The organism is Anabaena sphaerica FACHB-251 (genome assembly GCF_014696825.1).
In the GTDB taxonomy this organism is placed as follows: Bacteria; Cyanobacteriota; Cyanobacteriia; order Cyanobacteriales; family Nostocaceae; genus RDYJ01.
In genome coordinates this window covers 230,685-288,355 of the sequence record NZ_JACJQU010000001.1, presented here as the reverse complement: position 1 = coordinate 288,355, position 57,671 = coordinate 230,685, and the positions used below count along the sequence as shown (strand labels likewise).

Annotated in this window: 55 protein-coding genes, 1 tRNA gene and 1 other RNA gene (2 of these 57 cut by a window edge); 38 read left to right on the top strand and 19 right to left on the bottom strand. The window is 40.1% G+C overall.

Going from position 1 to position 57,671, the window contains the following annotated elements:
* The 6 genes from H6G06_RS01175 to H6G06_RS01150 all read right to left on the bottom strand — a co-directional run.
* Positions 1–257, bottom strand: the 5' portion of a protein-coding gene (locus tag H6G06_RS01175) for a type II toxin-antitoxin system VapC family toxin (protein ID WP_190556253.1). 124 nt of this gene lie to the left of the window's left edge; 257 of the gene's 381 nt are visible here — the first part of the coding sequence; its start codon is at positions 255–257; the stop codon falls past the left edge of the window.
* Complete coding sequence (locus H6G06_RS01170; protein ID WP_190556251.1) at positions 254–481, bottom strand: type II toxin-antitoxin system Phd/YefM family antitoxin; 228 nt, start codon at positions 479–481, stop codon at positions 254–256. Before H6G06_RS01170 ends, H6G06_RS01175 begins: the two co-directional genes overlap by 4 nt.
* A 53-nt stretch (positions 482–534) precedes the next feature.
* Entirely contained in the window at positions 535–1,566 is a 1,032-nt protein-coding gene (locus H6G06_RS01165) for a tetratricopeptide repeat protein (RefSeq protein WP_338422903.1), read from the bottom strand.
* A gap of 129 nt (positions 1,567–1,695) precedes the next feature.
* Positions 1,696–2,025, bottom strand: a complete 330-nt coding sequence (locus H6G06_RS01160) for a ribulose bisphosphate carboxylase small subunit (RefSeq protein WP_190556247.1) — start codon at positions 2,023–2,025, stop codon at positions 1,696–1,698.
* Positions 2,026–2,079: 54 nt separating this feature from the next.
* A complete protein-coding gene (rcbX, locus tag H6G06_RS01155) occupies positions 2,080–2,487 on the bottom strand; it encodes a RuBisCO chaperone RbcX (protein ID WP_190556246.1) in 408 nt (135 codons plus the stop codon).
* A gap of 83 nt (positions 2,488–2,570) precedes the next feature.
* Entirely contained in the window at positions 2,571–4,001 is a 1,431-nt protein-coding gene (locus tag H6G06_RS01150; RefSeq protein WP_190556244.1) for a form I ribulose bisphosphate carboxylase large subunit, read from the bottom strand.
* A 746-nt stretch (positions 4,002–4,747) separates the two neighbouring features.
* Between H6G06_RS01150 and H6G06_RS01145 the strand changes: the two genes are divergently transcribed.
* The 4 genes from H6G06_RS01145 (at position 4,748) to prmA (ending at position 9,718) form a co-directional block, all read left to right on the top strand.
* Entirely contained in the window at positions 4,748–5,830 is a 1,083-nt protein-coding gene (locus H6G06_RS01145) for a ligand-binding sensor domain-containing protein (protein ID WP_190556242.1), read from the top strand.
* Positions 5,831–6,026: 196 nt separating this feature from the next.
* Positions 6,027–6,806 carry a 3-methyl-2-oxobutanoate hydroxymethyltransferase gene (gene panB, locus H6G06_RS01140; RefSeq protein WP_190556240.1) on the top strand — a complete coding sequence of 260 codons (780 nt, stop codon included), beginning with the start codon at positions 6,027–6,029 and terminating at the stop codon, positions 6,804–6,806.
* Between the two features lie 213 nt (positions 6,807–7,019).
* A complete protein-coding gene (serA, locus tag H6G06_RS01135) occupies positions 7,020–8,600 on the top strand; it encodes a phosphoglycerate dehydrogenase (RefSeq protein ID WP_190556238.1) in 1,581 nt (526 codons plus the stop codon).
* A gap of 197 nt (positions 8,601–8,797) precedes the next feature.
* On the top strand, positions 8,798–9,718 hold the full coding sequence (prmA, locus tag H6G06_RS01130; protein WP_190556236.1) for a 50S ribosomal protein L11 methyltransferase: 921 nt from the start codon (positions 8,798–8,800) through the stop codon (positions 9,716–9,718).
* Positions 9,719–9,816: 98 nt separating this feature from the next.
* Here prmA and trxA read toward each other — a convergent pair whose 3' ends face one another.
* Complete coding sequence (gene trxA / locus H6G06_RS01125; protein ID WP_190556234.1) at positions 9,817–10,134, bottom strand: thioredoxin; 318 nt, start codon at positions 10,132–10,134, stop codon at positions 9,817–9,819.
* Positions 10,135–10,338: 204 nt separating this feature from the next.
* Here trxA and H6G06_RS01120 point away from each other — a divergent pair, with 204 nt between their 5' ends.
* Both H6G06_RS01120 and H6G06_RS01115 read left to right on the top strand, forming a co-directional pair.
* Positions 10,339–10,722, top strand: coding sequence for a protein kinase domain-containing protein (locus tag H6G06_RS01120; protein ID WP_190557208.1), 384 nt, complete (start codon positions 10,339–10,341; stop codon positions 10,720–10,722).
* On the top strand, positions 10,682–11,038 hold the full coding sequence (locus H6G06_RS01115; protein WP_190556232.1) for a hypothetical protein: 357 nt from the start codon (positions 10,682–10,684) through the stop codon (positions 11,036–11,038). Before H6G06_RS01120 ends, H6G06_RS01115 begins: the two co-directional genes overlap by 41 nt.
* Positions 11,039–11,116: 78 nt before the next feature.
* On the opposite strand, the gene H6G06_RS01110 is transcribed toward H6G06_RS01115, so the two are convergent.
* Entirely contained in the window at positions 11,117–11,914 is a 798-nt protein-coding gene (locus H6G06_RS01110; RefSeq protein ID WP_338422902.1) for a class II aldolase/adducin family protein, read from the bottom strand.
* 214 nt (positions 11,915–12,128) lie between these two features.
* Here H6G06_RS01110 and H6G06_RS01105 point away from each other — a divergent pair, with 214 nt between their 5' ends.
* Positions 12,129–12,914 (top strand): Rpn family recombination-promoting nuclease/putative transposase, encoded by a 786-nt coding sequence (locus tag H6G06_RS01105; protein ID WP_190556228.1) that lies wholly within the window; start codon positions 12,129–12,131, stop codon positions 12,912–12,914.
* A gap of 138 nt (positions 12,915–13,052) precedes the next feature.
* On the top strand, positions 13,053–13,793 hold the full coding sequence (fabG, locus tag H6G06_RS01100) for a 3-oxoacyl-[acyl-carrier-protein] reductase (protein ID WP_190556226.1): 741 nt from the start codon (positions 13,053–13,055) through the stop codon (positions 13,791–13,793).
* Positions 13,794–13,908: 115 nt separating this feature from the next.
* Here the strand turns inward: fabG and H6G06_RS01095 are convergent, their stop codons facing one another.
* Positions 13,909–14,991 carry an MraY family glycosyltransferase gene (locus H6G06_RS01095; protein ID WP_190556224.1) on the bottom strand — a complete coding sequence of 361 codons (1,083 nt, stop codon included), beginning with the start codon at positions 14,989–14,991 and terminating at the stop codon, positions 13,909–13,911.
* Between the two features lie 171 nt (positions 14,992–15,162).
* Here H6G06_RS01095 and groL point away from each other — a divergent pair, with 171 nt between their 5' ends.
* From groL to H6G06_RS01060, 7 genes are all read left to right on the top strand, one after another.
* A complete protein-coding gene (groL, locus tag H6G06_RS01090; RefSeq protein WP_190556222.1) occupies positions 15,163–16,842 on the top strand; it encodes a chaperonin GroEL in 1,680 nt (559 codons plus the stop codon).
* 201 nt (positions 16,843–17,043) lie between these two features.
* Positions 17,044–18,186: a magnesium/cobalt transporter CorA gene (gene corA, locus H6G06_RS01085; RefSeq protein WP_190556220.1), complete on the top strand. Its 1,143-nt coding sequence runs from the start codon at positions 17,044–17,046 to the stop codon at positions 18,184–18,186.
* Positions 18,187–18,222: 36 nt separating this feature from the next.
* Positions 18,223–18,942, top strand: a complete 720-nt coding sequence (locus tag H6G06_RS01080) for a hypothetical protein (protein ID WP_190556218.1) — start codon at positions 18,223–18,225, stop codon at positions 18,940–18,942.
* 47 nt (positions 18,943–18,989) lie between these two features.
* An RNA gene (gene rnpB, locus H6G06_RS01075) (RNase P RNA component class A) lies at positions 18,990–19,420 on the top strand.
* Between the two features lie 265 nt (positions 19,421–19,685).
* The gene (gene rnc / locus H6G06_RS01070; RefSeq protein ID WP_190556217.1) at positions 19,686–20,411 is read left to right on the top strand and encodes a ribonuclease III; all 726 of its coding nucleotides are present in this window, start codon (positions 19,686–19,688) and stop codon (positions 20,409–20,411) included.
* 87 nt (positions 20,412–20,498) lie between these two features.
* Entirely contained in the window at positions 20,499–21,560 is a 1,062-nt protein-coding gene (locus tag H6G06_RS01065) for a Gfo/Idh/MocA family protein (RefSeq protein ID WP_190556215.1), read from the top strand.
* Between the two features lie 566 nt (positions 21,561–22,126).
* Positions 22,127–22,906: a D-Ala-D-Ala carboxypeptidase family metallohydrolase gene (locus tag H6G06_RS01060; protein ID WP_190556213.1), complete on the top strand. Its 780-nt coding sequence runs from the start codon at positions 22,127–22,129 to the stop codon at positions 22,904–22,906.
* A 106-nt stretch (positions 22,907–23,012) separates the two neighbouring features.
* Here H6G06_RS01060 and H6G06_RS01055 read toward each other — a convergent pair whose 3' ends face one another.
* Positions 23,013–24,329: a WD40 repeat domain-containing protein gene (locus tag H6G06_RS01055; RefSeq protein ID WP_190556211.1), complete on the bottom strand. Its 1,317-nt coding sequence runs from the start codon at positions 24,327–24,329 to the stop codon at positions 23,013–23,015.
* Positions 24,330–24,568: 239 nt separating this feature from the next.
* Here H6G06_RS01055 and der point away from each other — a divergent pair, with 239 nt between their 5' ends.
* Both der and H6G06_RS01045 read left to right on the top strand, forming a co-directional pair.
* Positions 24,569–25,933, top strand: a complete 1,365-nt coding sequence (gene der, locus H6G06_RS01050) for a ribosome biogenesis GTPase Der (RefSeq protein WP_190556209.1) — start codon at positions 24,569–24,571, stop codon at positions 25,931–25,933.
* Between the two features lie 59 nt (positions 25,934–25,992).
* Positions 25,993–26,922, top strand: coding sequence for an energy-coupling factor transporter transmembrane component T family protein (locus H6G06_RS01045; RefSeq protein ID WP_190556208.1), 930 nt, complete (start codon positions 25,993–25,995; stop codon positions 26,920–26,922).
* Positions 26,923–27,416: 494 nt separating this feature from the next.
* Here the strand turns inward: H6G06_RS01045 and H6G06_RS01040 are convergent, their stop codons facing one another.
* Positions 27,417–29,048, bottom strand: coding sequence for an alpha/beta hydrolase (locus tag H6G06_RS01040; protein WP_190557206.1), 1,632 nt, complete (start codon positions 29,046–29,048; stop codon positions 27,417–27,419).
* 265 nt (positions 29,049–29,313) lie between these two features.
* Here H6G06_RS01040 and H6G06_RS01035 point away from each other — a divergent pair, with 265 nt between their 5' ends.
* The gene (locus tag H6G06_RS01035) at positions 29,314–29,754 is read left to right on the top strand and encodes a hypothetical protein (protein ID WP_190556206.1); all 441 of its coding nucleotides are present in this window, start codon (positions 29,314–29,316) and stop codon (positions 29,752–29,754) included.
* Here the strand turns inward: H6G06_RS01035 and H6G06_RS01030 are convergent.
* The gene (locus H6G06_RS01030) at positions 29,751–30,806 is read right to left on the bottom strand and encodes a M20/M25/M40 family metallo-hydrolase (protein ID WP_190556204.1); all 1,056 of its coding nucleotides are present in this window, start codon (positions 30,804–30,806) and stop codon (positions 29,751–29,753) included. The genes H6G06_RS01035 and H6G06_RS01030 overlap by 4 nt on opposite strands.
* A 160-nt stretch (positions 30,807–30,966) precedes the next feature.
* On the opposite strand from H6G06_RS01030, the gene H6G06_RS01025 reads away from it, so the two are divergent.
* Positions 30,967–32,196 (top strand): urease accessory protein UreH domain-containing protein, encoded by a 1,230-nt coding sequence (locus H6G06_RS01025; RefSeq protein ID WP_190556202.1) that lies wholly within the window; start codon positions 30,967–30,969, stop codon positions 32,194–32,196.
* Between the two features lie 89 nt (positions 32,197–32,285).
* Positions 32,286–32,876, top strand: coding sequence for a hypothetical protein (locus H6G06_RS01020; RefSeq protein WP_190556200.1), 591 nt, complete (start codon positions 32,286–32,288; stop codon positions 32,874–32,876).
* Positions 32,877–32,963: 87 nt separating this feature from the next.
* On the opposite strand, the gene galE is transcribed toward H6G06_RS01020, so the two are convergent.
* Positions 32,964–33,962: a UDP-glucose 4-epimerase GalE gene (galE, locus tag H6G06_RS01015; RefSeq protein WP_190556198.1), complete on the bottom strand. Its 999-nt coding sequence runs from the start codon at positions 33,960–33,962 to the stop codon at positions 32,964–32,966.
* Between the two features lie 252 nt (positions 33,963–34,214).
* On the opposite strand from galE, the gene fraI reads away from it, so the two are divergent.
* From fraI to H6G06_RS00975, 8 genes are all read left to right on the top strand, one after another.
* Positions 34,215–34,844, top strand: a complete 630-nt coding sequence (fraI, locus tag H6G06_RS01010) for a septal nanopore formation protein FraI (protein WP_190556196.1) — start codon at positions 34,215–34,217, stop codon at positions 34,842–34,844.
* 188 nt (positions 34,845–35,032) lie between these two features.
* Positions 35,033–36,784 carry an ABC transporter ATP-binding protein gene (locus tag H6G06_RS01005; protein WP_190556194.1) on the top strand — a complete coding sequence of 584 codons (1,752 nt, stop codon included), beginning with the start codon at positions 35,033–35,035 and terminating at the stop codon, positions 36,782–36,784.
* A 48-nt stretch (positions 36,785–36,832) separates the two neighbouring features.
* A complete protein-coding gene (locus tag H6G06_RS01000; protein WP_190557204.1) occupies positions 36,833–37,054 on the top strand; it encodes a Uma2 family endonuclease in 222 nt (73 codons plus the stop codon).
* A 194-nt stretch (positions 37,055–37,248) separates the two neighbouring features.
* Complete coding sequence (locus tag H6G06_RS00995) at positions 37,249–38,040, top strand: Rpn family recombination-promoting nuclease/putative transposase (RefSeq protein ID WP_190556192.1); 792 nt, start codon at positions 37,249–37,251, stop codon at positions 38,038–38,040.
* A gap of 195 nt (positions 38,041–38,235) precedes the next feature.
* Positions 38,236–39,477, top strand: coding sequence for a tryptophan synthase subunit beta (gene trpB / locus H6G06_RS00990; RefSeq protein ID WP_190557202.1), 1,242 nt, complete (start codon positions 38,236–38,238; stop codon positions 39,475–39,477).
* Positions 39,478–39,952: 475 nt separating this feature from the next.
* Positions 39,953–40,468 (top strand): CAP domain-containing protein, encoded by a 516-nt coding sequence (locus H6G06_RS00985; RefSeq protein ID WP_190556190.1) that lies wholly within the window; start codon positions 39,953–39,955, stop codon positions 40,466–40,468.
* A gap of 530 nt (positions 40,469–40,998) precedes the next feature.
* Positions 40,999–41,544 (top strand): CAP domain-containing protein, encoded by a 546-nt coding sequence (locus tag H6G06_RS00980; protein ID WP_190556188.1) that lies wholly within the window; start codon positions 40,999–41,001, stop codon positions 41,542–41,544.
* 99 nt (positions 41,545–41,643) lie between these two features.
* Positions 41,644–42,273 (top strand): ribonuclease H-like domain-containing protein, encoded by a 630-nt coding sequence (locus H6G06_RS00975; protein ID WP_190556186.1) that lies wholly within the window; start codon positions 41,644–41,646, stop codon positions 42,271–42,273.
* A 68-nt stretch (positions 42,274–42,341) separates the two neighbouring features.
* On the opposite strand, the gene H6G06_RS00970 is transcribed toward H6G06_RS00975, so the two are convergent.
* A complete protein-coding gene (locus tag H6G06_RS00970) occupies positions 42,342–42,791 on the bottom strand; it encodes a rhodanese-like domain-containing protein (RefSeq protein WP_190556184.1) in 450 nt (149 codons plus the stop codon).
* A 621-nt stretch (positions 42,792–43,412) separates the two neighbouring features.
* Between H6G06_RS00970 and H6G06_RS00965 the strand changes: the two genes are divergently transcribed.
* Together H6G06_RS00965 and H6G06_RS00960 are read left to right on the top strand one after the other, a co-directional pair.
* Positions 43,413–44,129, top strand: a complete 717-nt coding sequence (locus H6G06_RS00965; RefSeq protein ID WP_190556182.1) for a response regulator transcription factor — start codon at positions 43,413–43,415, stop codon at positions 44,127–44,129.
* A 386-nt stretch (positions 44,130–44,515) separates the two neighbouring features.
* Positions 44,516–45,286 carry an endonuclease/exonuclease/phosphatase family protein gene (locus H6G06_RS00960; RefSeq protein WP_190556180.1) on the top strand — a complete coding sequence of 257 codons (771 nt, stop codon included), beginning with the start codon at positions 44,516–44,518 and terminating at the stop codon, positions 45,284–45,286.
* Between the two features lie 27 nt (positions 45,287–45,313).
* Here the strand turns inward: H6G06_RS00960 and H6G06_RS00955 are convergent, their stop codons facing one another.
* Positions 45,314–45,610 (bottom strand): helix-turn-helix domain-containing transcriptional regulator, encoded by a 297-nt coding sequence (locus H6G06_RS00955; RefSeq protein WP_190557200.1) that lies wholly within the window; start codon positions 45,608–45,610, stop codon positions 45,314–45,316.
* Between the two features lie 44 nt (positions 45,611–45,654).
* The gene (gene pdxA / locus H6G06_RS00950) at positions 45,655–46,701 is read right to left on the bottom strand and encodes a 4-hydroxythreonine-4-phosphate dehydrogenase PdxA (RefSeq protein WP_190556178.1); all 1,047 of its coding nucleotides are present in this window, start codon (positions 46,699–46,701) and stop codon (positions 45,655–45,657) included.
* Positions 46,702–46,968: 267 nt separating this feature from the next.
* Here pdxA and petM point away from each other — a divergent pair, with 267 nt between their 5' ends.
* The 3 genes from petM to H6G06_RS00935 all read left to right on the top strand — a co-directional run bounded on the left by petM (position 46,969) and on the right by H6G06_RS00935 (position 49,263).
* A complete protein-coding gene (gene petM / locus H6G06_RS00945) occupies positions 46,969–47,073 on the top strand; it encodes a cytochrome b6-f complex subunit PetM (RefSeq protein ID WP_104387810.1) in 105 nt (34 codons plus the stop codon).
* 190 nt (positions 47,074–47,263) lie between these two features.
* Positions 47,264–48,262 (top strand): SDR family oxidoreductase, encoded by a 999-nt coding sequence (locus tag H6G06_RS00940; protein WP_190556176.1) that lies wholly within the window; start codon positions 47,264–47,266, stop codon positions 48,260–48,262.
* Positions 48,263–48,345: 83 nt separating this feature from the next.
* Positions 48,346–49,263: an NAD(+) kinase gene (locus H6G06_RS00935; protein WP_190556174.1), complete on the top strand. Its 918-nt coding sequence runs from the start codon at positions 48,346–48,348 to the stop codon at positions 49,261–49,263.
* Here the strand turns inward: H6G06_RS00935 and H6G06_RS00930 are convergent, their stop codons facing one another.
* Positions 49,264–49,419 carry a hypothetical protein gene (locus H6G06_RS00930; protein ID WP_190556172.1) on the bottom strand — a complete coding sequence of 52 codons (156 nt, stop codon included), beginning with the start codon at positions 49,417–49,419 and terminating at the stop codon, positions 49,264–49,266.
* A 364-nt stretch (positions 49,420–49,783) separates the two neighbouring features.
* Here H6G06_RS00930 and nblR point away from each other — a divergent pair, with 364 nt between their 5' ends.
* The 4 genes from nblR (at position 49,784) to H6G06_RS00910 (ending at position 55,142) form a co-directional block, all read left to right on the top strand.
* Positions 49,784–50,491: a response regulator transcription factor NblR gene (gene nblR / locus H6G06_RS00925; protein ID WP_190556170.1), complete on the top strand. Its 708-nt coding sequence runs from the start codon at positions 49,784–49,786 to the stop codon at positions 50,489–50,491.
* A 383-nt stretch (positions 50,492–50,874) separates the two neighbouring features.
* The gene (locus tag H6G06_RS00920; protein ID WP_190556169.1) at positions 50,875–53,712 is read left to right on the top strand and encodes a zinc-dependent metalloprotease; all 2,838 of its coding nucleotides are present in this window, start codon (positions 50,875–50,877) and stop codon (positions 53,710–53,712) included.
* Between the two features lie 178 nt (positions 53,713–53,890).
* Entirely contained in the window at positions 53,891–54,982 is a 1,092-nt protein-coding gene (locus tag H6G06_RS00915; RefSeq protein WP_190556167.1) for an alpha-hydroxy acid oxidase, read from the top strand.
* Between the two features lie 78 nt (positions 54,983–55,060).
* Positions 55,061–55,142, top strand: a tRNA-Leu gene (locus H6G06_RS00910).
* 91 nt (positions 55,143–55,233) lie between these two features.
* Here H6G06_RS00910 and tnpA read toward each other — a convergent pair.
* On the bottom strand, positions 55,234–55,722 hold the full coding sequence (gene tnpA, locus H6G06_RS00905; RefSeq protein ID WP_242039565.1) for an IS200/IS605 family transposase: 489 nt from the start codon (positions 55,720–55,722) through the stop codon (positions 55,234–55,236).
* A 587-nt stretch (positions 55,723–56,309) separates the two neighbouring features.
* On the bottom strand, positions 56,310–56,867 hold the full coding sequence (locus H6G06_RS00900; RefSeq protein ID WP_190556165.1) for a hypothetical protein: 558 nt from the start codon (positions 56,865–56,867) through the stop codon (positions 56,310–56,312).
* A 383-nt stretch (positions 56,868–57,250) separates the two neighbouring features.
* Here H6G06_RS00900 and H6G06_RS00895 point away from each other — a divergent pair, with 383 nt between their 5' ends.
* On the top strand, positions 57,251–57,671 hold the beginning of the coding sequence (locus H6G06_RS00895) for a serine/threonine protein kinase (RefSeq protein WP_190556163.1). Its footprint extends 1,232 nt past the window's final position; the window shows 421 of its 1,653 coding nt (coding positions 1–421); it begins with the start codon at positions 57,251–57,253; its stop codon lies off the right edge, out of view.

Below are 57,671 nucleotides of genomic sequence, written 5' to 3'. Positions count from 1 at the left end.
TGAGCAATAACTGAAATATGCTGTTGGTTGATTTTCTTTAATATCATACCGTTACCAATTATTTGCTGTTCGACAAAATCATCAAAACTCATCTCCAAATTTAGTTTACCTATACTGTGTTTAATTGCCATTTCCCAAACACTGGCAATACTCAGAAGATTGTCGTTATTCTCAATTTGTAATCTCAAATTATCGCTGATTTTGGGATTACCCATAGTAAACCACAGCAGAGTATGAGTATCAATTAATTGCTTCATTCCATATACTCCTTCAACTCTTCTAAAGGGTCATCAAAATCATCAGACATTTTGATCATTCCTTTTGCACTACCAAATTTAGGACGAATTTTCACAGGTAATACAGGAATTAATTTCACCACAGGCTGATTATCTTTCATGATGATAATTTCATCACCACCAAGTGCGGCTTCAATTAAATCAGATAAGTGTTGAGATGCTTCATTAACAGTAATTTGTTGCATAATAATCACCTGAGACCAAATCAAATAAACACTACTCTATATCTAAAGTATATCTAGTATACTTCATAAGGGTTGATGATGTCATTCATATAACCACAATCCAGCCAACTATCACAGTTATCTCTCTCGAATTGAACAGGGTAGTTATTATCATTAATCTTATCAAATTCTTGAGCAGTATTATCTATCAAACTTTCTGTTTGTGTTGCTTCATTATTTATATGAGTATCAAAATCACTTTTGATATCTTTAAGATGAAATTCTTTATATTCTGCTAACTTTTGACTCAATATTAAATATTTTTCATCAGTTCCATAGAACTTAATTCTAATAAATTTCTTATTTTTTCTACTTACTATTTGCCAACTACATTTTATATCGCTTTTTAAATCTTTAAGTAATTGTTTCCACATATCTTGATGTTGAACCAAAACATCAAATGAATAACTAACGTAATTTTGATGAAAGTTAATTGCATTCTTATTTTCTCTATCTTCCTCTCTTCGTTCAGACTCATAAAATGATTTTATTTTTTCAATAGCATCTTGATAATCTATTTCTTGGCACTTGTGCTTATATATCTCTGCTGCTTTTTTAAAATCCTCAATTGCATTAAATTTATCTCCTAATTCATAACGAATTTCGCCCCTATTATAGTAAGCATCAGCTTGATTAGGATTAATTTCCAGTGCTATATCATAATCGGCTATTCCCCCATGTTTATCTCCTAAAGCATAGCGAGAATTTCCTCTATTATAATAAGCATCAGCCTTATAAATATTAATCTGCAATGCTCTGCTATAATCAGATATAGCCTTATTTTCATCTCCTATCATGGAATAAGCTACTGCCCGATTAAAGTAAGCATGATAACTATTTGGATTAATTTTTAAGGCTCTATTGTAATTATTAATAGCATCTTCTATTGCTCCTAAAGCAGAGTAAACTATACCCCTTGCTATTAAAGTTTTGGTATTGTGGCAATTAATTTGCAAAGATTCATTACAGTCTTTCAATGCTTCATGAAAATTTCCCAAAAAATAATTAGCAACTGCGCGATTATAGTAAGCTTCATCAAGAGTAATTTGTTGTATAATACCACCGTTTTGTGTGTGCTACTCCACTAACAATTCTATTCTCCATCAAAAACTAAAAAAGAGAGATAGAAAACTCTACCCCTCCAAAAAAACAAATTATTTAAACCAAATCAGAATTTAGTATCTGCTGGGTTTGTGAACGATAAAGCTGAGAACTTGGCACTGTTTGATGTTGTCAAAACCTACAACACGAACATAGCAATTACCGTACTGAGAACGGCAAGCTTGAACTTCACCTAATACTTCTTGAGTGGTTTTAGCACCAAACAAAGGCAGCTTCCACATTGTCCAGAATAATTCGGTTGGTTCAGAAGTTTCATTGAACTCAACTGCTGGAATGTAGCCTTGAGTCAGAATGTACTGAACTTGCTTGGCTATTTGCGCGTCAGATAGGGGGGGCAAATAAGAAAGGGTTTCGTAACGACGCTCTTTCGGTAAAGTTTGCATGGCTGTTTTAAGTGGCTATTTTTTACTACTTGGTTTTTGGGGCTTGCGCCTATCCTAACCAGATAAATTATCCAAATCAGGATCTGAAACTGTCTGCTGTTCAGTTATTGGGCTGGGATTTGATAAATTTAGTTGCGTGATGCGTTCGAGATGCTGGCGACGCTGTTCCATGTTGGCTTGCTGAATGCCAGTACGCACCATTTCTGGTAAGAAATCTGTCACTTCCGCCGCAATGTGTTCCCTGACAGTCATAATCCGCAAAGCCAAATCTGACTTTACCAGAAACAGTTCCTCAATATATGCTTCTCCGTCCTGGATTTTTCCAGCAGAAAAGTTTTGCAACCAATATGCTAAAGGAGGATTTGTTTCGCCTAGCTGTGCCAATACAGTCCGCAGCGCCTGATAAGTTAGGTAGCTTTGGAGAGTTTTGGCTGTGTCTTTCGCAATTTGCTTTAGATTCATGCTTGACCCAGCCCTATAGATTTTGGATTTTAGATTTTGGATTTTATATTCATCCAAAGTCCAAAATCCCAAATCCTAAATGATCAGACGGTATCCATTGCTTCAAACTCGAACTTGATTTCTTTCCACAGTTCGCAAGCAACGGCCAATTCAGGAGACCACTTAGCCGCTTCGCGGATAATGTCGTTACCTTCACGAGCCAAGCTACGTCCTTCGTTACGAGCTTGAACACAAGCTTCTAGAGCTACGCGGTTAGCGGTTGCACCAGGAGCGTTACCCCAGGGGTGACCAAGTGTACCACCACCAAACTGTAGTACGGAGTCATCACCAAAGATTTCTAACAGTGCGGGCATATGCCATACGTGGATACCACCGGAAGCAACTGCCATTACACCAGGCATAGAAGCCCAATCTTGGGTGAAGTAGATACCGCGAGACTTGTCTTGCTCAACGTAGTTTTCACGTAGGAGGTCAACGAAGCCCATTGTGATACCGCGTTCGCCTTCCAATTTACCAACAACTGTACCGGTGTGAATGTGGTCGCCACCAGACATCCGCAAGGTTTTAGCCAATACACGGAAGTGAATACCGTGGTTCTTTTGACGGTCGATAACGGCGTGCATCGCACGGTGAATGTGCAGCAAAATACCGTTCTTACGACACCAATGAGCCAAGGTTGTGTTAGCTGTGAAACCTGCGGTCAGGTAGTCGTGCATGATGATGGGCATTTTGAGTTCTTTAGCGTACTCAGCCCGTTCCAGCATTTGCTCACAGGTAGGAGCGGTTACGTTCAAGTAGTGACCCTTGATCTCGCCGGTTTCTGCTTGTGCTTTGTGGATTGCTTCTGCTACGAACAAGAAGCGATCGCGCCATCTTTGGAATGGTGCAGAGTTGATGTTTTCATCATCTTTTGTAAAGTCCAAACCACCGCGCAAACATTCGTATACAGCGCGTCCGTAGTTCTTAGCAGAAAGACCCAATTTGGGCTTAATGGTACAACCCAACAAAGGACGACCATACTTGTTCAACTTGTCGCGTTCAACTTGAATACCGTGAGGAGGACCTTGGAAGGTCTTCAGGTAAGCAACGGGAATCCGCAAGTCTTCCAAACGCAGTGCGCGTAATGCTTTGAAACCAAATACGTTACCTACAATAGAGGTCAACATATTGGTTACGGAACCTTCCTCAAACAAGTCGAGAGGATAAGCAACATAAGCAATGTATTGGTTATCTTCACCAGCAACTGGCTCGATGTCGTAGCAACGACCTTTGTAGCGATCTAGGTCGGTGAGCAAGTCTGTCCATACAGTTGTCCAAGTACCTGTAGAAGACTCAGCCGCTACCGCAGCACCAGCTTCTTCGGGTGGAACTCCAGGTTGAGGAGTCATCCGGAATGCTGCAAGAATATCTGTATCTTTAGGTGTGTAATCAGGAGTGTAATAAGTTAGTCTGTAATCTTTAACCCCAGCTTGATACCCAGATTTAGCCTGAGTCTTCGTTTGCGCGTAAGACATATTTTCCTTCCAAGAAGTCAATCTTTTTACTATCAAATCACGTTATGTGCAACTTTTTATCACCCTTTATTTTTCTCATTTTCTCATTATATATATAAGAAAAACTTATAATTTAGGGTCGGCTGTAGGTTCAGGGTAGCTTTGTTTGTGCGTCAAACATCTGGTAGCGGTAGCAATTCACCGCACCTTTTTATCTCTATATAGTAGAGGCGCACATCCAGGCGCTTTGGGTTTTCCCCCGTTCCACGAACACAAAGTCTTTTCTATCTTTTTTGCTTACCTTACTAAACCTGCTTAATTTCAGAGAAACTTCGGCGCTTTACAGGCATTATGGAATTGATGCCTTAAAACTAGGAGAAATTAGGGTTTTAAACTGTCTAGCTTATGCTCCCGGTTTTTTTCTCCTGATATCTTGCCCTGATTGGGTAAAAAGATATAGAGGAAACTTCACTAACTGCTGTTTAGCTCCAGAGTGAGCCAAAGATAAAAAACTGCACAGGACGGAATTTGTAACTTGTCTCACAATATATCAATAATTGAATAAGTTATCCTTTGAAAGTTTTTAACTTTTATATTTAAATTTCTTATTAATGAAATTTGCAAACATTTTGTTAAGACTACTTTACAAATGGTGATTATTAGTTATATAGGAATACAGTTCACATAGGGATTTTTTCTATACTCCCACTATCCTGCCTAAAAATCGCAGTGGATGTAAAAATTACTCGTGATAAGGATATACAACCGTGGTATTTTTTCATAAACGTACTCGTTTATTAATGATTTCTATCTTACTGGGGCTGATAGGTCTGTCCAGCACAGCAATGCGAGTAAGAGCGCAACAAAAATCTGATGTCAATCCCGCTAATTCCACAACTACTTACCCAGTTGCACCACCGCCAAAACGAGTAGATCCCTTACCCGATGACCGAGATGTGCTGGAGAGAGAAGCAGAAACTGATTACCGGATTAGTAACTTACTAGGAGATTTTGCTGGTAATCTGTGGGTAGGTTCTTGGCGGGGTTTATCGCGGATTGACCCAAATACGGGTAATGTTATTGCTCGCGTCAGTTTACCAAATGTGACTATTGGTGCTTTAGCACAAGATAAAGTCGGTCGTTTGTGGGTGGGAAATTATGAAGGCTTGACACGAGTAGACCCCCGTACTAATGAAATTACAGCCCAGAATTTATTACTACCTTCCAAACGGGTATTATCGCTGCTGATTGATAAACGTGGTTATTTATGGACGGGTACTGATAGCGGTTTAGCTTTGATTAGTCCTGACCAAGGCTTAATTATGACAACTGTCAAAAATATGCCCGGTGTTAGCGTCAATGCGATGACTTTAGACGCTGAAGGTCAGCTTTGGGCTGGGACTTTGGACGGGCTGATAAGGGTTAATACCGCCAGTGCTTTGATTATGAAGAGGATAAATAATTTACCAGGGGCGACTGTGCAAGCTTTGGCTATCAGTCCCGAAGGGTTAATTTGGGCAGGAATGCCGAATCAATTATTGGTAGTTAACCCGAAAAATGGTATTGTGCTGCGGTCTGTCACTCCACTGCGGGGAAGAAATGTAACTTCAGTGCGTTTTGCTCAAGATGGTAGTGTTTGGGTAGGTACTACCAATGGGTTGCTAAGATTAAATCCAGATACAGGAGCTTTGTTAGATAGAGTCGCTGGACTTCCTTCTAGTCGGGTGCTGACTATTGCACCTGATCTTGGTAATAAGTTGTGGGTGGGAACCAGCGAGGGACTAGCTTGGTTAATGCCTACAATGGATAAAGCACAGCCTCATTTTGGTTTTGGCCGGGCTGTGAAGTAGGGACTGGGGACTGGGAAGAGGTGATAGATAATTCTCCCTCCTGACTCCTGTACGGGCGAAGCATTCGGGCGATCAATTATCGGTTTTTTTCCCAAGTTTATTTTCCGAATGCTGATGCTTCCAGCACGCTCCGCGAACGCCCCTACGACTCCTGAGTCCTCATCCAAAATCTAAAATCTAAAATCTAAAATAGTTTATGGCAATTACTACCCAGCAATTAATACAATGGAAACAGCAGGGACGGGCAATTGTCGCTTTGACTGCTTGGGATTATGCGATCGCTCAACTGTTAGATGCAGCTGGTGTGGACTTAATCCTGGTAGGAGATTCTCTGGCAGTTGTGCTTGGGTATGAAACAACACTGCCAATTACTCTCGATGAAATGATTCATCATGCTAAAGCTGTGCGTCGTGGTGTGAAACGCGCTCTAGTTGTTGTTGATTTACCATTTTTAACTTATCAAGAAAGTATATCCCAAGCGATGCACTCAGCCGGAAGAGTGCTGAAAGAAACTGGCGCACAAGCGGTAAAATTAGAGGGAGGGCATCCGGCAATGATTGAAACTGTGGCCAGGTTGGTGCAAGCGGGTATTCCGGTGATGGGTCATGTAGGATTGACACCGCAATCAATACATAAAATGGGTTTGCGACAACAGGGAAAAAGTCCAGCAGCGGGTGAAAGAATTTTAAATGAAGCGATCGCTCTAGAACAAGCCGGTGTATTCTCAATAGTATTAGAACATATACCCGCAAATTTAGCATTAGAAATTACCCAAAAATTGCGTATTCCCACTATTGGTATTGGTGCAGGTTCACAATGTGACGGACAGATTTTAGTTACTTCTGATGTGTTGGGACTTTCAGAAAAACAGCCCCCCTTTGCTAAAGTTTATACAAATTTGCGGGAAGAAATTACCAAAGCTGTGCAGAATTACGCTTTAGAAGTACGTGATGGGCAGTCTGACACAAACACATAATTTTTGCTGAATTGTTGCAGATAAGCACTAAACTTAAAAGTCTTGTACAGCAAATTCGTAAGAATTCAGGAGTCAGGAGTCAGGAGTCAGAATGTTTTATCAAACAGTAGATTATCAAATATATGATTTTGGGTGTAACTGTTAAAAACCTGACTGCTGACCGCTAAATAGCTGAATGTTTGCGGAAAACCTAGAATTATAAATGAAGTAATCATGTCCAAGGTTCTTGTCTCCGATCCGATTGACCAAGCTGGTATTGACATTCTTTCCCAAGTTGCCACGGTTGATGTCAAAACAGGTCTAAAACCAGCAGAATTGATAGAAATTATTGGTGAGTATGACGCGCTGATGATTCGTTCTGGAACTCGCGTCACTCAAGAAATTATTGAAGCTGGCACACAATTAAAAATTATTGGACGTGCTGGTGTGGGTGTGGATAATGTAGATGTTCCTGCTGCTACCCGCAGAGGTATTGTAGTCGTTAATTCTCCTGAAGGAAACACGATCGCAGCGGCGGAACACGCACTAGCAATGATGTTATCTTTATCCCGTCATATCCCTGATGCCAATGCTTCCGTAAAAAGGGGAGAGTGGGATCGGAAAACTTTTGTCGGTGCAGAAGTATACAAAAAAACCCTGGGCGTTGTGGGCTTGGGGAAAATTGGCTCTCATGTTGCGACTGTAGCTAAGGCTATGGGCATGAAATTATTAGCTTATGATCCCTTTATTTCCACAGAACGCGCCGAACAAATGGGCTGTCAGTTGGTGGAATTAGATTTACTGTTCCAACAAGCAGACTATATTACTTTACACATCCCGAAAACCCCGGAAACAACAAATTTAATCAACGCTAAAACTTTGGCGAGGATGAAACCAACAGCGAGAATTATCAATTGCGCCCGTGGTGGCATCATTGATGAGTCAGCTTTGGCAGCGGCGATTAAAGAGGGTAAAATTGGTGGTGCAGCGTTGGATGTGTTCGAGTCAGAACCGTTGGGAGAATCTGATTTGCGATCGCTCGGTAAAGATATCATCCTCACTCCCCACTTAGGTGCATCTACCACCGAAGCCCAAGTGAACGTAGCCATAGACGTAGCTGAACAAATCCGTGATGTTATTTTAGGACTACCTGCCCGTTCTGCGGTCAACATTCCTGGACTCGGACCCGATATCTTGGAAGAACTCAAACCTTATATGCAGTTGGCTGAAACCTTGGGTAACTTGGTTGGACAACTAGCGGGTGGAAGGGTGGAAACACTGACTGTCAAACTACAAGGTGAACTGGCAACTAATAAGAGTCAGCCTTTAGTAGTAGCAGCCTTAAAAGGACTACTATATCAAGCTTTGCGGGAACGGGTAAATTATGTCAATGCCAGCATAGAAGCTAAAGAAAGAGGTATTCGGGTAATTGAAACACGGGATGCTTCAGCGCGAGATTATGCTGGTTCTCTGCATCTGGAAGCCACGGGTACTTTAGGTACTCATTCTGTGACAGGTGCTTTGTTGGGTGATAAGGAAATCCACTTAACTGATGTTGATGGTTTCCCCATTAATGTCCCACCTAGCAAATATATGCTGTTCACTCTGCACCGTGATATGCCGGGAATTATCGGTAAACTCGGTTCTTTACTTGGCAGTTTTAATGTCAATATTGCAAGTATGCAGGTAGGCCGGAAAATCGTCCGTGGTGATGCGGTCATGGCTCTAAGCATTGATGATCCTTTACCAGATGGGATCTTGGATGAAATTAAACAAGTGTCCGGTATTCGGGATGCGTATACAGTAACACTTTAAAACAGGTGACAGGTGACAGGTGACAGAAGAAGCAGGGGGGAGGGGTGCAGGGGGCAGAAGAAGCAGGGGGGCAGAGGAGAAAAGTTTTCCCCTTGCTCCCTGCTAGAAAGCTCCGTTTCCTCTTTCTTGCTCCCTGCTAGAAAGCTCCTTGCCCTGTTCCCTGTTCCCTGTTCCCTGTTCTAGTAATTTAAAATTTTATGGCAAATACTTGGTGGGAACTGAAAATTTTATGTGATCCAGACTTAGAAGATTCTATCTTTTGGCGACTGGAAGGTTTTGGCTGTCGTGGTACAGCTAGTGAAAGCAAAGGAAATTCCTCACTATTAAAGGCTTATTTGCCCAGCTTTCAAGCACAACTACTGGATTTATCGGCACTTTCATTATGGTTGCGTCAAGATGCTTTGTGTATCGGTTTGCCATCTCCGCTGCTACACTGGAATTTGATTGATGAGGAAGATTGGGCTAGTAGCTGGAAACAGTATTGGCAACCTCAAGAAATTGGCGATCGCTTCTTGATTAACCCCGCATGGCTACCACTACCCCAATCATTAGAACGGTTAGTGATTCGCCTTGATCCAGGTGTGGCATTTGGTACGGGTAATCATGCTACAACCCAACTGTGTCTGGAATCGCTGGAAATGCGCCTGAGTCAACTTCCTGAATCTTTCATCGCCACAGATGACAAAAAACACTCTGTGGTAATTGCGGATATAGGCTGCGGTTCTGGTATCCTTTCCATTGGTGCTTTACTACTGGGTGCAGAGAAAGTTTATGCGGTCGATACTGATCCCTTGGCTGTAAAATCAACTTTCAGCAATCGCGCTCTCAATGATATTAGTTCAGAACGCTTGATCCCAGCCCAGGGAAGTGTAGAATTTTTGACAAAGTTGATTGCTCAACCTGTGGATGGTATTGTATGTAATATTTTGGCTGACGTAATTATTGAGTTAATTCCAGAAATGGGCGTTCTTACTAAACCAAGTACCTGGGGTATATTTAGCGGTATTCTATTAGAACAATCTAAAGCTGTTGCAGATGTCTTGGAGCAAAATGGCTGGATTGTGGCCACTCTGTGGAAAAGAAAAGAATGGTGTTGTTTAAATGCACGACGTTCATAAGAATAGGTGACAGGTGACAGGTGACAGGGAAGAGTAAATAGAGAAGATGTAATTTTTTCTTCTTCCCTATTACCCATTACCAATTACCAATTACCAAATTAAATCAGGGTTTGCAGATGTTGGACTAGCTGTGGTGCTTGCAGTACTCCTTCAATTCTATCTACTGGCTGACCTTTCTTAAATAGTACCAAGGTTGGTAAGGCAGCAATTTGATACTGAGTTGCTAATTGAGTGTATTTTTCGGTGTCAATTTTGACGATTCGTAAACGGTCTTTCAATTGCAGATTGACTTGTTCTAAAATTGGAACCATCATCTGACAGGGACCACACCAGTCAGCGTAAAAATCTACTAATACTGGAACATCAGAACCTGATAGCATTTCTTCAAAGCTGTTAAATTCCTTTTTAGTTGTCATGATGGCACACACCTATTTTTAATTGTTTGTTTTAATGGTAGTTCTTAGAAAATAGAATCGGTTTAATTTTATTTTTTCTTGAGAAATGTGTTCTCTCACAGAGTATTGAAGAGACATATCACTCTTCCATCATGTATAATGTTATTCATCTATTCTTAAGCATTTATAGCCACACCGTGACACTATTAGCAGGACGTTACGAAAATTATACGCGAATTAGGCAAGGGGAGTTTTGCTGTTACCTACCTTGCTAAAGACCATTATCTACCCAGTCAACCATTATGTGTGGTTAAACAACTCCATACTATTCACAAAAATAATCAGAGTGTTCTCAAACTCTTTGAAAAGGAAGCAATAGTTTTGGAAAAGCTGGGTAAACATCCCCGAATTTCTACATTATTGGCATATTTTCCCCAAGATGATAACTTTTATATTAGTCAAGAATATATTTCCGGTAATGACCTGAGTACAGAAATTTTTCACGGTAAGCGGTGGAGTGAAGATAACGTTATTCAATTATTAAAAGAAGTATTAGCAATTCTCGTTTTTGTTCACACCCATTGCTATTGCACAGGTGCGAGACTATGAAACCCGACTGCGAGAATATGAAGACTTATTGATCAAAGTTGTGCAAGAACAATTTCCCTTTGATCAAAAAACAGAAGCACAATTAGAAGAATATCGTAACTCGTTAGGTTTAAAAGCGGAAGATGTGGCTAAAATTGAAGAACGGGTGAAATATGAACATCAACCGAAAAAACAAAAAACACCCCCACCCCCAGGCGGTCGATTTTTTTTGGCGTTTTTTAGGTGGTGCGTTGGTGGTTATTTAATTTTGTTTGATTTTGTCAAGGGGTATAGTAAAAAGATCCCCGACTTCTTTTTGAAGCTGGTTAATAAATGATAAATTTATCATAGAAGTCGGGGATCTGAAATAAATAGCAATATCAGAAATCTGAAAATCCTTAAATCCTCTTAAATATTAATCCAATAAATCTGGTTCTTGTCGCAAAATCATCTCATACAAAGATTGAAAAGAAAACCAACCCAGTGCATGAGAACCAACCTGACCATAAGTAAAACGAGCCGTTTTTGGATCTATAAGAATTGGTTTTCCTGCTGCTTCAGCCATCAATTGAGCTTGACAACAACGATCCATAGCAATAAACCACCATATAGTCTCATCTACTGTATGACCAACAGTTAATAAACCATGATTTCTTAAAATAATCGCCTTTTTATCCCCAAGAGTAGCCGCAATGCGATCGCCTTCCTTAGTCTCATACACCACCCCAGTATAGTCATCAAATAAAGCATGATCTTCATAAAAAGCGCAAGCATCTTGAGTTATCGGATCAAGTAAACGTCCTAAACTTGACCAACTTTTACCATAAAGTGAATGAGCATGAGCGGCCGCATTTACATCAGGTCTAGCTTGATGAATTCGAGAATGAATAGCAAAAGCTGCACCATTTACAGGTCTATTTCCTTGAACAACTTCACCTTTATCATTGACTAACAAAAGATCAGATACTCGAATATGACCAAAATACATCCCTAGAGGATTAACCCAAAAACAATCATCAAATTCAGGATCACGGACTGTAATATGTCCCGCTATTCCTTCATCAAAACCATAGCGAGCAAATAGGCGAAATGCAGCCGCTAAACGTTGTTTACGGTGTAGTCTTTCATCTTCTACACGCTCAAATTTAGGTGGGTTGGCAAAATTCTCATTTGTCATATATTGATATTTAGATTGATTTTTAACTACATCAATTGATTGTATAATAAAACATTAATTCCGTCATAGTCAATCAGATCAAATTGTCGTAAATTCTTGTTAAGTGAAACATTATAATTTAGTGATTAAAACTTAACATTAATAGAGCGATCGCCACAACTAGACATAAATTGCCTCAAATTATATGATGTGATGAAATTTATTAACCAAGATCGTGTAAAGTCTAAAATTAATAAACTTGTGATTTATCATGTATGACAACATTTGCAAATTTATCGCCGAAAACTACAAAGACGATCTAGTAACATGGTTACTAGGTTCACCCATAAAACTAACAAAACTTAGTCCCACAGAACTATCAAACGAACCAATTAGAGCCGATTCATTAATTTTATTACAATCTAATGAATTAGTTCTCCACAGCGAATTTCAAACCGATCCAGATAAAGAAATACCTTTTAGAATGACAGATTATCGGATCAGAGGTTATCGGCGGTTTCCTGAAAAAGAAATGCGTCAAGTAGTAGTATATCTGAGAAAAACCGATTCAGAATTAGTCTACAAAAACAGTTTCAAATTAAGTAAAACCTACCATGAATTTGAAGTAATTCGACTGTGGGAACAACCAACCGAGCAATTTATGACTTTACCGGGTTTATTGCCCTTTGCAGTGCTAAGTCAGACAAAAGAGCCTAAAATAGTATTAAGCCAAGTGGCCAAAGCAGTTGAAGCAATCACCGAACAAAAGTTACAAAGAAATATAGCTGCTGCTAGTAGCATTTTAGCAGGGTTAGTCTTAGAGAAAGAAGTGATCAAGAAGATTTTCAGGAGTGAGATTATGCGCGAATCAGTCATTTATCAAGAAATTCTGGAAGAAGGTAAAGCCGAAGGTAAAGCCGAAGGTAAAGCCGAAAATGCTAGAAACGTGGCTATAAATTTACTGCGAATGGGCATGAGTTTACAACAAATTGCCGAAGTGACAGAGTTATCTATTGAGCAAGTTCAGGATTTACAAAAGGAAATTCAAGCATCTTAATTGATTTAGATCCCCGATTTCTTCAAGAGGTCGGGGATCTGCTTATTCACGCTGCATATTCCAGCCTAAATACTTAAATGATCCCCAAATCACCATAAAATAATTAACGCCGTATCTCCACATATTCTGAAAAATAAAATGACATTATTACAGGGTCAAGTTGCAATTGTCACAGGTGCATCACGAGGAATCGGACGAGCGATCGCTCTCCAACTAGCATCCCAAGGCGCAAAAGTAGTAGTTAACTACGCCAGTTCTAGCACAGCAGCGGATCAAGTAGTAGCAGAAATTACAGCAGCAGAAGGAGAAGCCATAGCCCTCCAAGCAGATGTTTCTCAATCAGATCAAGTAGACACACTGATAAATACAACCTTAGACAAATTTAAACGCATTGATATCTTAGTCAACAATGCAGGCATTACCCGCGATACCTTGTTATTACGGATGAAGTTGGAAGAATGGCAAGCCGTCATAGACCTAAACCTGACAGGTGTATTTTTATGTACTAAAGCCGTCAGTAAAATCATGCTCAAACAACGTTCAGGCAGAATTATCAACATTTCCTCCGTCGCCGGACAAATGGGCAACCCTGGGCAAGCCAATTACAGCGCCGCTAAAGCAGGAGTTATCGGCTTTACCAAAACCGTCGCTAAAGAACTAGCTACTCGTGGGATCACCGTCAACGCCGTCGCTCCCGGCTTTATTACCACCGACATGACCAGCGATATTAAAGCCGAAGGAATTTTACAATACATTCCCCTTGGTCGTTTTGGTCAACCAGAAGAAATTGCAGGTATGGTGAGGTTTTTAGCAGCTGATCCCGCCGCAGCTTACATCACAGGGCAAGTCTTTAACGTCGATGGCGGCATGGTCATGTAATTAGTAATTACAGCAGGAGTCAGGAGTCAGGAGTCAGGAGTAAAACTGGCTTTGTGTATAGGTTTCAATTTAGATTCTGGATCTCATTGATCTGCAATCTGCTGTAAATAAATAATTATGAATCATGAATGATTCTCTGCCAGATAGTAAAACCCAACAGCAAGATAATACTAATGGCAGAAGCCAACATCACGGATAAAGTCATACCTTGTATTCTCATGGCCAGCAAGTTAAAAAACAAAGTAACTGACCACAGAGTAAAAGCCGCGTGACGTTGGGATAAACCCCAAGCCAGCAAGCGGTGATGCAGGTGGTCTTTACCAGGGGTACTCAGGGGGTTTTTTCCGGCTAAAAGTCGCCGCACAAACACCTGAGTCGTATCTAACACTGGCAACATCAGAAATAAAACTGTCGGTACAAGAGCATAAACTGTACTTTGTTGCAATTTGCCTAAAATGCTAGTTGCTGCTAGTACATAGCCAAAAAAGTATGCTCCAGCATCACCCATGATGATACGTGAAGGGTGGAAATTGTGGCGTAAAAAGCCCAGTGCTGCACCTCCCAAAGCAGCTAATACTAAGGTTGCGGCTGCTCGATTATCAAATTGAGCAGAAACCCCCAACAAACTCATAGCAGTAATAAAACTGATCCCACCAGCTAAACCATCCATACCATCCATCAAATTAATGGCATTGGTAATACCTACTACCCACAATACAGTCAAAGCCATTGATAATAGTGAGTCGATAGGTGTACCAAACATGACTTTGATGCTAATGCCATTGGCCACCAGCAACAATGCCGTGATCATCTGCGCCCACAAACGGACAGAAGGAGGTAAACCAAATTGATCATCAATAAAGCCAACCAAAACCAGAATAGAACCCCCTAACAAAATCGTTAGTACCTGAGCCAATACGCCTTGGAGTTCAATAGGTCGTAACAGACTAGCTAATACTAAAGCGGCAATAACGCCGGCATAGATAGCCAAACCGCCGGCATTAGGTAAAGGTTCTCGGTTAAGTCGTCGGGCGTTCGGTTGATCAGCCCAACCTACCCGCAGAGCAAACTGACGGATAGCGGGAATCAAACGCCAAGTTACAAGCCAAGCCAAAATAAAAGTAAATACTACAGCCAACCAGCCGGTGCCGCTAGGGTTAGCAATACCAAGAGACTTAAGGGAGTTGTCTAAAATCATCTCCCACTTCAACCATTACTGCTAGTGTCCAAAATGAGCATCAATAATGAGCATCAACTGTAATATTAATCAATTTTTTATTGGTATTTGTTAAATTGAATAACTGAAGCAGTTAGCACTCTTGACCTGTGAGTGCTAAATTGTCTAATGGAAGCGATAGAGAAATAAAACATGGCTAAGATTATTGCATTTGATGAAGAATCACGGCGGGCGCTAGAAAAGGGCATTAACGCCCTGGCAGATGCGGTAAAAATCACCTTGGGACCAAAAGGCCGCAACGTCCTGTTAGAAAAAAAATTTGGTATACCCCAGATTGTCAACGATGGTATCACCGTTGCCAAGGAAATTGAACTAGAAGATCCTTTAGAAAATACTGGCGCTAGACTCATCCAAGAAGTGGCATCTAAAACCAAGGATGTAGCTGGAGATGGTACTACAACTGCTACGGTTCTAGCACAGGCCCTAGTCAAAGAAGGACTCAAGAACGTAGCCGCAGGTACAAACCCCATTGCCTTAAAGCGGGGTATGGATAAAACCGTTGATTTCTTGGTGCAAGAAATTGCCAAAATAGCCAAGCCAGTCGAAGGCAGTGCGATCGCTCAAGTTGCCACAGTTTCTGCTGGTAACGATGAAGAAGTCGGTAATATGCTGGCACAAGCTATGGAAAAAGTCACCAAAGATGGTGTCATCACGGTTGAAGAATCCAAATCCTTAACTACCGAACTCGAAGTAGTAGAAGGGATGCAAATTGACCGTGGTTATATTTCTCCCTACTTCATCACCAACAACGACCGGATGACAGTGGAATTTGAAAACGCCCGCATCCTGATTACCGACAAAAAAATCAGCGCCATTCAGGATTTAGTACCTGTACTGGAAAAAGTCGCTCGTTTAGGTCAGCCTTTATTGATCATTGCTGAAGATGTAGATGGTGACGCTTTAGCAACTTTGGTAGTTAACAAAGCACGGGGAGTTTTAGCTGTTGCAGGTATTAAAGCTCCTGGTTTTGGTGAACGTCGCAAAGCCTTATTACAAGATATTGCCATTCTCACCGATGGACAGATGATTTCTGAAGAAATCGGTTTGAGCTTGGATACCGCTACTTTGGAAATGCTGGGTACAGCCCGGAAAATCACCATTGACAAGGAAAATACCACCATTGTCGCTGGTAGTGACAACAAACCAGAAGTGCAACAGCGCATTGCTCAAATTCGTAAGCAGCTGGAAGAAACTGACTCCGACTACGATTCCGAAAAACTCCAAGAACGCATTGCCAAGTTAGCTGGTGGTGTGGCAGTAATTAAAGTTGGTGCAGCCACAGAAACCGAACTCAAAGACCGCAAACTGCGGATTGAAGACGCACTCAACGCCACCAAAGCCGCAGTGGAAGAAGGTATCGTTCCTGGTGGTGGTACAACCTTAATCCACCTGTCTACAAAAGTAGATGATATTAAGGGCAGCCTTGATCCTGAAGAACAAATTGGCGCTGAGATTGTGCAGAGAGCATTAGAAGCGCCTTTACGCCAAATTGCAGACAACGCTGGTGCTGAAGGTTCTGTCATTGTCTCTAAAGTTAAAGAAACCGATATTAATATCGGCTACAACGCTGCTACCGGAGAATTTGAAGATTTAATTGCCGCAGGTATAATCGACCCTGCTAAAGTTGTCCGTTCCGCATTGCAAAACGCCGCTTCTATTGCGGGTATGGTTTTAACCACCGAAGCGATTGTTGTCGAAAAGCCTGAAAAGAAAGCTGCTGCTCCTGATGCTGGTATGGGCGGCATGGGCGGCATGGGTGGTATGGGCGGTATGGGCGGTATGGGCGGTATGGGCGGCATGGGTATGTTCTAATCACCGCTTCCCCAAATAAATTTTAATTTTTTTACAGTTTGTCTTGACAAAACAAGGCAAACTGTTTTTTATACAGGGAGACAAATCAGGTCAAAAGTCATGCATTGAAAAGTCAAAAGTCAAAATTGATAATGGAAAATAACTTCTTCCTGCCTCCTGCCTCGTTCCCTATTCCCTGACAACTGCAATAGGTACAATTTGATGATTAAAAAATTTCGCCGTCTTCCTCAAGTTATAACTAAACAATCTTTCACGGAATATTATCATCAACCAGGAACTCCCCCAGGAACCATAATTATTGATGAAAATGCTGAACAACCAAATATTCTTTTGATTGACTACAACCAAACTGATCTGATTCGTCAACAAATAACTAACCCAGAAGATTGCGTCAATTATTTGGATACAGAATCTGTTTCTTGGGTGGATGTACAAGGTTTAGGTAATAGAGATATCTTGGAACGCTTGGGTAAAGTTTTTGAGTTGCATCCTCTAGTTTTAGAAGATGTGGTAAATATGGCAGAACGTCCAAAAATTGAGGACTATGAAGACCAATTATTGATTATCGCTCGGATGGTAGTACCCAAGGAAAGAAGTTATGGTTTTCATAGTGAACAAGTGAGTTTTGTTTTAGGAAAACATTATTTACTTACAGTTCAAGAAGAAGCAGAATTTGATTGTTTTGATGGAGTCAGAACACGAATTGCTAAAAATAAAGGTACAATTCGCAAACAAGGAGCAGATTATTTAGCTTATGCTTTATTAGATGCAATTATTGATGGTTTTTTTCCAGTTCTAGAACTCTATGGAGAACGCATTGAAGAATTAGAGGAAGAAGTAATAGTTAAACCTACTCCGCAAACATTACAACAAATTCACCAAATTCGACGAGAATTATTACAATTGCGTCGTGCGATTTGGCCTCAAAGAGATGCAATTAATTCTTTGATTAGAGACAGTAGTGAAATAATTAGTGACGAAGTACGAATCTATCTGCGAGACTGTTATGATCATGCAGTGCAAGTGATGGATATGGTGGAAACTTATCGAGAATTAGCATCGGGATTAATGGATGTCTATCTTTCCGCAGTTAGCAATAAAATGAATGAAATTATGAAGTTCCTAACTGTAGTTTCATCAATTTTTATTCCTCTAACTTTTGTAGCTGGAATATATGGGATGAATTTCAATACTGAAAAATCACCATATAATATGCCGGAATTAAATTGGTATTTGGGTTATCCCCTATGCTTGGGATTGATGGCCTTAATTGCTGGTATGTTAATATTCTTGTTTTGGCGACGGGGTTGGCTGGCAGATTCATGGCATATTAAGCAAAAATAAGGATTAAAAACTTTACAGGGAGTTATTTGCAGTTTTATGGCAGTACAAAGTAGTGATCAAAATCTAATTGTTTTGACAGTTTATATTCTGGGAATATATTACACATTCAATCGGATGATTGAATCTATCGATGATATGGTGGCGCTAAATTTCCAAAAAAGTGCTGTTGATGAACAATTGCAAGAACAAAACCTTCAGGATAAAATTGGTATTTCTTTTAAAACAGGTACATATGCTTTGGAGAAACTGAAAGATAATTTAAAAGAATTGTCAATTAGCATAGAGAATAAATCAGAAAGTTTAGCGGTATATGTTGACTGGGACAATAGCTCTTGGGTAGTTGAACATAACAAACAATCTCGCCGAGTGATTCGCAAATCTCCAGACCTCAGCCGTGACTTAGCAATACCACAGGTTCCTACTATTATTGCTCCCAAGAAAACAATTTCTGAAAATGTAACGGCAGAAGATATTTTAAAAAGAGACAAAGAAACAGGAACATATCAACCAGGGGAACCCTTAATTGATATCATGGGCATGAAGAATCAAAAGCCTTTCAAGAGTTTGTACAAAGACTTTATGGATGGTAAAAAGAAGATAGATTTTTCTTTTCAACTGGTCTTGCGAATATCTGAGTTGCGCGTCGGTTTAGCTCCTGGTGTGAATGTTCCTCCTATATCAATTATCAATTGTCCTTTCACTATCGAGAAACTACCCTGGACTTATGCCTTACCTTGGAATAAAAAGAAGTCATAATTATCCACACAGAAGGGGCGATAAAAGCTTAAACTGGATAGAGAGGGAGAGTAGGCGCAGGCAGTTGCAGATCAGTCATCAAAACTGGTTTGAGGAAAGTCCGGACTCCCGAAAGACCAAACTTGCTGGATAACGTCCAGTGCGAGCGATCGTGAGGATAGTGCCACAGAAAGATACCGCCAATACTGGGGACTGGTTACTAGGGACTGGGTACTGGGTAATAATTTTCCCAATTCCCGATCCCCGATTCCCAATACCCGAAGTTGGTAAGGGTGCAAAGGTGCGGTAAGAGCGCACCAGCAGCATCGAGAGGTGCTGGCTCGGTAAACCCCGGTTGGGAGCAAGGCCAGAGGAACTATGGTTGGTCTTTTACCAGTTCCGTCAAACAAGAGCCGCTAGAGGTGTCTGGTAACAGACATCCCAGATAGATAACCGCCCTCGCAAGAGAACAGAACCCGGCTTATGTCCTGCTCTCTCTCTTTTTTAGTCATTAGACATCTCCGGTAATTAAATGTGCGTGGTTTGAAACCCTTGTAGAGACGTTCCGGCGGAACGTCTCTACCATATTTCCGGAGAGGTATATTAGTTATTAGTAATTAGACATCTCCGACAAAGGTTGTAGAGCCGAGAATCCCTACCCATGGCACGTCTCTGCAAGGTTTCTAGAAAACGCATATTTAATTTTCACCAGATGTCTGTTAGCTATTCATGATTGAGTTCCATATATTTACTATCTTTTTTTAATGTCCAGCGTTTATCCTCGCCGTCAACGGCAACTTGAAAGTTTAGTCCAAAAGTTAGGTTTGTCAACAGATAGTCCGATAAAGTGGCCGTTACTCGACTTGGCGCTAACTCATGCCACTGTTTCGGAATCGGCAAATTATGAACAGCTGGAGTTTGTTGGTGATGCAGTGGTGCGGCTCGTGGCTGCTGTGGTGTTATGGGAACATTACCCCGACTGTTCGGTGGGGGATTTTGCGGCTATTCGTTCGGTGTTGGTGAGCGATCGCATTCTCGCCAAATTAGCAAGAGAATATGGTTTAGAACTATACTTACTTGTTGCTGGCAGTGCTACCGCTGATCTCATTGGTCAAGAGTCGCGTCTAGCAGATGCTTTTGAAGCAGTGCTGGGGGCGCTTTATCTCAGCACTCACAATTTAGGCCTGATTCGTCCTTGGTTAGATCCGCACTTCCTGGAACTGACACAAGAAATTCGCCTTGATCCGGCTAAATTAAACTATAAAGCTGCTCTGCAAGAATGGACTCAGGCACAATTTAAAGTTTTACCAGAGTACCGCGTTGTGGAAGTTAATCAGCCTCACCGTATTCATGAGCGTTTTGTGGCTGAAGTTTGGTTGCATGAGAAAATGTTGGGCAAAGGTAAGGGACGTTCTATTAAAGCCGCTGAACAAGCTGCGGCTAAAGTTGCTTATTTGGCAGTTACTGAAGAGGTGACAGGGAACAGGTGACAGGTGACAGAGAAAAGAGTAGGGGAAGCGGGGGAAGAACAACTTATTCCCAAAAACCAAGGACTAATGACTAATAACTAATGAGCAATGACTAAAATTAAACTTGCAGTTATCGGGGTTGGACGTTGGGGAGTGCATTTGTTGCGGAATTTTCTCGCACATCCTCAAGTAAGTGTGGTGGCTATAGTAGACCCACATCCAGAAAGATTGGCAGCAGTCAAACAACAGTTTAATATAGATGAGAATGTATTATTAACAACGGAATGGGAGTCTGTAAAGCAGATTTCGGGGCTAACAGCAGTGGCGATCGCTACTCCCGCGACTACTCACTATAGCTTAATTAAAGATTCTCTCCAGCAGGGATATCACGTTTTGGCAGAAAAACCCCTAACTCTTGACCCAGAAGAATGTCGGGAACTATGCCAATTAGCTGAGTATCAGCAATTGATCCTCATGGTTGACCATACCTATTTATTTCACCCAGCAGTGGAAAAAGGTCAAGCCGTAGTTCAAGCCGGTCAGCTAGGTGATTTACGTTATGGTTATGCTACCCGTACTCATTTGGGACCCGTGCGCCAAGATGTTGATGCACTATGGGATTTAGCGATTCATGATCTTGCTATCTTCAACACTTGGTTAGGTAAGTTACCTGTAAAAGTACAAGCAACGGGTACAGTTTGGTTACAGGGAGATCGGGAAATCGGGGGAAACACCATGACCACATTACCTCAAAGCCAAGGTTTAGCTGATTTAGTTTGGGTAACGCTGACTTATCCAGATAATTTTCAAGCATATATTCACCTGTGCTGGTTGAATCCTGATAAACAGCGTCGTTTAGGAATTGTGGGTAGTAAAGGAAGTTTGATTTTTGATGAAATGTCACCTTCATCACCTTTAACTTTGATACATGGGGAGTTTGCCAAAGAGGGAAATTTATTTATACCTGTAAATCAACGTCAGGAAGTGCTGGAAATTGAAAAAACTGAACCATTAGGAAAAGTGTGCGATCGCTTTGTTAGCAGTGTCTTGGAAAATACCCCCTCAATGGTTTCCTCCGGGTGGGTAGGTAGAGAGTTAGTAGAAATTCTCAGTGCTTTAACTACATCTCTCCAGCAGGGAGGTAAATCTTTGACGCTCCCCGTCCTATAGAGGGACGGAGATTCTTGCTTCAATGAGCAACCTTGCCTAGACTTGTTGCCAGATCTGGGTAGAGGGTCATCTCTCCACAAGCGTTAACACTTCGGCTTCGCTCAGTGTAAAAAGTTTCCGTCCGCCCGACGGTACTTAAATCAGCAAACAAACGGCATGAGATATTTGTCTATGCTTTTTGGAACTATGCACCCACATTTACAAGCATGAGTTCTAATTGAAAGTGATTTTTTAGCATTGGGCTGATCTGAAATTGATGTTTAAGCTTAAAAATGAATTTTAATCCTAAATTAAGGATTTGACAGACTAAATAGGCTAGTTTTATCTGTATCATTATCTTCCTATAGGGTTAGTGTTGAATACTACCCTAGTTCGTGAACAGAATTTTTATATCATCTCCGTTTAAATACTGCTCATATCTGTAAGGACTGTAACTGGTAATTGCTTAGAAGGAAAAAGCAATTAGCAATTAGTAACATAACTAACTTTATCCTTAGTAGTCTAGGCGGACTTGATATCACAAAGCATATCTTTTTGTACAAAGTTCAAATTTTAACAGGAAACTTATGACATCAAACTCCCCAGATTCAATCAACCCTGGAACTATCAAATCTCTATCTGAGTTTGTGAAACTCAACCCACCTGCTATATTCATCACTGATGCTCACCCAGACCTGATTAAAGAAATACAAGGAATCCTGAAGATAGAAGTAGATGGTGTTCTCGGTTCCCTAACTAAGCAAGCTTTCTCAGAATTCAAGGAATTTAACCAACTACAATATCCCTTGGGACTAGGAGTAACTACAGCTAAAGAGTTACTAGAGTTCAAAGGTAAGGAGGAAACCGCAAGTACCACAGATGACAGCACTGGTTCAGAAGCAAAAGTGAATGCCTCTGCTGGATCGCGTACAGGTGCGTCAATGAAACTTCCTGGAGGTGAAATAGTCTATGCAAACCAATATATTGTTGAAGGTATTCCTCTAACTTGGGGTGAAGCTACCAAAAATTGTACTCGTATTCCTACCAGTGCTGAATATGTAGCAAATGCCATCAAAGTGGCGAAAACTTGGGGACCAGTGAGAGAGAAATTTGGTTCACCTATTAGAATTACTTCTGGCTATCGTCCACCCCAGGTTAACAAGTCAATAGGAGGCGCTCGGAATAGTCAGCATCTCTACTTCCGTGCGATAGATATGCAGCCCTTGAATGGTGATTTCAGAAAGCTTTGGGATGTGTTAAAAGCTTCTCAATTTATTGGTTTAGGAGATGCTGTTTTTATGGGCAGAAATAAGGGATTCTTTCATGCTGACATTAGACCCGGTGATAGGGTTATCTTTCCTTACTAATAACTCAATCTGCTAGTTATCTATACCAGCCTCAGAATTGATTCTGAGGCTAATATCCCAAATCTGCTGAAGGCGACTAATATCATTAAGCAATAAAATTCACCTTTCATTTACAAGGAAACAGGGTTATTGTTTTATCCCCACTTCCAGCAGCTAAAAGTTTACCATCGGGACTAAAAGCGACTGAGTTAAGACCTCCACTCCAAGAAGCATCTTTATGTCCGTCAAGAGTACGATGTTGCTGAGTTGCTAAATCCCAAATTTTGATAGTTTTGTCTTCACTACCACTAGCTAAAATCTGCCCGTCAGGACTAAAAGCAACTGACATAACTTTATTTTCATGCCCTTTTAAAGTTCCGACAAATAATAATTTCTCTGTGTTATTTTCTGATGCAGATGTCGTGGGAACTGCTTGATTAAATTCCAGATTTATTTGAGAAATTTGTGAAGTTTCAATATCTGATTGGTTAGGTGTATCTAATGGTTGAATCAACGTATCAAAAGCAGTATCTAATTCTTTTAAAACATCCAATGTTCTTAAAGATTGGTTGATAGAATCAAAGATGTTATTAAATTTGGAACTTTCAGCAGATTGATTTTGTTTAACTTTCTCTAATTCATTCAATTCTTGTTCAAGGGTTTCATGCAACTGCTGGATTGAGTTATTAATTTGGGAAAATTGCGGTTTAACAGTTTCAATCTCTTGACTAATTTGGGAAAATTCCGATTTTTGATTTTCTTGATTTTTGCGGAATTCTACTAATTGTTGCTGAATGCTTTCATTTCCATCTTGAATTGATTTCTCAATTTGCTCAAATCGAGAATTAACAACTGATATTTGTTGACTAAATTGTGAAAATTCAGATTTTAATTCTTGAACATTAATTAATTTTTGTCCTTGGTTTTGAATAGTTTCATTCAAATTGTGCAAAGAATTATCCAATTCACTCAAACGGTTGTTAATATCTTGAATTTGTTGATTAAAGTGGTTAATTTCGGTACTCAATTTTTGTATTGATATATCAATTTTCTGATCGATAAATTGACTTGACTGTTGTTTCCAGATTTCTATTTTTTCCAACCGCTGATTAATAGAAATTTCAATTTCCTGGTCGATAATTTGGCTTAACTGTTGTCTCCAAACTTCGATTTGTTGTAACCGTTGATTAGATGTATCCATAGTTTCCTGTACTTGGTAAAATTTATCTGTGATATTTTGCAGACTTGCCTGTAATTGTTCAATTTGTTGTTGCGACTGGGAATGATTAAAGCGGGGACGATTGGCTAAATTTAACGCTATACTTATAGCAAGGGGAACAGCTGCATAAACCATCTGCTGAGTCACTGTTGCTGCTATTGTTCCCAATACTGATAAACCCAAGCACACATACTCGCTAATTTCTAGCCATTGACGTTTGCTCATTATGTTTAATCATGATACTGTGAAGTCAGTATATTTATGTAATAAAAATATTGTCAAGAGTTAAATTTGTGATATTAAGTTACGACGATTTTAAAAAAGAATATTCCCAGTCCCCAGTCCCAAAGTTGCTATAATCAAAAAATATGATATGATGAATAGTTCTCTAAAACCGTGCTGGGTGAAGAACGTAGATATAAAACTCAGCACATCTACACACTCAGCACAAAGAACACTAGTTTATGGCACTGCCAATTGTTGCAATTATAGGCCGCCCCAACGTGGGCAAATCCACCTTAGTAAATCGTCTAGCCGGAGACCAAACGGCGATAGTCCATGATGAACCGGGTGTGACCCGCGATCGCACTTATCGACCGGCATTTTGGAGCGATCGCGAATTTGTGGTAGTCGATACCGGCGGTTTAGTATTTAATGATGATACCGAATTTCTCCCCTTGATTCGCCAACAGGCATTAATGGCGCTTTCAGAAGCCTGTGCAGCTATTTTTGTAGTGGATGGGCAAACAGGACCAATGCCAGCAGATCAAGAGATTGCTGAATGGTTACGCCAACAACCTGTACCAATTTTTCTGGCTGTAAATAAATGTGAATCCCCAGATCAAGGCGTTATTCAAGCCAGTGAATTTTGGGAACTGGGTTTAGGTGAACCTTACCCAATTTCGGCAATTCATGGTAGCGGTACTGGTGACATCCTGGATGAGTTAATTAAGCGCATCCCCGACGTTAAGGATGTACCAGAAGATAATGTGATTAAAGTCGCAATTATCGGTCGTCCAAATGTCGGCAAATCCAGTTTATTGAATGCTTTTGTTGGGGAAGAAAGAGCGATCGTTAGCCCCATTTCCGGGACAACGCGTGATACAATTGATACAGAAATTGAACGCAATGGGCAAACCTACCGCTTAATTGACACCGCCGGTATTCGCAAAAAGAAACATATAGAATACGGTACGGAATTCTTTAGTATTAACCGCGCTTTCAAAGCCATTCGTCGTGCCGATGTGGTTTTATTAGTGTTAGATGCTGAAGATGGAGCTACTGAACAAGACCAAAAATTAGCAGGGCGCATCATTGAAGAAGGTCGCGCTTGCATTATCGTAGTTAACAAATGGGATGCGGTGGAAAAAGACTCTTACACCATCTACGACTACGAAAAGAGCCTAGAAGCCAGGTTACATTTTACCGAATGGGCAGACATAATTTTTGTCAGTGCCACAACAGGACAACGGGTAGAAAAGATTTTAGAATTGGTGAATAAGGCAGCGGAAGCACACAAACGTCGTGTTAGCACATCCGTAGTTAATGAAGTCCTCACAGATGCAATTAGCTGGCATTCTCCACCAACTTCACGGGGCGGTCGTCAAGGTAAGATATATTATGGTACGCAAGTAAGTAGCCAACCACCTACATTTGCTCTATTTGTCAACGATGCTCAACGGTTTAATGACAATTATCGCCGTTATATTGAAAGACAGTTCCGCAAACAATTAGGGTTTGATGGTACTCCAATTCGTTTATTTTGGCGGAGTAAAAAAGTCCGGGATGCGGAAATTGGCAATCTCAATCGAGCAACTCGCGTAAAATAATATTCACTGGTCATTTGCTCATCACTAATGACCGATGACCAATGAACAATTACTAAAAAATGGATTTACTGCGATCGCTCCCACTCGGCTTATACTTAGAACAACCGCAAACTTGGCTACACAAATTAGATCCACGAGTTAAGTTAATTTGGTTGTTAAGCTTTCTCACCAGCTATGTTGTCGCTAACAACTATTGGCGAGTCCTGCTGGTATTGTTGCTCATTGTTTTTACCCTATTTGCCAAAATTCCACTGAGAGTATGGCGGCAACAAATGGGCTGGCTGTTGGTGCTATCATTTATGGTATTGGCGCTCGGTGCGATTAGTCCTGATGGACTAGGTATAAATTATCAATCACGCCTACCAGCGAACGAACAAATTTTAACTCAACCCGCAACTACTAAAGATACCAAAAAGACTCCAGAAATAGTAGATAGTAAGAAAGAATATAGATATGTGCTATTTCACAAAGGACCAGTGAAAGTAAATCGTCGTTCCGTGGATTTAGCAATTAGCCTCAGTACAATAGTCTTTACTTTAATTTACAGCACGAATTTATATTTGCTAACAACCGCACCAGAAGAAATTACATCTGGGATGGAAAGCTTAATGCAACCGCTAAGAAAATTCAAAATACCCGTTACAGAAATTACCCTAACTCTAACTTTATCCTTGCGGTTTATTCCCCTAGTTTTAGAAGAAATCCAAAACCTAGTGCGTTCTGTAATGACTAGGGCAATTAACTGGAAAAAGCTAGGATTAAAAGGAGGAGCTAAAGTTTGGTTAATTGTGATTGAGAGACTGTTAGAAAATTTGCTTTTAAGAGCCGAACAAATGGCAAATGCGATGATGGTAAGAGGTTTTACCAGTCCCAACGAGCATCGAGTCAAATGGCAAGAGTTAAAATTAAAATTAGGTGACTGGTTAGCTATTGCGATTTTAGTTGTATTTTGGGGAGTGAGAATAGCCTTTGGGACAGAAGTTTCTTAGGAAGAATTCTTAAAAGGGAACAGGGAACGGGCAACAGGGAACAGGGAAATACCCATAATTAAAATTAGGGGATTTGAAACGGACGTATTTTTCTCTCTACGAGACACTTCGTTCCCTATTCCCTATTCCCTGTTCCCTGCCCAAAGGGCTTGGTCAGGATTTGCAGTAGCGTATTTTAAACAGGAAAATTACTGACTGCGCTCAATATTATTCCTTAAGGAGGATGATTAAATTACGGAAAATTTATAAGATAAGAACATATTTTACCCTGAGTGAAGTCTGGGCTTGGTTTCCCTTCCAAGCCTTTTTTGTATTTATTTGTCAGTTGTCAGTTGCCAATATAAAAAGGCACTAAGGAACAAACAATAGGCAGAAGTTCTTTAATTTTGACTTTTGAACGCCAGCTGCTACCGTCTACAAGTCGGCAGAGCCGACGACAGTCACCTCAAGTCGGAAAACCCCTCCACGTCCCTGTATCCCCATCTCCCCAGTCCTTAATTCCCTGGCATCAAACCCATTGCCGCAGGGGGAATTTCAGTCAGTAGACGAAATGGGAAGAGTCGAGTTGAAGCCACTTGAGCATAATCTGGAGTCAGAAAAACAGCATATTTACTAGCTTCTGGAGTTAACTGCGCTGCCATTGCTAAAGTAACAGCTTTGACATATTTGCGAACATCCGCAGCTTTTTCACCCACCACTTCCCGACTAGAAACGGATGGGTTTGTTTTTCCTTGCGGGTCAGAAGTAACACTAGGATCTACCACACTCAGATGAGTACCACCAACCGCAGCAGCTAACCATTTAGGAGATGGAATTTTAGCAAAACTGATCATTTGTTCACTTAAAGCTGGGGTGACATTATCAGCAGAACCTGTCAACATTAGAGTTGGTACTTGCACCTTTGTTAAACCAGTTTGCCCAAACAATAAAGAAGTAGCAGGATTCAAAGCTACTATCTGTTTGATTCTTTCATCTCGTAGTTGGTAACTGTTTTCTGGTAATTGTTTAGCTACACACAAAAAACCTTCCACCAAAGTCAATTTAGCTGCATTTTGCTCACAGCTTTGTTTAAGATTGGCAATTTGAAACTCACCACCAGCTAATGCTAAAGCGGTAGTACCACCAAAAGAATAACCGACAACCATCACCTTATTAGTGGCCAGTTTTCCTTGTAATGGGTTATTAGCATTTTGGTTAAGTTTTTCTAATTCATCCACAACAAAACTAATATCTTGGGGACGTGCTAAAAATTCCTGGGGTTTTAAAGAATTGATGCCTTTATTAGCTGTGATATTACTACCAGGATGTTCTAAAGCTGCGACTACATAACCATGAGAGGCGAGATGTTCGGCTAAATAGCGTAAATCGGTGCGAACTAAGCCAAAACCATGAGAAAAGACAATTACAGGTTTGTCAGGACTGATAGAATTTGACCAGTAAACATCAATAGGAATTTTACGTTGACGCTTTTCATCGTTTAAATTTAAGTTTAATATTTGTACTTGGGCGCTTCCTGGTTGTGTAGGGTCAAAAGAACGAGCAAGTTGTAATTTGCTAGGATCAATTCGGGGAGTCATAGCCAGCATAAATTGCTGAGTCCGCCAAAAAGCCATATTCAAACTTCGCGCCACTGTCAAAGCTTGTGGTACATTAATCTCTAGGTTTTGGCTAGGATAGGCAGCAATAAAACTGAGCATAGATAAACCTTGCGGTGAATTAGCACCTAAAATTAAACCTGCTCTAATTGCTTGAGATCCCGCTTTATCCTCGCGATTTAAAGCCGTAGAGATATCATTGAGAATTGTGTTGCCAAGTTGAGTATTGAGTAAACGATCAAGAGTGACAACATTCACAGGTACTCTAGTTTTTAATCCCCGCACTAGAAAACTGCGTTGTTGTTCGGTTAATCTTTTGGTATAAGTCCCTAAACTAGCAGGTAATTCTCCTGTTTCCGCAGCTTTTTTTAAATCTGCAAGAGAAGCAGATTCTGCCAATGGTCCATAGCGCACAACAAGTTTATCTGCTGCTTGTGCGGAAGTATTTGCTCCCAAAAACTGTGTAAGTGCGATAGCACTAAATACACCTGCAACTATCTTGAGATTTTTCCAGCTTTTCTTTGTTAACATCATTTTTCTACTGCACCTTAACTTAAGGGATTGTAGCTGTTTTTGGTGTGTTTGACTACTATATTTAGGTGAACAAACGTAAGAATTGAGGAGTCAGCAGTCAGTAGGGGTTTAGCAATGCTAAACCCGTACAGAAGTAAAACTCGCGTTTATAGTGAGAACAACCTGGTGAATAATCATTTAAGTTGAATAGAGCAATATTAGAGATGCCCGAATTATTTTAAAATCGGTGTATTCTGTTTTCCACTAATGATTTAGGTAATCTATGCGTCGTCCCCTCATTTATGGTTTAATTCTGCTATTTTCTTTGCTGATGATTATTATTTGGTGGCCTGTCAATGATTCTAATTGCAGTCCTGTAAATTTACTAAGATTAAAAAAACAAAACTTCCCAGTAAAAGCGACTCAGGTTGTTGTTAAACCTTGGCTGGGTGAACATCATGTATATGGGATATTTCAAGTTCCCGATGAATACAAGGAAAGCAGATTTTTCATGTTGTCAATTCCAGGCGATCGCAAATACTGTTCCCGTCCATTTGGATACCGCCAAAACTATGATGATGTGTTTGCAGAACCAGGAACACATTTAATTAGGCGTTATATCAGAAGTCGTATTGCTATAAAAATGATATTCCAAGGTTTATATTTTCAACTGAATAATCCCCAAAACTGGACTTTAACTTTTCCTAAACTCAACGTCAATTAAGTGGCTGGTGGAGTTGTAAAAAAGCCCGGTTGCTCTAACAATCTAGTAGTAGAATTGACAATAATTTGCGCTGCACCTGTGAAAAATGAACCCTGGATATTTTTTGGTAAATCATTAGGTTGATGATAATTAGGACTACGCAAATTAGCAGTATCTGTCACTAACACAGCACCTACTCCTTGATACCAAAAGGGAGCATGATCACTTCTTAAGGTGTCAGGAGTTAACAAACCTTTAAAGGGTATGGGTAATGTCAACACTGCGGGTAAATTTTGATTAGTGTTTTTAACAGCAAAAGTATTTAATAAAGGTAAATGTTCCATATCACCAACTACAGCTAAAAAATCACCTTTATCACTAGGTGGGGTTACAGGTAGTCCAGCAGGATATTGTTGACATCCAGGAGTATAACAAGCATAACCGACCATATCCATAACTATTACACCCCGGATATTTTTTAACCGTGCTGCTTGTTTAACAAAAGCTTGACTACCTAAAAGTCCTGCTTCTTCTTTGTCAAAAAAAGCTAACTGCAATGTTTTAGGTGTAGGATGATCAGCAAAAAGTCTAGCAATTTCTAAAACTACAGCTACACCAGTGGCGTTGTCGTCTGCACCGGGAGATAAATTAACGGTATCATAATGGGCAGCGATGAGAATTGCTCCAGCGGTTTTGTCAGTTCCCTGTTGTTGAGCAAAAATATTTACACCTGTGGGGAATGTTTCGATTTGGGGTTTCCATCCGTATTTTTGTAGTTGATTTGTGATATAGGTGCGGGAGAGCGATCGCTCTTTTTCTGTATATCGCTGAAAATTCAACTTTTGAATATGTGCCAAAAGCTGATCAGCAGATACTGTTGGAGTAAAAGTATTATTAATATCAATATTCTTATGAAGATGATGATTATTTTGCGGTTCTGGTTGTAGTTGGGGTTTTTCTATGGGAGTATTTTTAACGATGGGTAAAGTTTCAGGTTGCTGAAAAATACCACTAATACCCATTACAACTATTGCACTCAGCATTATTAATAATAGCCAAAGCCTTTTCTTCATAATGTTTTCTTCCTCCCTAGCTCCAGACTTAAAGATAGCGCGAACATCAAGTTTTACAAGTTGTCTTTTGACAAAATCACTAATTTAACGTACATTTGCCATCTAGAAAAGTTCTGACTTCTGCCTCAGAACTCATAACTCAGGACTCAGAACTTTACTTATGCTAGATTTATTGCTGATTACCATCCTGGGGTTCCTGGGGAGTTTTGGACATTGCTTTGGGATGTGTGGACCCCTAGCAGTCGCATTTTCCCTTTCCCATCAAGAAGAAACTCAGGGTTGGCAACAGCAATTAAAATTTCATACTCTGCTAAACTTAGGGCGGATGTTGAGCTATGCTCTAGTCGGTGCAGGTATTGGCGCTCTCGGTTCCGTATTAGTTGAAGGTGGGCAACTAGCAGGTATTGGTAGCGATTTGCGCCGTTGGATAGCAATAATTACTGGTATCATGTTAATTTGGTTTGGTTTAGGACAAGTTAAACCAGACTTATTACCACATATTCCCTTATTCCATCCTTTCTTAAAAGGTAGTTTACATAACCGACTAAGTGCGGGCATGGTGAAGCTATCCTTACATACAAAATGGTGGACACCAGCACTTTTGGGCATGACTTGGGGTTTAATGCCTTGCGGTTTTTTATACGCTGCTCAAATTAAAGCCGCAGCTACAGGCAATTTGTGGCATGGTGCAATTACCATGTTAGCTTTTGGCTTGGGAACTCTACCGACGATGTTGGGAGTAGGTGTTTCCACTTCCTTAATGAGTAAAGATCGCCGCAGTCAGTTATTTCGCTTGGGTGGTTGGGTGACACTCATCATTGGCGCAATTACTCTGTTGCGGACTGGTGACACAATGGTAGACTACAGTGGACACGCTGCTCTGATCTGCTTAATTTTTTCCCTAATTGCTCGTCCTATCAGTGGTTTGTGGTCATCACCCATGCGCTACCGTCGTGCTTTAGGAGTAGGGGCATTTGTGCTGTCCGTGGTACATACCATCCATAATATAGAACACTCTCTAGAATGGAATTTTGCCGCTGTTTGGTTCTTACCCCTAGAATTTCAATGGGGAATGTGTGCAGGTGCTGTAGCTTTGGTGTTAATGAGTCCTGCGGCTTGCACAAGTTTTGATTTTCTGCAAAAGTCGTTAGGTAAACGTTGGCGACAAATTCATCTTTTGAGCGTTCCCGCTTTGCTGTTGACTACCATTCATGCCATATTGATTGGTTCTCATTACCTGGGTGCTATAAGATTGACTTGGGAAAATAAATTAGCAGCGTTGTTACTCTTAATTATTACCCTTGGTGTTTTATTATTGCGATCGCGCTTTTTTTGGTCAATTTTAAGATTAGAAAAATTTTATGTTTCCCCAAAAAAATGTGATAGGTGACTGGTGAGTGGGGAGATGGAAAGATGGGGAGAAAAACTTTCTATCTGTCACCTGTTCCCTGTTCCCTGTTCCCTGTTCCCTATTTAATTATGAATTATAAATTATTACTACTTTTATTCTTTATATCATTCACATCCCTTCCTGTTGCTTCTGCCCATACGGTAAAAATAGCGGGTGATGTTGGTGGGACTATCCACATTGAACCTAATGATAATCCCCTTGCTGGTGAACCTGCTGAAACTTGGTTTGCTTTGACTCGTAAGGGTGGTAAAGTTTTACCCTTAAAAGAGTGTAATTGTCAGTTGGCTATTTATGCCGAACCCCACACACCAGGAGAACCCGCACTGCTTGAACCTCCCTTGAAACCTGTTGAGGTTGAACGTTACCAAGGTATACCAGGAGCAGAAATTACTTTTCCCAAACCAGGAGTTTATGAACTGCAACTGAGTGGTACACCAGCGACAGCAGACAGTTTTCGACCTTTTGAGTTAAAGTTTCAAGTCACTGTGGCCGCAGGTAAACCAGTAGCAGCAACACAAGCAGGAGAAAATCTCACTGAGATAAATCAACAACAAACTGCGGCAATCCGGTTGGCACAGCCTATAATTATCGTGGCAATTTTACTGTTATCTATAGGTATTGTAGTTTTTTTAGTGAAAACTATGAGGGGTAATTCGTAATTCGTAATTCGTAAATAAGGGAATAGGGAAAAATCCAAAATACTTCTTCCCCCTGCACCCAGTCCCCAGTCCCCAGTCCCCAATCACCTACTTATGCCTTTTTTGATGCCAGTTCCAGGCATGAGCGACGATATCGTTAATACCAGGATACTGAGGTTGCCAATTTAAGATTTTTCTGGCTTTCTCACTGCTACCGATGAGGGAAGGAGGATCACCAGGACGGCGATCGCACTCTTGTACAGGTATATTTATTCCTGTGACTTCCTGGGCAGCAGCAATGACTTCTTTAACAGAAAAGCCGTTACCATTACCCAAATTGAAAACTTCGCTTGCACCACCTTGGAGTAGATATTCCAACCCTAAAATATGGGCATCTGCTAAATCAGAAACGTGAATATAATCACGAATACAAGTACCATCAGGGGTAGGATAATCAGTACCAAAGATAGAAATCGATTCCCGCTTACCTAAAGCCGTCTGCAATACCAAGGGAATTAAATGAGTTTCTGGATTGTGATCCTCACCCAATAAGCCACTAGGATCAGCACCAGCAGCATTAAAATAGCGGAAACGCACGGATTTTAAGCCGTAGGCCACATCAAAATCAGAGAGAATCCTTTCTACCATCAGCTTAGTAGCGCCATAGGGATTGATAGGATTTTGGGGATGGTCTTCGGTGATGGGGATAAATTGTGGTACTCCGTAGGTGGCACAAGTAGAAGAAAAGACAAATTTTTTAATAGACGCGGACAGCATCGCTTCCAATAACGTCAAAGTTGCAACAACATTATTACGGTAGTATTTGTCCGGGTCAGTTACCGATTCTCCCACATAGGCATAGGCAGAAAAGTGCATAACTGCTTCTATGTTGTGGGTTTTAAATAGATGATCCAACAGAGGGCGATCTTCAATATCGCCTTCAATCAGTTTTACCTGCAAAACCTGTTCTACTAAATCCCGATGGCCATAGACCAGATTATCAAGGATTACTACCTGATAACCAGCTTGCACCAAGGCCAGCACTGCATGGGAACCAATATAACCTGCTCCCCCTGTTACCAAAATGGTGGGCTTTTGCGGCGACATAGTTTTTCCTTTAAACGAGTTGACGATGACTACTCAATCAATTTAGTCCACTGGTGCTAGGTTAGTCTCTGGGAAAATTCCAAATAATACACTCAGGGTCAAAAAATTGCACTAAAATCACTACGACGGTAGTCTGTGTGCGTGAGGTTTGAGTTATTTTTAAGTCACTGATAAATTGCAGTTTGACGATAAAATAAACCCATTTCCCGTATCCTCTAGACCAGCCGCACGAGAAAATTAGAGAGCTAATCTATGTTTCAATTACTAAGCCGGGTCTTACTGTGGCTGTTAATTGGCGTTGTTGCCTATTCTTTGTTCCAAAGATTCTACCCAACAGTAGGCTTTACTGGCCGATTTATGTTAGGGATTGTACTAGTCGTTTTAGCTTTGGCATTTTTGAATCCTACTGAGCCGGCGGTGGCTTCCCTGTGGCGGTTTATATCTTTTCCTCTCAAGCCTCTGGGAGCATCCGCTTTAATGTTGATGGTTGCTGCCCAGAAAATCAAAGGAGGTGGAATAGAAAAACCAGGCGGATATTTGTTGGGTTGGGCGCTGACAATTTTGTTGTTGTCGAGTACACCCGCTATTGCTTACTTTTTAGTCAGATCACCCGTTGCGGCCATAGTGTCTCCTCCGACATTAGTAGCTTTTGGACCTGCAAATACTACCTCAAATACCATCTCTGATGTGATAGGTAATAGCATCCTACCTGCAGGAGATATGAAAATCCCATCCTATCTACTACAAAATCCTCAAGCTATCAGTACAAGGGGGTTGCGTGTAGAAGACTTTGTACCTAATGCGGAAACCCTGCAACTCACAACCCAAGTTTGGGAAAGTTACCTTAACCAGATTTACGTTTTCTTACGTGGGCGCTCGTGATCCGAAGGCAGAAGGCAGGAGGCAGTGAACGGTGATAACTTATAACTGTCCCCATCTTCCCAGATCCAGCCCGAACAGATAACTTGGTAATTTAGTGAGATTAGGTACAAGACTGGCTGCAAAAATGATGACAAAACCAAAAAACTATGGTCAGTTAGTTAGGATGATAGAGTTGTAAAATTGCTTGAATGGCACAATCTCGACGGCTTGCTAAACTCGGTAGTTACCTACGTCCCCATTGGCAGGAAACTGCATTAGGCATTATTGCTTTATTGACTGTGAATGGGCTGGGCGTTTATATCCCTTTGCTAATTCGCTCTGGGGTGGATACACTTTCAACAACTTTTAGTTTGGATCAGGTACTACATTATGTAGTCATAATTATCGCGTTCAGTTCAGCAATGTTGCTGATGCGTATGGCTTCCCGTATCTGGATTTTTGGTGTGGGTCGTCAGGTAGAATTTGAACTGAAACAGCGGATTTTTCAGCATTTACTAAAATTAGAACCGGCTTATTTTGCCACCAATACTCCTGGTGATTTAATTAGTCGGGCTACTAGTGATGTGGAAAATATCAGACGGTTGTTGGGTTTTGCGGTATTGAGTTTAGCAAATACTTTTTTTGCTTATACTCTGACGCTGCCAGTGATGCTATCAATTAGTGTGGATCTAACTTTAGCTTCTCTGGCAGTATATCCGTTTATGTTTCTGTTGGTGCATTTGTTTAGCGATCGCTTGCGAACACAACAAGCCGTTTTACAGGAACAACTCTCGGAGATGAGTGAGTTAATTCAAGAAGATATTAGCGGTATTTCTTTGATTAAAATCTACGCTCAAGAAGAAAATGAGCGTCGAGCTTTCCAAAAGAAAAATCAGGATTTATTAACAGCTAATCTTAGCTTGGCACGAACCCGAAATACTCTATTTCCCCTCATTGGTGGTTTAGCTAATATCAGTTCCCTAATTATTATTTGGTTGGGAACTATGCGGATATCTTCTGGTTCTTTAGCTGTGGGTGATTTTCTGGCTTTATTGATTTATGTAGAGCGTTTAGTTTTCCCCACAGCTTTACTAGGATTTACAATTACTACTTACCAAAGAGGGGAAGTAAGCATTGATCGACTAGAATCAATTTTGAGTGTAACTCCCAAAATCCAAGATCCACCAGATGCTATCTCTCTACCCACAAATGCGATTAAAGGGGAAGTAATCGCTAAAAATTTTAGTTACACTTATCCTGATGCTAATATCCCCACTTTAGACGACATTAACTTTACTATTTATCCTGGGGAAATTGTCGCTATTGTTGGTGCTGTTGGTGCAGGAAAATCTACTTTGGCTAATGCTTTACCCCGGTTGTTGGATATTGAAGAGGGACAATTATTTTTAGATGGTTTGGATATTACCAAAATAGCTTTAAATGATTTAAGGGGTGCGATCGCTTATGTACCCCAAGATAGCTTTTTATTCAGCACCACCATTCAAAATAATATCCGTTATGGCGACCCCATCCGCGAACAAGAAAGCGTGGAAATATTCGCTCGTTTGGCTCAAATTGAAGCCGAAATTAACAATTTTCCCCAGCAATATGAAACAATTGTCGGAGAAAGAGGAATTACACTTTCAGGTGGTCAGCGACAACGTACAGCTTTAGCTAGAGCGATGTTAATTGATGCTCCAGTTTTGATTTTAGATGATGCCCTTTCCAGTGTTGATAATCAAACAGCTACAGAAATCCTGAAAAATCTCTCTAGCGGTACGCAACAGAAAACCGTGATTTTCATCACCCATCAACTTTCTGCGGCTGCTACTGCGGATAGAATTATGGTCATGGACAAGGGTAAAATTGTCCAAATAGGAAAACATACCGAACTTGTTGAACAGCCAGGACTATACAAAAAATTGTGGAGTCAGCATCAAGTAGAAGAGTTACTAAGGTAGGGTAATTGGTGATTGGTAATTGGTAATTTTTTCTAGCTACTCTTACCTATTGCCTTTTCCCTCCTATTCATATCAAAATCAACTCCAAGTTATGACAAAATTGATAAGTTTAGATATTATCGTTCAACTCATAATTTTCAAGAATATATAATGATTGACCAATATAGTTTTGCTGTAGAACAATATGCCAAACAAACAGCAGGACAATGGATTTTTCAAGAGTATGAAGGAGAAGCAGCAGTTTTAAAATTGCATTCTCTCGATTTTTAAATTTCTTTAATGGACATTTACCAGCGCGTTAATTTTGATTTATTTGATGAAGAATAAATATAAAATTATTTAGAAATTTGATAGACTGTGTTTTGACAAAGTAAAGCATTTTCTCTAAAATTACCGCTTCTTTTTCAAATAGTTCTAAAATTTGAGCATCTGTGTGAGAACACAAGTTTAATTCCTTCATCACCGTGAAAACAGATACAATTTTCTATAGCTTATTTCAAGCATTTCCTAGCATCTTCTTTGAATTAATTAACCAGTCTCCCACAGAAGCAGTTGCTTATGAATTTACATCCCGTGAAGTGAAACAACTGGCTTTTCGCTTAGATGGTTTATTTTTACCAACTACCAAAGATGCAAAAAAACCATTTTACATAGTTGAAGTTCAGTTCCAGCCAGATGATGATTTATATTATCGTCTATTTGCGGAAATTTGTCTGTATTTGCGACAGTACAAACCGCCTCATCCTTGGCAAGTTGTAATTATCTATCCTAGTCGTACCATAGAAAGAGAACAGAATTTACAATTTGGTGAAATCTTGCTTCTCCAGCGAGTTAAACGCATTTATTTAGATGAGTTAGGAGAGAGTTCCTTGGGGGTGGGAGTTGTTAAACTGGTAATTGAAACAGAAGACACTGCACCAGAATTAGCAAAACGCTTAATTGCACAAGCAAATCAACAACTAAATGATGCAACTACCAAACGGGATTTAATAAACTTAATTGAGACGATTATTGTCTACAAACTACCCAAAAAGAGCAGGGAGGAAATTGAAGCTATGTTAGGTTTAAGTGAGTTGAAACAAACCAAGGTTTATCAAGAAGCTGTAGAAGAAGGTAAGCAGGAAGGTAAAGAAGAAGCCAAGTTAGAAGCGATACCACGGATGATCCAATTTGGTTTAAATGTAGAGCAAATTAGCCAATTATTAGATTTACCTTTGGAAATAGTGCAGAAAGCTGTACAAAAATCTCAGCAATAGCTCTCTTTTTTATGGTTTCTCTCGTTCCTATGTTCTGCGTGGGAACACATTTAGAGGCTCTGCCTCTATTCTACCTGGAGGTAGAACCTCCTAGACGGCATTCCCAGTCAGAGACTGGGAACGAGAGGATTTTGATCAGCATCCTTAGAAGTTCTAGAATTAAAATTAACTGTGTTCTCTAATTTAACCGAATCTGTGACTACTACACCTCTTACCCCCAACTTCCCACAAACCGCTTCAGTACCCGATACACTAGGACGTTTTGGCCGCTTTGGTGGTAAATACGTTCCTGAAACTTTAATGCCAGCATTAGCTGAACTAGAAACAGCTTATCAGCAATACCGCAATGATCCTAGTTTCCAGGCAGAATTACAAGGTTTACTGCGTGATTACGTAGGACGTGCCACTCCTTTATACTTTGCCGAACGCCTCACAGCCCATTATGCCCGTCCAGATGGCACAGGGACGCAAATTTACTTAAAACGTGAAGACTTAAATCATACTGGCGCTCATAAAATTAATAATGCCCTTGGTCAAGTATTATTAGCCAAGCGCATGGGTAAACAGCGCATCATTGCCGAAACTGGTGCAGGACAACATGGCGTAGCGACAGCAACTGTTTGCGCTCGTTTTGGCTTGCAATGTATTATTTACATGGGTGTTCACGACATGGAACGCCAAGCTTTAAATGTGTTTAGAATGCGGCTGATGGGGGCAGAAGTTCGTCCTGTGTCGGCGGGTACGGGAACTCTCAAAGATGCCACTTCTGAAGCCATCCGCGACTGGGTGACAAATGTAGAAAGCACTCATTACATCCTGGGTTCTGTCGCTGGTCCCCATCCTTACCCGATGATGGTAAGGGATTTTCATGCTATTATCGGTGAAGAAACTCGCGCTCAAGCAATGGAAAAATGGGGCGGTTTACCTGATATTCTCATGGCTTGTGTGGGTGGTGGTTCCAATGCAATGGGATTATTTCACGAGTTTGTCAAAGAGCCATCTGTGCGGTTAATTGGTGTGGAAGCTGCTGGTGAAGGTGTGAATACTGGCAAACACGCGGCCACTCTCACAAAAGGACAAGTTGGTGTATTGCATGGAGCCATGAGTTATCTGTTACAAGATGAGGACGGACAAGTGATTGAGCCTCACTCAATTAGTGCAGGTTTAGATTATCCTGGTGTTGGTCCAGAACACAGCTACATGAAGGATAACGGCCGGGCTGAATATTATAGTGTGACAGATGGTGAGGCTTTAGAGGCATTTCAACGCTTATCTAGGCTAGAGGGAATTATACCAGCATTGGAAACATCTCATGCGATCGCCTATCTAGAAACTTTGTGTCCTCAACTCACTGGCAGTCCTCGTATCATTATTAACTGTTCTGGTAGAGGTGACAAGGATGTGCAAACAGCCGCTAAGTTCTTAATTCAGGGCTGACGAGAGTAATCAAAAATATCCTCAAATTTACCAAAACTTAGCCAAACTCTGCCCAAAATTTAGCTTGACTAGCTAAGTTAAGAGTTTTAGCTCGGAAAAATAGGCGATAACCAAGCCTTCAATTATCAGAAAAAAAGGTAGAAATAAAGATAGGGTAGGCTCTATCCGATCCTAAAGCCTGTGAATTAAGCAAGCGCAGTCGCTCTTAAACTGAAGCAGGAAGCTAATTTCACTCTTTTAGTTCCGAGGGAACAGGGAACGGGCAACTCTTAACAGAAAAAACTCATGTTTTTAAACATGAGATTGAAATAATGACACTGTTTTTTTTCGTTGCTCGTCATCTCAAAATACATCTTTTTTTTGACTGAGCTTTAAACTCAGCAACTTTTGTTTCTTATCTGTTCCCTGTTCCCTGTTCCCTGTTCCCTTTTTTTGTAAGTTTGAGGAAATTTTGTAGAGCGGTTGATCATCAATCATGTTGAGAAACACTATTTCCGCTATTGGTGCAGGTTTCTTGGTTTTAGTCAGTGCTACAACAGCTATTTCTGCTCCCAGTACATTTTTTGTACCCAATGGTAGCTACAAAGTCACACAAAATACCCTTGACACTGCTGCCATAGAAACCTCTGTTTTCAATCAAATTAATCAGTATCGCGCTTCCCAAAATTTACCCGCACTAACTCGTAATTCTAGTATTGATAATCAAGCTAGAATTCACAGTCAAAACATGGCTAGTGGTAAAGTTGCTTTTAGTCATGATGGATTTCAAGCACGAGTCACAGCGATTGGTATTCCTTTCAGCAAAGTAGCAGAAAATGTGGCCTACAACCAGGGATCTCAAGACCCCGCTACTACCGCTGTTCAAAGCTGGCTCAGGAGTTCAGGACATCTGGCCAACATTCAAGGTAATTATAACCTCACTGGGATTGGTGTAGCGAGTAATGGCAGAGGAGAAATTTATTTCACACAAATTTTTCTGCTCTCAAGATAGGTTTTAAATACTAATTTGTAATTCGTAATTCAAGAGAGTGCAAGTCCACACTAATTGCAATTACGAATTATGAATTATCAATTACGAATTATTTTGACATCTGTCAGTGGATACTATTTTTTATATATTTTTTTGATTAAAAATGTAGTGACAATAACATTCAATGAGGTGAGGCATCTACCATAGGCATATACTGGATACTGCATTTTTTTTAGTTATCAAATTGGCAGATTTTCCGGAAAAGAAAATGTCATTTTCAGGAAAGTGAACTCGGAAGTCTGAATTATAGAAGGTGACAGAAGAAAAGTAACAGGTGGCAGAGTCGAAAGACCTTTTGTGTCTAAGTTTTATCATTCTGATACCAATTTATCGAACATTCTGACTCCTGTACAGACGTTCCCCTGGAAAGTCTCTACTGACTCCTGCTGTAATTCTTCAGTTCACAAATACTTGACAGTATCCTGGTACTTATTCTGATCATCAGAAGATAGAGTATATGTCTAATAAATCCATACACTACCTAATTCTCTATGTTCCGACAAACTGCTTTTGGCATGGCTTTAAGTGTGCTTGTCCTTGCTAGTGGATTGATGACTGTTCCGGTTCCCGGTAAGAATTCTACAAAAAAAATCGCTCACACCCAGTCATTGAATACTTCTAGCCAGGCAGCTATGTCGAATTTTGGTTCTGAAAATACTACTTTAGAAAAATTAGTTTTTGAGCAAATTAATCAATATCGCGCTTCTCAAGGATTATCAAAGTTAACCTTAAATGCAAGTATAACTCAGCAAGCAAGGATTCACAGTCAAAACATGGCTAATGGTGTAGTTAAGTTTAGTCATCATGGCTTTGAACAACGAGTTAAAGCCATCCCTCTTAAGTATAACAGTGCGGCAGAAAATGTGGCTTTCAATGTTGGATATAACGAGCCGGCAAAGCAAGCTGTTATTGGTTGGCTCAACAGTCCTGGACATTTGAAGAATATTCAAGGAAAATATAAGCTGACAGGGGTGGGAGTGGCCACTAATGCTAAAGGTGAAGTTTATCTCACACAAATATTTATCAACACCAGATAGATTTTTTTACTGATTTTTTGCACAATTTGGACAATAATAATTTAGTGTCTAATACAGTGATTTAACTGATAGACACTAGAATTTATTTGGGAAGGATTGATGACATTACATGATTTTCAGGTGAGCGATCGCGATTTAGATGCGGCTACCCTCTCGGAGTATTTAAAATCAGAAGCTCTTGCTGTTGACACCGAAACGATGGGATTATTACCTCAGCGCGATCGCTTGTGTCTGGTTCAGTTGTGCAACCCAGAGGGAAAAGTCACAGCTATCCGCATCGCTAAAGGACAAACAGAAGCTCCCAACTTAAAACAACTCTTGGAAGCAACTCACATCCTCAAAGTATTTCACTTTGCGCGGTTTGATGTTGCTACCTTACGTCACAATCTGGAAATTCAGGTTCAGCCTGTTTTTTGTACCAAAATTGCCAGTAAATTAGCCCGTACCTACACCAATCGTCATGGTTTGAAAGATGTAGTACAGGAATTAGAGCAAGTAGAACTAGATAAAAGCTCCCAAAGTTCTGATTGGGGTAACGCGGTTAATTTATCTGAAGCTCAACTAAGTTACGCTGCTAATGATGTGCGCTACTTACTGAGCATACAACAAAAGCTCACTCAAATGTTGCAAAGAGAAGGACGTTGGCAACTAGCTCAAGAATGCTTTCAAGTTCTACCAACATTGGTTTCTTTGGATTTATTACAATTCAAAGATTTATTTGAACACTGAGAAGCAATTGGTAATTAATTATTTATTTTCTCCTCTGTTCCCTCTCACCTGTCCCCAATCCCCCCCGGTCACTTCTGCTGATTTTCTAAGTGATTTTGCATCCGAGAGACAACATTGTAGTCATCTGCACCTGCGGGAGTTCTTGATTCAATAATGCCTTCTGTTGGTCCACCAATAGCTTTCCATGCCCCAAGACCACCTTTGAGTTTAGATACGTGTTCAAATCCAGCCGAACGCAGTTTTTGGGCAGCTTGAGAACTTTCTCCCTCGTTTGTACCGTAAACGTAAATATCACGGCTTTTTTCTAAAGAATTCACTGCACGGTCTGTGAGTTCATCTATGGGCATAGGCATTGCTCCCATAATATGACCTTGGTTGTAGCTTGAGCGATCGCGTACATCCAAAATTGTAAATGCTGGTTCGCCCCATTCCAGACGAGATTTAACTGCATGAACATCAGATTCAGCTTCTATTGGTGGCTGTGAAGGGATAATACCACCCACTAGATTATTAGTCATAACTCTTCTTACCCGAATTACATCAACAATAAACTAACAAAAAAAATAAAGTTAATTGGTCTTTCTTAAGTATGAAGCTTTGAAGATTTGCCTGAAAAATATTGGGTAATAAAATCTATCTTCAGATATATTTAAGCCTACTATTTGACGATTTTATTGGTGCTTCAAAAGCATCTTTTTCAGTACGGCTTTTGATGACTGCATTTGCTCAAAATCTAGATTAAAATCTTGAGCAAGTAGTGGGAGATTTAGTAGCACAAAATATCTCGCCAGAATCATTTCCGACTTTTATAGAGGCTGATAAAGCCACACGAGATGGAATTGAGCGTTACAATTGAGACTCCTAACTCCTCAATCCTGAATCTTTACCTATTTATAACTAGCGACTTACTTTTTATACCAATATTTTTCTAAAAAATACCAAAATCATACATTACCGATACCATTTAGAAGGATTATTATGAAGTTTGCTTAAACTTCTAGGAAAATTAAGTGTATACCCAGACGACAGCATAGTTTCTACTGAGTTAACTAGGAGCTAATAGACTCCTCACAAACAACATCTAAAACCATCGGTCGCTACAGAAAATCGCCAAATCAATCAATAGACTGCATTGGACTATGGATAAGCTTCCCATGACGATTCCCAAAATTATGATTGTAGATGACGATTTCAGTGTGAGAAATCTCGTCTACCGATTTCTGAGTCGAAAATACCAAATAGAATCGGCCGCAGACGGTAAAAGTGCTATGGCATTATTTGAGCAATTCAATCCGGCTTTGGTAATTCTGGATTGGAATTTGCCAGATGCCAACGGCTATAAACTTTGTCAAGAAATGCAAAGTCGCACCAATGTTTTAGTTTTGATACTCACTAGCCGGAATGATGAAGCTGATAAAATTAGAGTTCTGGCCGCAGGTGCAGATGATTTCATGACTAAACCATTTAGCTTGGCAGAAGTGGAAGTCAGAGTCGAAGCTCTTTTGAGACGCATACGTTATATCCATCCTACGCAATCACAACGTCTGATCTTTAAACAATTAGCAATTAACCCAGAAGGTAGAGAGGTGACACTGAATGAGAAACCTTTGGCTTTAACTGCCTTAGAGTTTAATATCTTACATTTTTTAGCCAGCCATCCTGGTCAAGCCTGGAGTCGTCCTCAACTGATCCAAAAAATTTGGGGTTGTGACTATGTAGGAGACGGACGAGTTGTAGATGTGCATATTGGTCAACTGCGTAAAAAAATGGAAGTTGATTCTAGTACACCAGAATTTATTAAAACGGTGCGTGGCTATGGTTATAAGTTTGAACCTCCCGAAGGTAGCAAAGTTTAAAGTCTCGATAGCAAAAACAATTCATTAAAATATGAATCAGTGTCTCATTTAACAACTGGGTTGTAAGGTTGAATTTACCAAAGAATTTTACTGAGGCTTGATCACTTAGTTCGTGTGAAGTTGGATTATTGAAGCTAAAGCTGGTCAGGGAATTTGTATCTACTCAAGCCTCATACCAATTTGGGATTTTTGATGATATAGCAGGAGTCAGGAATAAAACCCTTTTGTAGTGGGAGTTTCATTATCAATTGATGTCCTAACCACCCTGTCCATGGCTATAAATTTGAGATTTTTGTTCAAGTATCGCTAATTAAGTTATTCCAGAACTATAAAATATAGACTCACTATATATATTCTTCTGAAGATTGATTAAATTAAAGAGATTAATGAAAATCACCGTCATGAGTTTTAACCTCCGCTACGACAAACCAGATCCAGGGATGGGTCAGTGGGAAAAGCGTGTCGGAGCGATCGCATCTGTTATTCAACACTACCAACCTGATTTACTGGGTACGCAGGAAGGTAAACCCCATCAACTCAGGGATTTACAAACACTTATACCAGAATATAAATTTATTGGGGGCGATCGCACTGGTACAGGAGACGGTGAACACTGTGCAATTTTCTACAATACCCAACGTTTGCAACTTCAAAAAACCCAAGATTTTTATCTCAGCGATACCCCGGAAATTCCTGGTAGCATTACTTGGGAAACCCGTTTACCACGCATGGCAACTTGGGCTAATTTTGTAGTTGGTAATTCTAGTATTTCTCTAACTATTGTTAATACTCATTTAGACCATGAAAATGCTAAAGCTAGAGAGTTAGGTGCAGCTTTGGTTAGTTTACGTTTAATGGAATTTCCTTCAGAAGATTACCTACTGCTAACGGGAGATTTTAACGCTAATCCCAGAACCTTAGCGCGGATGATTTTAGCCGATAATCACAAAATACAAGATGCTTTAGCAACTTTTCCTTTAGAGGAACAAAAAACTTTTCATGAGTTTACAGGTGAAGCGTGGGATGCGATAGATACGATATATTGCGATCGCCGTTTTCAAGTTGAACAGGTAATTATTGACCGTGAACAGTGGGAAGGTGTTTGGCCTTCTGACCATTTTCCTGTGATTGTTAAATTAAGCGTAGAGAATAGGTAATAGGTAATGAGAATTAATCATCAAAAATTAAGCAGACTTAACTGTTACTGCTAACTGTAATCCTAAAGCATCTAAAAAGGTACTTAAACAATAAAATTCAATTTCTCCTTGCTCAGATAATTTCTGGGCTAGGTTCTCATAAGATTGCTGTACAGGTTTTGAAAGTTTATCAATTCCACCTTGCGCCTCAATTACATTTTTGAGCGCCTTATTTAACATTTTCGGATCGCCTTCTTCTATAACTACTTCAATATAAGCTGCTGCTTCTAGTGGACTTTGTAAGTCTTGAATTAATTTTGCATGATAACTTGTACTTTTAGGCATCATCTCGACTCCGATAATCTTCCCAATATTCTTTGGCCTACAACCTAGCTATAACGCTGCTTCACCAACTCCACCGCTAACTGAATTGCAGCTTTCATGCTGGTTGCATCAGCAATTCCCTTTCCCGCAATATCAAAAGCTGTACCATGATCCGGCGAAGTTCGCACAAATGGTAAACCAATGGTAGTATTTACAGCCCGATCAAAAGCCATTAACTTGACCGGAATTAAACCCTGATCATGATAAAGTGCTAAGTAAGCATCAGCGGGATTTTTGATGTCAGAATTACCATACCAAGCTTGACCAGGTTTAACCCACATTGTATCTGGTGGTATGGGTCCTTCTAGTTGTAAATGGGGACGTTTTTGCCGTTCTGACTCTAACCAGGGAATTAACCAATCTACTTCTTCTCTTCCTAATTGTCCCATTTCTCCACTGTGGGGATTTAAACCTGCGATCGCAATTCTCCCATTATTAATCCCAAAATCTCTTTGTAAACATTCTTCTAATAAATCAAGTTTCTTTGTTAATAATTGCGGTGTTAAGGTTTGAGATACTTGACATAAAGGTATATGTGTGGTAGCAAGCAAAGCCCGCAGAGTCCAACCAGTAAAAGGCGATCGCGCTACAAATAACATTCCAAACCGCTCAACACCAGCTTTCTCAGCTAGAAGTTCTGTTTGTCCAGGATATTCATGTCCTGCGGCTTTCCAAGCAGATTTAGCGATGGGTGCTGTGACAATACCATCAAAATCACCCGCTAAAGTCTGCGCTATGGCATATTCCATATAAGCAAAACTCGCCGCACCACTAACCGCATTACCTAACCCGGTAATAATCTCACCTGAGTCTGGCACATCAACATCAATCACCGTCAACTCAGATGGATTTGCCAAAGCGGGCAAATTTTCGGTATTATATGTTAGATTTTTATAAGTCCTAGTGAGTAAATCCCGACTACCCACTACGACAACATCAATGTTTTGGATAACTTCCGAATCTGCTAAAGCCTTTAAAATTACTTCTGATCCAATTCCTGCGGGATCTCCCAGTGTCAGTGCTAAACGTGGACGTTGATTAGTATTAGTCATGAGTCAGGGAATAGGGAATAGGGAACAGGGAACAGGGAAAACAGTTAATTAAGCCACATCGCTACTTACCCGATCCCGATTTCAATTAGCTGCTAAACTATTTTAGAATTATTGAGACAGGTCTAATCCTCAAGATAGTTGAAGACCTAGTTTACCCAAGTTAGCAGACCAGCAAAAATGAGATTTGAGAGATCAAGTTAATTTAAGCAGTCTCATAAACGGGAAACATCCACAAACCATTTACTTCACATAGGAGAATCACAGCAAATGGGCGGCGAAATCTTAAATGCAGCTATGTTGTCTTTCGGCTTAATCTTCGTAGGTTGGGCTTTGGGCGCATTATTGCTAAAAATTCAAGGCGCAGAAGAATAAGCAGGGGAGCAGGGGAGCAGAGGGGCAGAGGGGCAGAGGGGCAGAGGAGAATAACTTTAATATCTATTCCCCGATCCCCAGTCCCCCAGTCCCCAGTCCCCAGTCCCATTAAAAAAATGTAAAGTTTTATTTCTATAACTAATTCTGTTAAGATTTTTATCATAAAACATTAAAATTTATAAAGACCCTCATGACATTATTAATCGTCGGTGCCACTGGCACCTTAGGAAGACAAGTGGCTCGTCGTGCTATCGATGAAGGGTATAAAGTACGCTGTCTGGTTCGGAGTCCTAAAAAAGCTGCATTTCTCAAAGAATGGGGTGCAGAACTGGTGAGAGGAGACTTGTGTTATCCCCAAACCCTAGAAGCAGCGTTAGCAGGTGTAACACAAGTCATAGATGCTTCCACATCTCGCGCTACAGATTCATTAACTATTAAACAGGTAGATTGGGATGGCAAGGTAGCGTTAATTCAAGCTGCTAAAGCTGCTGGTGTAGAGCGTTTTATTTTCTTTTCAATTCTCGACGCTGATAAATATCCCAATGTACCGCTGATGGAAATTAAGCGATGTACAGAATTATTTTTAGCTGAGTCCGGCTTAAACTATACAATTTTACGTTTGGCTGGGTTTATGCAAGGCTTAATTGGTCAATATGGCATACCTATTTTGGAAAATCAGCCAGTGTGGGTAACGGGTGCTTCTTCCCCAGTTGCTTATATGGATACTCAAGATATTGCTAAATTTGCGCTTCGCGCTTTGAGTGTACCAGAAACCCAAAAACAAACTTTCCCCGTTGTTGGTACTCGTGCGTGGAGTGCAGAAGAAATAATTAATATTTGTGAACGCTTATCTGGGAAAGATGCGAGAGTAACACGGATGCCTATCGGCTTACTGCGTGGTGTACAAGGGTTACTCCGGTGCTTTCAGTGGGGATGGAATGTGGCTGACAGACTAGCTTTTACAGAGGTATTAGCTAGTGGTAAAGCCTTAAATGCGCCAATGGACGAAGTATACACAGTGTTTGGCTTAGATAAACAACAAACAGCTACTGTAGAAAATTACCTGCAAGAATACTTCAGCCGGATTATGAAAAAGCTGAAAGAGTTAGACTACGAGAAAAATAAGACCAAAAAACAGAAAAATAAAAAGACACCTTTTAAACAGTCTTCAAAAGTTAATAGTCAATAAAATTCCAGACAAATGACTAGATTAGTCAAAAATGTGTAACCATTACTAAAGATCAAGCATCGCCTAAACTTGGATATTTGAATGTGCCGAAAGCAGGCATTATCTACAACGACGTTAAACCGGTAGCGGGTCGAGTCGCTACCGAACTGAAAGACCAGCTAACCGCTGCTGGTTGGGATGTATGTGTGACAGCAAGTATCGGTGGTATACTAGGCTACTCAAATCCTGATAGTCCTGTATGCCGCACCCCAGTAGAAGCTCTCACACCCCCTGGTTTTGATTCAGACATGGAGTTTGCAGTGGTATTAGGGGGAGACGGCACTGTGTTAGCAGCGTCTCGTCAAGTTGCCCCCTGTGGCATACCATTGTTAACTGTGAATACTGGTCACATGGGATTTTTGACGGAAGCTTACCTGAACCAACTGCCCCAAGCCCTAGAACAGGTAATGGCAGGTGAGTATGAAATCGAAGAACGAGTTATGCTCACCGTCAAAGTTCTACGGGGAGATGCGGTATTATGGGAGGCTCTGTGTTTAAATGAAATGGTGCTACATCGGGAACCATTGACCTCGATGTGCCATTTTGAAATTGAAATTGGTCATCATGCAGCAGTGGATATTGCGGCGGATGGTGTAATTGTTTCTACTCCAACGGGTTCAACTGCTTATTCATTAAGTGCGGGAGGACCTGTAATTACCCCTGGTGTACCTGTGTTGCAGCTAGTACCAATTTGTCCCCATTCTCTGGCTTCTAGGGCTTTGGTGTTCCCCAATAATGAACCAGTTAATATCTATCCAGTTAACATCCCCCGGTTGGTAATGGTGGTAGATGGAAATGGTGGGTGTTATGTGTTGTCAGAGGATCGGGTATACTTGGAGCGATCGCCATACACTGCTAAATTTATTCGCTTACAATCTCCAGAGTTTTTCCGCGTTTTACGGGAAAAATTAGGTTGGGGACTGCCGCATATTGCTAAACCCAATTCTGTAGAATTGCCATAATTATGAGAGGGGTGTGACTCGCACTTCTCCATTAGGCAAAGTTGATATTTCCCATGTACCATTGAGAATTTTATCGGCTATAGTATCCATAATTTTAGTACCATAGCCGCCTTTTTTGGGTTTATTTATATGTAGATGCTGAAATCGCTCCATCATTGACTATTACTAAAGCTGTCAAATTATCTAAAATTAAATCTATATCCTCTGTATGTCTGTAATGCTGTTGTCGAAGGTAAATGGACACCTGCGAAATATCCTGTTTCTCATGATGTCTGCTATGTACCGTTACTAGCCACTAAAGTTTTAATTCATACTACTTCCCTCCTGCCTCCTTTGTAATTGTTGAAATCCCCGACCATACTGAAGGTATGGCATGAAAAATATATCAATTTCTATACAAGTGTAACCGGAAAATTAGTAACTTGAGTTAGTATGGTGGGGAATGTCAAGAACACGGTAACAGGTTATAACTCATAGGAGATAGTTTTCACCAACTACAAATTACCAATTACCAATTGATATGATACCTTCTCACAGTTCCTGCGTTCTGGTGATTGAACCCGATGATACTTTAGCCAATCAATTGGCTTTTGATTTGCAAGAAGCTGGCTATGATGCAATTGTGGCTCATGATGCGGCCAGTGGTTTGCAACAATGCCGCGATGCCTCCAGCGGGCAAAGCCATCGCCAACCTGCTTTAATAGTTGTAGACCGGATGCTGACGGGAGAATCAGGACTGTCTTTGTGCAGAAATATTCGCACCATTGGCTATTGTTCCCCTGTATTGATTTTAATGGCAAGAGATACAGTTGATGATCGTGTAGCTTGTCTAGAAGCCGGTGCTGATGATTATATTCTCAAACCTTATCGCGCCGAAGATTTTTTGAAGCTAATTCGTCTATACCTTAAACCTGATGTCGATACTAACGAACAGTTGCGCTTTGGGGATTTGGTGCTAGATATCAGCATCCGTCGCGCTATCTATAATAGTAGAGGCATCGACTTGACAATGAAGGAATTTGAACTATTAAAGTTTTTTATGGAACATCCCCGCGAAGTATTAACCCGTGAACAAATCTTAGAAAATGTCTGGGGTTATGATTTTCTGGGTGAGTCAAATGTGATAGAAGTATACATTCGCTACTTGCGTTTGAAAATTGAAGAGGAAGGGCAAAAACGCTTAATTCAAACGGTACGCGGTGTAGGATATGTGTTGAGAGAATCCTGAAAGCAAGAATTTCCAGGAGGTTATAAGTCCAGACTCAGATATTAAAATGTAAAATTAGCAACTTCAACGTAATTGATTTTAATTGGATTAATTTCGGTTTGTGGTTGCAAACTTGACTTGTATAGCTGCACAATTTGAGTTGGCAGACATTTATTTATTTTGGTTTAGGTAAATCTACTTTTAAGTACCTTAGTTTTATACTACAGCAATCAATATTTGTCGCTGAAGGGGATAAGGGACAGGGGGAAAAGGAAATAAAAAACCTTTACCCTTAAACCCAATAACTTTTTCCCAAACCAATTGACAATTTCCAGGTTCAAAACCTAGTGTAGTTAGTATTGCTTGCTGTCCTAAAAAGAATCAATAGTTATCAGGGATCTAGGATGAAAAAATTAACTTTTTATATCGTTTTGTTACACGGTTTGTTTTTAGGTATGGGAACTGCTTGCGCCCAGTCATTAGAGACAAAAGCAAAGGAAAATTTGGTAACTTCACCTCAAACAACGTTACCATCATCGCAACTATGGATAATCAATCAGAATAAACAGGTACAAAAACAACCTTTTATGTGGGTGGTGCCAGAGCCAAAAAAAGCCAGACAGCAACCTTTGTTACAACTTGCTCAAACTGCCAATAAGCCAGCAAAAAAAACAGGATTTAGCACTAAACCATCTAAAACAGATGATTTAGAACCATTTGATGATGTTGTTAAAGATAGTCAAAAACTAGAGGGTCTATTTACTCTTTATCGCCAGAAAGAGACTAATAAAATCTATTTAGAAATTAAGCCAGAGCAACTACAGAAAAATTTCTTAGCTACAGCCACCTTAGAATCTGGCATTGGTGAACGAGGAATTTATAGTGGACTGCCATTGCAAGATTTTTTGTTTTATTTCCAACGCATAGATAAAAACTTGCAATTTGTGGTTCGTAATGTGAATTTTCGGACTCGTGAAGGAGATCCCCAAACACGCTCACTGAATCGGTCTTTTAGTGATTCTGTTCTTTACAATCTTCCTATTAAAAGTATTCATCCGCAACGCCAAACCATCCTCATCGATTTAGGTGATTTACTGCTGACAGACTTAGCTGGCTTATCTGCAAGTTTAGAATTAGCAGCAAGTCCAGATCAACCCTATTTTGGTAATGCAAAAGTTTTTCCCAACAATTTAGAAATTGAATCTATTTTTAATTTTGCTAACAGTGCTGGCGATAGCCAAAATCCGAGTTTAAATACGCTGGCTGATAGTCGTGGCTTTACTATACGGCTTCATTATAGCCTTTCCCAACTGCCAAAAAATAATTATCAACCGCGCTTGGCAGATGAGCGAGTGGGATATTTCCTGACTGCATATCAAGATTTATCTATAAATGATCGAAATGATCTTTTTGTGCGTTACATTAATCGCTGGAATTTGGAAAAACAAGATCCTAACGCTGCAATTTCTCCTCCAAAAAAGCCGATTGTTTTCTGGATTGATAACGCTGTACCTTTTGAATATCGTGATGCTATTAAAGAAGGCGTATTAATGTGGAATCAAGCTTTTTTGAAAGCGGGATTCAAGGATGCGATTGAAGTCAAACAAATGCCAAATAATGCTACATGGGATGCGGCGGATATTAGGTATAATACAATTCGCTGGATTAATACTGTAGATGGTTATTTTGCGCTTGGTCCATCCCGTGTGAATCCTTTGAATGGAGAAATTTTGGATGCGGATATTTTGGTAGATGCTAGTTTTGTCAGAGCGTTAAAAAATGAGTATCGTCAAATTGTTTTGCCCAACCAAACAAAAACTCCTACTTCCCTATCAGCATTGATGCAAAATCGCCCCCTTTGTAGTAAAGGTGATAAAAATCCTAAAGGCTTAATGGGTAATATATCCAAACTAGCAGGAGAGTATGATTTATGCTATGGGATAGAATCTGCTAATCAATTTGCTTTTGGTTCATTGGCAATGTCAATGTTATCAAATACTACTCCTAGTAAAGAGCAAGTGCAAGATTATATTCATCAATATTTGCGTTTAATTATTGCTCATGAAGTTGGTCATACTTTAGGTTTGCGGCATAATTTTCGTGGGAGTAACCTCTTACAACCAGAGGAGATGAATAATCTAGAAATCACTCGTACTAAAGGTTTGACTGCTTCGGTAATGGATTATGTTCCTCCCAATATAGCCCCTCGTGGTACAGTCCAGGGAGATTATTTTCCTAGTCAGGTGGGAAGTTATGATGTTTGGGCAATACAGTATGGTTATACTCCTTCTGGGGCAAAAAGTGCGATCGCAGAAAAGCCATTTTTAGCAGAAATAGCTAAACAATCGGAAAAACCAGAGTTGAGTTATTCCCCTGATGAAGATACATCTGAGATTGATCCTACATCTGCACCTTGGGATAATAGCGGTAATGTGCTAATTTATTCTCGATGGCAGTTGGATAATTCCCGTGTGATGTGGAAAAGTTTAAATCATGCTTATTCAATGTCTGGGGAGAATTACAGTGATTTAAGTGAACAGTTTAGTACCATATTTGGTAATTATTTACAACAATTAAACTACACGATTAAATACATTGGTGGGCAGTCTTTTTACAGAGTCAATCCTGGTGAAAACAAAGGAAGATTACCATTTGTAGCAGTTCCAGTGGAACAACAAAGACAGGCATTAGCGACATTGCAAGAGTATGTGTTTGCTGAAGATGCGATGAATTTCTCACCAGAACTACTGAATAAATTAGCACCATCCCGTTGGCGACACTGGGGTAGTACGCCGAAAACGGGGCGTTTGGATTACCCAATTCATGATTTGGTGTTGTTTGTGCAGAGTGCTGTTTTGAGTGATTTACTTTCCAGCGATCGCCTTTCTCGTATGAAGGATATTGAACTCAAAAGCGAACCCGGAAAAGCATTGACTATGCCTGAGTTATTTACTACTTTACAAACCGGAATTTGGACAGAAGTTTTACAACCAAAAGGCAAATTAGAAATTTCTAGTTTGCGTAGAGGTTTACAACGACAATATGTGAATTTCTTAACGGCGATGGTATTACGAAAAGTAGATGTCCCAGAAGATGCTCGCACCTTATCATGGTATAAACTCAAACAATTAGACCAACAACTTAGACGGGTGAAGTCTGATGATGAATATACCAAAGCCCATTTACTAGAAACCCGCGATCGCATTGAAAAAACTTTAAATGCTCCATTGCAGGGAAATTAGGTGACAGTGAAGAGGTAGGGGAGCAGGGGAGCAGGGGAGCAGGGGAGCAGAGGAGCAGGGGAGCAGAGGAGCAGGGGAGCAGAGGAGCAGGGGAGCAGAGGAGAAAATTCTTTCCTAATCCCCAATCCCCAATCCCCAATCCCCAATTACCCATTACCCATTACCAACCCAAACAGATATGATAACTAACACCCAAATATTAATTAACTTATTTGAATATGAGCAGTTAGCAAAAGCCCATCTACCAAAAATGGCGTTTGATTATTACAGTAGTGGTGCGTGGGATGAAATCACCCTGCGGGATAATCGCGCTGCTTTTATACGAGTGAAACTGCGCCCTAAGATGCTAGTTGATGTCAGTGAAATCAACCTGACAACCAAAGTTTTAGGTGCATCTTTGCAGTTACCTCTGATGATTGCACCAATGGCTTTTCAATGTCTCGCGCATCCAGATGGGGAAATTGCTACAGCCTCATCTGCGGCTTCAGCAGGTGTAGGTATGGTGTTGAGTACCCTGGCTACTAGGAGTTTAGAAGAAGTGGCAACGGTCTCCGATGGTTTAAAATGGTTTCAGCTTTACATTCACAAAGATCGGGGTTTAACTCGTGCTTTGGTAGAAAGAGCTTATGCAGCAGGTTACAAAGCACTATGTTTAACTGTAGATGCGCCAGTGTTGGGAAAGCGAGAGCGAGATCAACGCAATGAATTTACCTTACCTGCTGGTTTGCATCCTGCTAATTTAACCAAAATATCAGGGTTAGATATTCCCCAGGGACAGGGGGAGTCTGGGTTATTAACCTATTTTGCTCAACAAATTAACCCGGCTCTGACTTGGAAAGATTTAGAATGGCTACAATCTCTTAGTCCGCTACCGTTAGTTTTGAAAGGGATTTTGCGGGGTGATGATGCGCTGCGGGCTGTAGAATATGGCGCTCAGGGGATTGTGGTTTCTAATCATGGTGGTAGACAATTAGATGGGGCGATCGCTTCTTTAGATGCCTTACCGGAAATAGTAACAGCAGTTGACGGTAGAGCAGAAGTCTTGTTAGATGGCGGTATCCGTCGGGGTACAGATATCCTCAAAGCCTTAGCATTAGGAGCAAAAGCGATTCTTATAGGTCGTCCTGTCCTATGGGGTTTAGCGGTATCTGGACAAGCTGGAGTAGCTGACGTTATCTCCCTTCTCAAAGAGGAACTAATTACAGCAATGGCTCTGGGCGGCTGTGCTAGTCTAGAAGATATTGATTCTAGTTTGGTTAGACAGACCTGAAAAAAATTTGTAAATAAATCAATAATCCTGGTTGCAAAATCAAAAAAATAGGTTATACTAATGAAGTGCCATCCACAAGGGCGGGTGGCGGAATTGGTAGACGCACCGCACTCAAAATGCGGCACCGAAAGGTATAGGAGTTCGATTCTCCTCCCGCCCACTAATAAATTTTTATTGTATTAAAAGCCAGGGAATAATAGAATTCCAGGGAATAAATTCCCTGTCTCATAGCTAAAGTCGGTTAAAACCGACTATGGTTGATTTCTTTGATTTGTTTTAACGGATTTTGGTTTTGAATTGGGAAATTTATTTCCTGGTTTTGTTGGAGTTTGAGGTGGTTGATCTAAATCTGTTTCTTGTTCTAATAATGGGATTGTAGTTTTATTTAAATGATGTAGTTTTTGATTATTCACATAATCAATGGCTTCCTGTAATTGCTTACCACCTAAAGAAAATACACCATATTCTTCTTGCCAACTAAATTGTTGTTGTATTTTACTTAAAGAATGATTATAATGATAGGCGCTACTGCCTTTTAAAGTTTTCACGAATTCAGCAATAGATAATTTAGGAAGAATGGAAACCACAAAATGAATATGGTCTTCTATTCCTCCAATAGCATGAATAACACACCCTAAATGAGCCGCTTTACCAATTAAATAACCATAGAATTTATCTTCAATATCATTAGTAATTAAAGGCTCGCGTTTTTTGGTAGCCCAAACAATATGATAATACAATCTTCATAAAGCCATAATGAATTTTAAAAGAATAACAATAAATGTCTAATTGTCAATAAGCCAAATAATTCAGCCAGGGAATAAATTAAGAGTCTCAAAGCTCAAGTCCGTTTAAACGGACTCACATTATATTACCAAACAATTGAATTAAATTAAATTAAAAAACAAAATTGCCATTATTAGCCAAAAATCAAAAAAGAATAACATAAAAACCCAACTAGTCGGTTTTAACCGACTTTAGCTATTAGACAGGGAATTTATTCCCTGGCTAAATTCAATTCGGAGTCTGTCAGCAGGATTTTAATTAGAATCTTGTTGTGTAAATTTTGTTTCGCAATATGTCTTTAATTCAGTTATGATTTTTTTAGAAGTCTTATAAGAATTAATAAAATATTCGTAATCAAATCCTAGAAAATCTCTCTCTTTCAATGAGAAATTTAAGTTATTACCTTCATCACCTTTGATAAGTTCTTGAATTTTAAGGTTGTATTCTTGATTCCCAGACCATCCACAATGTACACCAGCATTACGCCGTAAACACATTTCACAATAAGTTAATTTTTCTAATCTAATTAATTTTGAATCTCCTAAATATTTAAGAAGTTCGGTAAGATAATCAAAAGGTTTTTTTGCATCAAAGTCCTTACATTAGAAACTATTTGCTCATCCATTGATCTGATAATAATTTTGTCTTTTCCTGTTCCCAATAGAGTAATTACATCATTAAATTTAACTTGAAATATTTTTTTCTCACCAAGTTTTTCTGGATATGCTTGCAGAATTAATAATAAAAGCTGTGAAAAGTAATCATCTAAATTAGCTATTATGCTAATAAATAACTGATGATATATAAACGCAAATAAATTTTTATGCTCTGGAAAACTAATCCTATGCAATTCAGAATCATTAAATTCTACAAATTTATCTAGTATTAAAAAAGCTGTTGCAGATAAATTATCTATATTATAGTTATCAACTGGGGACTGTTCACTTAAATTAACTTCTGTTCTCTCAATCGAATACTGAAAGAATTGGGTAGAGGTCAATATTATATCTAAAGTATCAATTTTGTCCCTAGATAAAACAATGATATCCTCAACTAATTTTTCTCGACGTTCATTTAATATCTGTTGTAATTCATTCATCTTAATCACCTATTAAATAAATTTTAAGCCGCCAACAATTCCGTAAACGCCAACAAATCAGCCACCTCTAACCTCCGCTTTGGTCAAAACAAATTTTGCACAACCCTTAAAATGTTAACCTGATTCGCATTATATTATACAGGCGTTGGTCAGTAAACTCCTCAAATTGAAGCTTCACTACCACCTCATCATCAGGTATAGTATCCACATCCGCTTCAACTTCCTTGTCAGTTCCTCAACTTCTGTATTATCCTGTTCAAACACTCCCTCTCTACTATCCACCAAATAACTCCTCAACCCCAAACCACAAAAAAGTTCTAGACTGATAAAGACAAAACCATTGATGGGAGTGTCAGCTGCTCAATTAGGACTCAAGAATCCCTATGTTAACAGGTACAATTTTGCAGAGTGGAAAATATACCATTATCCAAGAAATAGGGAGAGGTGGATTTGGTATTACCTTCAAAGCTACGCATCATTACTTGGGTCAAGAAGTAGTGATGAAAACTATCAATGAACGGCTAAGACAACATTCTGATTTTCCTAAATTCGAGCGTCAATTTCAAGATGAAGCCAGAAGATTAGCTGCTTGTGTCCATCCCAACATTGTCCGAGTTAGTGACTTTTTTGTAGAAAATAGTCTACCTTACATGGTGATGGAATATATTCCAGGGGAAACTTTAGGCCAAGCCTTTGTGTTACCAGGAATACCTTTATCAGAAGAGACAGCAATACATTATATCCGCCAAATTGGGGCAGCATTGCAGGTAGTACATAACAACGGTTTGCTGCACCGAGATATTA

Coding starts and splice junctions, on each gene's coding strand:
- H6G06_RS01150 (WP_190556244.1), bottom strand. CDS start 4,001: ATGTCTTACGCGCAAACGAAGACTCAGGCTAAATCTGGGTATCAAGCT.
- fraI (WP_190556196.1), top strand. CDS start 34,215: ATGTTTCAATTACTAAGCCGGGTCTTACTGTGGCTGTTAATTGGCGTT.
- H6G06_RS00960 (WP_190556180.1), top strand. CDS start 44,516: ATGAAAATCACCGTCATGAGTTTTAACCTCCGCTACGACAAACCAGAT.
- H6G06_RS01055 (WP_190556211.1), bottom strand. CDS start 24,329: ATGAGCAAACGTCAATGGCTAGAAATTAGCGAGTATGTGTGCTTGGGT.
- H6G06_RS00915 (WP_190556167.1), top strand. CDS start 53,891: ATGATAACTAACACCCAAATATTAATTAACTTATTTGAATATGAGCAG.
- H6G06_RS01170 (WP_190556251.1), bottom strand. CDS start 481: ATGCAACAAATTACTGTTAATGAAGCATCTCAACACTTATCTGATTTA.
- H6G06_RS00920 (WP_190556169.1), top strand. CDS start 50,875: ATGAAAAAATTAACTTTTTATATCGTTTTGTTACACGGTTTGTTTTTA.
- H6G06_RS01025 (WP_190556202.1), top strand. CDS start 30,967: ATGCTAGATTTATTGCTGATTACCATCCTGGGGTTCCTGGGGAGTTTT.
- trxA (WP_190556234.1), bottom strand. CDS start 10,134: ATGACAACTAAAAAGGAATTTAACAGCTTTGAAGAAATGCTATCAGGT.
- H6G06_RS00965 (WP_190556182.1), top strand. CDS start 43,413: ATGGATAAGCTTCCCATGACGATTCCCAAAATTATGATTGTAGATGAC.
- fabG (WP_190556226.1), top strand. CDS start 13,053: ATGACATTATTACAGGGTCAAGTTGCAATTGTCACAGGTGCATCACGA.
- serA (WP_190556238.1), top strand. CDS start 7,020: ATGTCCAAGGTTCTTGTCTCCGATCCGATTGACCAAGCTGGTATTGAC.
- der (WP_190556209.1), top strand. CDS start 24,569: ATGGCACTGCCAATTGTTGCAATTATAGGCCGCCCCAACGTGGGCAAA.
- H6G06_RS00975 (WP_190556186.1), top strand. CDS start 41,644: ATGACATTACATGATTTTCAGGTGAGCGATCGCGATTTAGATGCGGCT.
- H6G06_RS01035 (WP_190556206.1), top strand. CDS start 29,314: ATGCGTCGTCCCCTCATTTATGGTTTAATTCTGCTATTTTCTTTGCTG.
- H6G06_RS00980 (WP_190556188.1), top strand. CDS start 40,999: ATGTTCCGACAAACTGCTTTTGGCATGGCTTTAAGTGTGCTTGTCCTT.
- nblR (WP_190556170.1), top strand. CDS start 49,784: ATGATACCTTCTCACAGTTCCTGCGTTCTGGTGATTGAACCCGATGAT.
- H6G06_RS01045 (WP_190556208.1), top strand. CDS start 25,993: ATGGATTTACTGCGATCGCTCCCACTCGGCTTATACTTAGAACAACCG.
- H6G06_RS00985 (WP_190556190.1), top strand. CDS start 39,953: ATGTTGAGAAACACTATTTCCGCTATTGGTGCAGGTTTCTTGGTTTTA.
- pdxA (WP_190556178.1), bottom strand. CDS start 46,701: ATGACTAATACTAATCAACGTCCACGTTTAGCACTGACACTGGGAGAT.
- H6G06_RS00930 (WP_190556172.1), bottom strand. CDS start 49,419: ATGATGGAGCGATTTCAGCATCTACATATAAATAAACCCAAAAAAGGC.
- H6G06_RS01040 (WP_190557206.1), bottom strand. CDS start 29,048: ATGTTAACAAAGAAAAGCTGGAAAAATCTCAAGATAGTTGCAGGTGTA.
- H6G06_RS01005 (WP_190556194.1), top strand. CDS start 35,033: ATGGCACAATCTCGACGGCTTGCTAAACTCGGTAGTTACCTACGTCCC.
- H6G06_RS00940 (WP_190556176.1), top strand. CDS start 47,264: ATGACATTATTAATCGTCGGTGCCACTGGCACCTTAGGAAGACAAGTG.
- prmA (WP_190556236.1), top strand. CDS start 8,798: ATGGCAAATACTTGGTGGGAACTGAAAATTTTATGTGATCCAGACTTA.
- H6G06_RS01095 (WP_190556224.1), bottom strand. CDS start 14,991: ATGATTTTAGACAACTCCCTTAAGTCTCTTGGTATTGCTAACCCTAGC.
- rnc (WP_190556217.1), top strand. CDS start 19,686: ATGTCCAGCGTTTATCCTCGCCGTCAACGGCAACTTGAAAGTTTAGTC.
- panB (WP_190556240.1), top strand. CDS start 6,027: ATGGCAATTACTACCCAGCAATTAATACAATGGAAACAGCAGGGACGG.
- petM (WP_104387810.1), top strand. CDS start 46,969: ATGGGCGGCGAAATCTTAAATGCAGCTATGTTGTCTTTCGGCTTAATC.
- galE (WP_190556198.1), bottom strand. CDS start 33,962: ATGTCGCCGCAAAAGCCCACCATTTTGGTAACAGGGGGAGCAGGTTAT.
- groL (WP_190556222.1), top strand. CDS start 15,163: ATGGCTAAGATTATTGCATTTGATGAAGAATCACGGCGGGCGCTAGAA.
- H6G06_RS01060 (WP_190556213.1), top strand. CDS start 22,127: ATGACATCAAACTCCCCAGATTCAATCAACCCTGGAACTATCAAATCT.
- H6G06_RS00970 (WP_190556184.1), bottom strand. CDS start 42,791: ATGACTAATAATCTAGTGGGTGGTATTATCCCTTCACAGCCACCAATA.
- H6G06_RS01080 (WP_190556218.1), top strand. CDS start 18,223: ATGGCAGTACAAAGTAGTGATCAAAATCTAATTGTTTTGACAGTTTAT.
- H6G06_RS01105 (WP_190556228.1), top strand. CDS start 12,129: ATGTATGACAACATTTGCAAATTTATCGCCGAAAACTACAAAGACGAT.
- H6G06_RS01065 (WP_190556215.1), top strand. CDS start 20,499: ATGACTAAAATTAAACTTGCAGTTATCGGGGTTGGACGTTGGGGAGTG.
- H6G06_RS01020 (WP_190556200.1), top strand. CDS start 32,286: ATGAATTATAAATTATTACTACTTTTATTCTTTATATCATTCACATCC.
- H6G06_RS00955 (WP_190557200.1), bottom strand. CDS start 45,610: ATGCCTAAAAGTACAAGTTATCATGCAAAATTAATTCAAGACTTACAA.
- H6G06_RS00900 (WP_190556165.1), bottom strand. CDS start 56,867: ATGAATGAATTACAACAGATATTAAATGAACGTCGAGAAAAATTAGTT.
- rcbX (WP_190556246.1), bottom strand. CDS start 2,487: ATGAATCTAAAGCAAATTGCGAAAGACACAGCCAAAACTCTCCAAAGC.
- H6G06_RS01160 (WP_190556247.1), bottom strand. CDS start 2,025: ATGCAAACTTTACCGAAAGAGCGTCGTTACGAAACCCTTTCTTATTTG.
- corA (WP_190556220.1), top strand. CDS start 17,044: ATGATTAAAAAATTTCGCCGTCTTCCTCAAGTTATAACTAAACAATCT.
- H6G06_RS01030 (WP_190556204.1), bottom strand. CDS start 30,806: ATGAAGAAAAGGCTTTGGCTATTATTAATAATGCTGAGTGCAATAGTT.